This is a genomic window from Thermoactinomyces daqus, from assembly GCF_000763315.1.
Taxonomy (GTDB): domain Bacteria; phylum Bacillota; class Bacilli; order Thermoactinomycetales; family Thermoactinomycetaceae; genus Thermoactinomyces_A; species Thermoactinomyces_A daqus.
Map to the genome: position 1 here is coordinate 1 of NZ_JPST01000035.1, position 56,397 is coordinate 56,397.

The 56,397-nt window shown below is 49.2% G+C and carries 62 protein-coding genes, 2 tRNA genes, 1 other RNA gene, 2 pseudogenes and 1 riboswitch (1 of these 68 only partly in view); of the genes and pseudogenes, 10 read left to right on the plus strand and 57 right to left on the minus strand.

Translation table 11 applies throughout. The annotated features are described in order from the left end of the window. Positions 1-26: 26 nt before the first annotated feature. Both JG50_RS0113615 and JG50_RS0113620 read left to right on the plus strand, forming a co-directional pair. Positions 27-539, plus strand: coding sequence for a 2'-5' RNA ligase family protein (locus JG50_RS0113615; protein ID WP_033101798.1), 513 nt, complete (start codon positions 27-29; stop codon positions 537-539). A gap of 21 nt (positions 540-560) precedes the next feature. Continuing rightward, positions 561-995: a GNAT family N-acetyltransferase gene (locus JG50_RS0113620; RefSeq protein WP_033101672.1), complete on the plus strand. Its 435-nt coding sequence runs from the start codon at positions 561-563 to the stop codon at positions 993-995. Here the strand turns inward: JG50_RS0113620 and JG50_RS0113625 are convergent. Further along, a complete protein-coding gene (locus tag JG50_RS0113625; protein ID WP_033101673.1) occupies positions 992-1,837 on the minus strand; it encodes a PHP domain-containing protein in 846 nt (281 codons plus the stop codon). The two genes, JG50_RS0113620 and JG50_RS0113625, sit on opposite strands and share 4 nt — an antisense overlap. A 19-nt stretch (positions 1,838-1,856) precedes the next feature. Then, a complete protein-coding gene (locus JG50_RS0113630; protein WP_152568588.1) occupies positions 1,857-2,504 on the minus strand; it encodes a hypothetical protein in 648 nt (215 codons plus the stop codon). Positions 2,505-2,666: 162 nt separating this feature from the next. Between JG50_RS0113630 and JG50_RS0113635 the strand changes: the two genes are divergently transcribed. Next, complete coding sequence (locus JG50_RS0113635; protein ID WP_033101675.1) at positions 2,667-2,999, plus strand: hypothetical protein; 333 nt, start codon at positions 2,667-2,669, stop codon at positions 2,997-2,999. 52 nt (positions 3,000-3,051) lie between these two features. Here JG50_RS0113635 and JG50_RS0113640 read toward each other — a convergent pair whose 3' ends face one another. The 5 genes and pseudogenes from JG50_RS0113640 to JG50_RS0113655 form a co-directional block, all read right to left on the minus strand. Beyond that, on the minus strand, positions 3,052-3,273 hold the full coding sequence (locus JG50_RS0113640; RefSeq protein ID WP_033101676.1) for a hypothetical protein: 222 nt from the start codon (positions 3,271-3,273) through the stop codon (positions 3,052-3,054). 103 nt (positions 3,274-3,376) lie between these two features. Continuing rightward, complete coding sequence (locus JG50_RS18965) at positions 3,377-4,732, minus strand: hypothetical protein (protein WP_235281694.1); 1,356 nt, start codon at positions 4,730-4,732, stop codon at positions 3,377-3,379. A gap of 3 nt (positions 4,733-4,735) precedes the next feature. Beyond that, positions 4,736-4,804: pseudogene (locus JG50_RS21120) on the minus strand (SEC-C metal-binding domain-containing protein); the annotation flags it as partial. A gap of 326 nt (positions 4,805-5,130) precedes the next feature. Further along, entirely contained in the window at positions 5,131-6,123 is a 993-nt protein-coding gene (locus JG50_RS18970; protein WP_052154332.1) for a 3D domain-containing protein, read from the minus strand. Between the two features lie 147 nt (positions 6,124-6,270). Next, positions 6,271-7,260 (minus strand): VanW family protein, encoded by a 990-nt coding sequence (locus tag JG50_RS0113655; protein WP_052154333.1) that lies wholly within the window; start codon positions 7,258-7,260, stop codon positions 6,271-6,273. A 233-nt stretch (positions 7,261-7,493) separates the two neighbouring features. Between JG50_RS0113655 and JG50_RS0113660 the strand changes: the two genes are divergently transcribed. Further along, complete coding sequence (locus tag JG50_RS0113660; protein WP_033101677.1) at positions 7,494-8,831, plus strand: cytochrome ubiquinol oxidase subunit I; 1,338 nt, start codon at positions 7,494-7,496, stop codon at positions 8,829-8,831. Further along, positions 8,828-9,841, plus strand: coding sequence for a cytochrome d ubiquinol oxidase subunit II (locus JG50_RS0113665; RefSeq protein ID WP_033101678.1), 1,014 nt, complete (start codon positions 8,828-8,830; stop codon positions 9,839-9,841). The genes JG50_RS0113660 and JG50_RS0113665 overlap by 4 nt, the downstream gene beginning before the upstream one ends. Positions 9,842-9,911: 70 nt before the next feature. On the opposite strand, the gene JG50_RS0113670 is transcribed toward JG50_RS0113665, so the two are convergent. The 14 genes from JG50_RS0113670 to JG50_RS0113735 all read right to left on the minus strand — a co-directional run bounded on the left by JG50_RS0113670 (position 9,912) and on the right by JG50_RS0113735 (position 18,812). Further along, positions 9,912-10,640, minus strand: coding sequence for a gamma-glutamyl-gamma-aminobutyrate hydrolase family protein (locus tag JG50_RS0113670; RefSeq protein ID WP_033101679.1), 729 nt, complete (start codon positions 10,638-10,640; stop codon positions 9,912-9,914). 117 nt (positions 10,641-10,757) lie between these two features. Then, the gene (locus tag JG50_RS0113675) at positions 10,758-10,973 is read right to left on the minus strand and encodes a DUF378 domain-containing protein (protein WP_033101680.1); all 216 of its coding nucleotides are present in this window, start codon (positions 10,971-10,973) and stop codon (positions 10,758-10,760) included. A gap of 197 nt (positions 10,974-11,170) precedes the next feature. Next, positions 11,171-12,283: a flavodoxin-dependent (E)-4-hydroxy-3-methylbut-2-enyl-diphosphate synthase gene (gene ispG, locus JG50_RS0113680; RefSeq protein WP_033101681.1), complete on the minus strand. Its 1,113-nt coding sequence runs from the start codon at positions 12,281-12,283 to the stop codon at positions 11,171-11,173. Between the two features lie 268 nt (positions 12,284-12,551). Next, positions 12,552-12,746, minus strand: coding sequence for a YqzE family protein (locus tag JG50_RS0113685; protein WP_033101682.1), 195 nt, complete (start codon positions 12,744-12,746; stop codon positions 12,552-12,554). Positions 12,747-12,763: 17 nt separating this feature from the next. Continuing rightward, positions 12,764-13,309, minus strand: coding sequence for a shikimate kinase (locus tag JG50_RS0113690; RefSeq protein ID WP_033101683.1), 546 nt, complete (start codon positions 13,307-13,309; stop codon positions 12,764-12,766). Positions 13,310-13,341: 32 nt separating this feature from the next. Then, positions 13,342-13,716 carry a hypothetical protein gene (locus tag JG50_RS0113695; RefSeq protein WP_033101684.1) on the minus strand — a complete coding sequence of 125 codons (375 nt, stop codon included), beginning with the start codon at positions 13,714-13,716 and terminating at the stop codon, positions 13,342-13,344. Further along, positions 13,703-14,236 (minus strand): hypothetical protein, encoded by a 534-nt coding sequence (locus JG50_RS0113700; protein WP_033101685.1) that lies wholly within the window; start codon positions 14,234-14,236, stop codon positions 13,703-13,705. The genes JG50_RS0113695 and JG50_RS0113700 overlap by 14 nt, the downstream gene beginning before the upstream one ends. After that, positions 14,173-14,547 carry a hypothetical protein gene (locus tag JG50_RS0113705; protein WP_033101686.1) on the minus strand — a complete coding sequence of 125 codons (375 nt, stop codon included), beginning with the start codon at positions 14,545-14,547 and terminating at the stop codon, positions 14,173-14,175. The genes JG50_RS0113700 and JG50_RS0113705 overlap by 64 nt, the downstream gene beginning before the upstream one ends. After that, positions 14,544-14,978, minus strand: coding sequence for a GspH/FimT family pseudopilin (locus JG50_RS0113710; protein WP_033101687.1), 435 nt, complete (start codon positions 14,976-14,978; stop codon positions 14,544-14,546). The genes JG50_RS0113705 and JG50_RS0113710 overlap by 4 nt, the downstream gene beginning before the upstream one ends. Next, positions 14,975-15,310 (minus strand): competence type IV pilus major pilin ComGC, encoded by a 336-nt coding sequence (locus JG50_RS21010; RefSeq protein WP_052154334.1) that lies wholly within the window; start codon positions 15,308-15,310, stop codon positions 14,975-14,977. Before JG50_RS21010 ends, JG50_RS0113710 begins: the two co-directional genes overlap by 4 nt. A gap of 17 nt (positions 15,311-15,327) precedes the next feature. Next, a complete protein-coding gene (locus tag JG50_RS0113720) occupies positions 15,328-16,374 on the minus strand; it encodes a type II secretion system F family protein (protein ID WP_033101688.1) in 1,047 nt (348 codons plus the stop codon). Next, positions 16,343-17,431: a GspE/PulE family protein gene (locus tag JG50_RS0113725; RefSeq protein ID WP_052154335.1), complete on the minus strand. Its 1,089-nt coding sequence runs from the start codon at positions 17,429-17,431 to the stop codon at positions 16,343-16,345. The genes JG50_RS0113720 and JG50_RS0113725 overlap by 32 nt, the downstream gene beginning before the upstream one ends. Before the next feature lie 250 nt (positions 17,432-17,681). Continuing rightward, positions 17,682-18,389, minus strand: coding sequence for a pirin family protein (locus JG50_RS0113730; RefSeq protein WP_033101689.1), 708 nt, complete (start codon positions 18,387-18,389; stop codon positions 17,682-17,684). 21 nt (positions 18,390-18,410) lie between these two features. Then, entirely contained in the window at positions 18,411-18,812 is a 402-nt protein-coding gene (locus tag JG50_RS0113735) for a DoxX family protein (RefSeq protein ID WP_033101690.1), read from the minus strand. 166 nt (positions 18,813-18,978) lie between these two features. Here JG50_RS0113735 and JG50_RS0113740 point away from each other — a divergent pair. Further along, positions 18,979-19,053: transfer RNA gene (locus JG50_RS0113740), tRNA-Gln, on the plus strand. 41 nt (positions 19,054-19,094) lie between these two features. On the opposite strand, the gene JG50_RS0113745 is transcribed toward JG50_RS0113740, so the two are convergent. The 11 genes and pseudogenes from JG50_RS0113745 to JG50_RS0113795 form a co-directional block, all read right to left on the minus strand. Further along, a complete protein-coding gene (locus tag JG50_RS0113745; RefSeq protein ID WP_232330936.1) occupies positions 19,095-19,784 on the minus strand; it encodes a TerC family protein in 690 nt (229 codons plus the stop codon). A gap of 208 nt (positions 19,785-19,992) precedes the next feature. Beyond that, on the minus strand, positions 19,993-21,645 hold the full coding sequence (locus tag JG50_RS0113750) for a M20/M25/M40 family metallo-hydrolase (RefSeq protein WP_033101691.1): 1,653 nt from the start codon (positions 21,643-21,645) through the stop codon (positions 19,993-19,995). A gap of 116 nt (positions 21,646-21,761) precedes the next feature. After that, positions 21,762-22,958, minus strand: a complete 1,197-nt coding sequence (thiI, locus tag JG50_RS0113755; RefSeq protein ID WP_033101692.1) for a tRNA uracil 4-sulfurtransferase ThiI — start codon at positions 22,956-22,958, stop codon at positions 21,762-21,764. Further along, on the minus strand, positions 22,955-24,118 hold the full coding sequence (locus JG50_RS0113760) for a cysteine desulfurase family protein (RefSeq protein ID WP_033101693.1): 1,164 nt from the start codon (positions 24,116-24,118) through the stop codon (positions 22,955-22,957). Before JG50_RS0113760 ends, thiI begins: the two co-directional genes overlap by 4 nt. Positions 24,119-24,188: 70 nt before the next feature. After that, complete coding sequence (locus JG50_RS0113765) at positions 24,189-25,226, minus strand: LacI family DNA-binding transcriptional regulator (protein ID WP_033101694.1); 1,038 nt, start codon at positions 25,224-25,226, stop codon at positions 24,189-24,191. Between the two features lie 35 nt (positions 25,227-25,261). Continuing rightward, on the minus strand, positions 25,262-27,010 hold the full coding sequence (locus JG50_RS0113770; protein ID WP_033101695.1) for an alpha-glycosidase: 1,749 nt from the start codon (positions 27,008-27,010) through the stop codon (positions 25,262-25,264). Positions 27,011-27,032: 22 nt separating this feature from the next. Next, positions 27,033-27,878, minus strand: a complete 846-nt coding sequence (locus JG50_RS0113775) for a sugar ABC transporter permease (protein WP_033101696.1) — start codon at positions 27,876-27,878, stop codon at positions 27,033-27,035. After that, positions 27,875-29,164, minus strand: coding sequence for a carbohydrate ABC transporter permease (locus JG50_RS0113780; RefSeq protein ID WP_052154336.1), 1,290 nt, complete (start codon positions 29,162-29,164; stop codon positions 27,875-27,877). Before JG50_RS0113780 ends, JG50_RS0113775 begins: the two co-directional genes overlap by 4 nt. A 106-nt stretch (positions 29,165-29,270) precedes the next feature. Beyond that, positions 29,271-30,524, minus strand: a pseudogene (locus JG50_RS20725) (maltodextrin ABC transporter substrate-binding protein). A 173-nt stretch (positions 30,525-30,697) separates the two neighbouring features. After that, positions 30,698-31,168, minus strand: coding sequence for a peptide-methionine (S)-S-oxide reductase MsrA (gene msrA / locus JG50_RS0113790; RefSeq protein WP_033101697.1), 471 nt, complete (start codon positions 31,166-31,168; stop codon positions 30,698-30,700). 67 nt (positions 31,169-31,235) lie between these two features. Then, on the minus strand, positions 31,236-31,796 hold the full coding sequence (locus tag JG50_RS0113795) for a beta-class carbonic anhydrase (protein ID WP_033101698.1): 561 nt from the start codon (positions 31,794-31,796) through the stop codon (positions 31,236-31,238). Positions 31,797-31,918: 122 nt separating this feature from the next. Between JG50_RS0113795 and JG50_RS0113800 the strand changes: the two genes are divergently transcribed. Beyond that, positions 31,919-32,185 (plus strand): PGPGW domain-containing protein, encoded by a 267-nt coding sequence (locus JG50_RS0113800; RefSeq protein WP_033101699.1) that lies wholly within the window; start codon positions 31,919-31,921, stop codon positions 32,183-32,185. Between the two features lie 58 nt (positions 32,186-32,243). On the opposite strand, the gene JG50_RS0113805 is transcribed toward JG50_RS0113800, so the two are convergent. The 9 genes from JG50_RS0113805 to rodA form a co-directional block, all read right to left on the minus strand. Further along, entirely contained in the window at positions 32,244-32,879 is a 636-nt protein-coding gene (locus tag JG50_RS0113805) for an O-methyltransferase (protein ID WP_033101700.1), read from the minus strand. 94 nt (positions 32,880-32,973) lie between these two features. Next, positions 32,974-33,047 (minus strand) — tRNA-Gly (locus JG50_RS0113810). Positions 33,048-33,127: 80 nt separating this feature from the next. After that, positions 33,128-33,496, minus strand: a complete 369-nt coding sequence (locus tag JG50_RS0113815) for a DUF308 domain-containing protein (RefSeq protein WP_033101701.1) — start codon at positions 33,494-33,496, stop codon at positions 33,128-33,130. Between the two features lie 175 nt (positions 33,497-33,671). Next, complete coding sequence (locus JG50_RS0113820) at positions 33,672-35,267, minus strand: peptide ABC transporter substrate-binding protein (protein WP_052154339.1); 1,596 nt, start codon at positions 35,265-35,267, stop codon at positions 33,672-33,674. Positions 35,268-35,648: 381 nt separating this feature from the next. Further along, the gene (locus JG50_RS0113830; protein WP_052154340.1) at positions 35,649-36,029 is read right to left on the minus strand and encodes a hypothetical protein; all 381 of its coding nucleotides are present in this window, start codon (positions 36,027-36,029) and stop codon (positions 35,649-35,651) included. A gap of 11 nt (positions 36,030-36,040) precedes the next feature. Beyond that, positions 36,041-36,307, minus strand: coding sequence for a DivIVA domain-containing protein (locus JG50_RS0113835; protein WP_033101703.1), 267 nt, complete (start codon positions 36,305-36,307; stop codon positions 36,041-36,043). A gap of 149 nt (positions 36,308-36,456) precedes the next feature. Then, complete coding sequence (locus JG50_RS0113840; protein WP_033101704.1) at positions 36,457-37,020, minus strand: YhcN/YlaJ family sporulation lipoprotein; 564 nt, start codon at positions 37,018-37,020, stop codon at positions 36,457-36,459. A 221-nt stretch (positions 37,021-37,241) separates the two neighbouring features. Next, the gene (locus JG50_RS0113845; protein ID WP_220185029.1) at positions 37,242-37,952 is read right to left on the minus strand and encodes a zinc metallopeptidase; all 711 of its coding nucleotides are present in this window, start codon (positions 37,950-37,952) and stop codon (positions 37,242-37,244) included. Positions 37,953-38,204: 252 nt separating this feature from the next. After that, the gene (gene rodA, locus JG50_RS0113850; RefSeq protein WP_052154342.1) at positions 38,205-39,365 is read right to left on the minus strand and encodes a rod shape-determining protein RodA; all 1,161 of its coding nucleotides are present in this window, start codon (positions 39,363-39,365) and stop codon (positions 38,205-38,207) included. An 85-nt stretch (positions 39,366-39,450) separates the two neighbouring features. Here rodA and ftsW point away from each other — a divergent pair, with 85 nt between their 5' ends. Beyond that, a complete protein-coding gene (gene ftsW / locus JG50_RS0113855; RefSeq protein WP_052154343.1) occupies positions 39,451-40,593 on the plus strand; it encodes a putative lipid II flippase FtsW in 1,143 nt (380 codons plus the stop codon). Positions 40,594-40,640: 47 nt separating this feature from the next. Here the strand turns inward: ftsW and JG50_RS0113860 are convergent, their stop codons facing one another. The 8 genes from JG50_RS0113860 to JG50_RS0113895 form a co-directional block, all read right to left on the minus strand. Beyond that, positions 40,641-41,405, minus strand: a complete 765-nt coding sequence (locus JG50_RS0113860; protein ID WP_033101705.1) for a thiazole synthase — start codon at positions 41,403-41,405, stop codon at positions 40,641-40,643. Positions 41,406-41,409: 4 nt separating this feature from the next. Continuing rightward, on the minus strand, positions 41,410-41,616 hold the full coding sequence (thiS, locus tag JG50_RS0113865; RefSeq protein WP_033101706.1) for a sulfur carrier protein ThiS: 207 nt from the start codon (positions 41,614-41,616) through the stop codon (positions 41,410-41,412). Then, a complete protein-coding gene (gene thiO / locus JG50_RS0113870; RefSeq protein WP_033101707.1) occupies positions 41,613-42,740 on the minus strand; it encodes a glycine oxidase ThiO in 1,128 nt (375 codons plus the stop codon). The genes thiS and thiO overlap by 4 nt, the downstream gene beginning before the upstream one ends. After that, positions 42,730-43,338, minus strand: coding sequence for a thiamine phosphate synthase (locus tag JG50_RS0113875; RefSeq protein ID WP_052154344.1), 609 nt, complete (start codon positions 43,336-43,338; stop codon positions 42,730-42,732). The genes thiO and JG50_RS0113875 overlap by 11 nt, the downstream gene beginning before the upstream one ends. 74 nt (positions 43,339-43,412) lie before the next feature. Then, positions 43,413-43,517: riboswitch (TPP riboswitch) on the minus strand. Positions 43,518-43,560: 43 nt separating this feature from the next. After that, positions 43,561-44,037 (minus strand): GNAT family N-acetyltransferase, encoded by a 477-nt coding sequence (locus tag JG50_RS0113880; protein ID WP_232330937.1) that lies wholly within the window; start codon positions 44,035-44,037, stop codon positions 43,561-43,563. After that, the gene (locus JG50_RS19445; RefSeq protein WP_160173884.1) at positions 44,034-44,450 is read right to left on the minus strand and encodes a 2Fe-2S iron-sulfur cluster-binding protein; all 417 of its coding nucleotides are present in this window, start codon (positions 44,448-44,450) and stop codon (positions 44,034-44,036) included. Before JG50_RS19445 ends, JG50_RS0113880 begins: the two co-directional genes overlap by 4 nt. Further along, positions 44,408-45,025 carry a DedA family protein gene (locus JG50_RS0113890; protein WP_033101710.1) on the minus strand — a complete coding sequence of 206 codons (618 nt, stop codon included), beginning with the start codon at positions 45,023-45,025 and terminating at the stop codon, positions 44,408-44,410. Before JG50_RS0113890 ends, JG50_RS19445 begins: the two co-directional genes overlap by 43 nt. Positions 45,026-45,182: 157 nt before the next feature. After that, the gene (locus JG50_RS0113895) at positions 45,183-46,247 is read right to left on the minus strand and encodes a M42 family metallopeptidase (RefSeq protein ID WP_033101711.1); all 1,065 of its coding nucleotides are present in this window, start codon (positions 46,245-46,247) and stop codon (positions 45,183-45,185) included. A 143-nt stretch (positions 46,248-46,390) separates the two neighbouring features. Here JG50_RS0113895 and JG50_RS0113900 point away from each other — a divergent pair, with 143 nt between their 5' ends. Beyond that, complete coding sequence (locus tag JG50_RS0113900) at positions 46,391-48,319, plus strand: hypothetical protein (RefSeq protein WP_033101712.1); 1,929 nt, start codon at positions 46,391-46,393, stop codon at positions 48,317-48,319. On the opposite strand, the gene JG50_RS19755 is transcribed toward JG50_RS0113900, so the two are convergent. The 4 genes from JG50_RS19755 to JG50_RS0113915 all read right to left on the minus strand — a co-directional run bounded on the left by JG50_RS19755 (position 48,237) and on the right by JG50_RS0113915 (position 51,003). After that, the gene (locus JG50_RS19755) at positions 48,237-48,524 is read right to left on the minus strand and encodes a hypothetical protein (RefSeq protein ID WP_152568590.1); all 288 of its coding nucleotides are present in this window, start codon (positions 48,522-48,524) and stop codon (positions 48,237-48,239) included. The genes JG50_RS0113900 and JG50_RS19755 overlap by 83 nt on opposite strands. A 154-nt stretch (positions 48,525-48,678) precedes the next feature. Next, positions 48,679-49,096, minus strand: an RNA gene (gene rnpB / locus JG50_RS18995) — RNase P RNA component class A. A 66-nt stretch (positions 49,097-49,162) separates the two neighbouring features. Beyond that, positions 49,163-50,275 (minus strand): Nif3-like dinuclear metal center hexameric protein, encoded by a 1,113-nt coding sequence (locus tag JG50_RS0113910; RefSeq protein WP_033101714.1) that lies wholly within the window; start codon positions 50,273-50,275, stop codon positions 49,163-49,165. Next, entirely contained in the window at positions 50,251-51,003 is a 753-nt protein-coding gene (locus tag JG50_RS0113915; RefSeq protein WP_052154345.1) for a tRNA (adenine(22)-N(1))-methyltransferase, read from the minus strand. The genes JG50_RS0113910 and JG50_RS0113915 overlap by 25 nt, the downstream gene beginning before the upstream one ends. 90 nt (positions 51,004-51,093) lie before the next feature. Between JG50_RS0113915 and JG50_RS0113920 the strand changes: the two genes are divergently transcribed. Continuing rightward, positions 51,094-51,306, plus strand: a complete 213-nt coding sequence (locus JG50_RS0113920) for a spore germination protein (RefSeq protein ID WP_033101715.1) — start codon at positions 51,094-51,096, stop codon at positions 51,304-51,306. A 95-nt stretch (positions 51,307-51,401) separates the two neighbouring features. Here JG50_RS0113920 and JG50_RS0113925 read toward each other — a convergent pair whose 3' ends face one another. The 4 genes from JG50_RS0113925 to JG50_RS0113940 all read right to left on the minus strand — a co-directional run. Beyond that, complete coding sequence (locus tag JG50_RS0113925; protein WP_160173885.1) at positions 51,402-52,751, minus strand: M1 family metallopeptidase; 1,350 nt, start codon at positions 52,749-52,751, stop codon at positions 51,402-51,404. A 175-nt stretch (positions 52,752-52,926) separates the two neighbouring features. Further along, the gene (gene hppD / locus JG50_RS0113930; protein ID WP_052154346.1) at positions 52,927-54,045 is read right to left on the minus strand and encodes a 4-hydroxyphenylpyruvate dioxygenase; all 1,119 of its coding nucleotides are present in this window, start codon (positions 54,043-54,045) and stop codon (positions 52,927-52,929) included. A 74-nt stretch (positions 54,046-54,119) separates the two neighbouring features. Then, positions 54,120-54,725: a GNAT family N-acetyltransferase gene (locus JG50_RS0113935; protein ID WP_052154361.1), complete on the minus strand. Its 606-nt coding sequence runs from the start codon at positions 54,723-54,725 to the stop codon at positions 54,120-54,122. Positions 54,726-54,863: 138 nt separating this feature from the next. After that, a protein-coding gene (locus JG50_RS0113940) for an AMP-binding protein (protein WP_033101815.1) crosses the window boundary here: on the minus strand, positions 54,864-56,397 show its 3' portion. 98 nt of this gene lie beyond the right edge of the window; the window shows 1,534 of its 1,632 coding nt (coding positions 99-1,632); the start codon falls outside the window, past its right edge — the gene reads right to left on this strand; its stop codon occupies positions 54,864-54,866.

Consider the following 56,397-nt stretch of genomic DNA (forward strand, 5'->3'; position numbering starts at 1 on the left):
CTTAATTTATTGAGGGAGGTATGTTGATGTACTACGGAATTGCAATATTTCCACAAAAACGTGTCCAAGACCTGGTCAATTCTTACCGCAAACGGTATGATCCCCACTACGCCTTGATTCCTCCGCACATCACGCTGAAAGAAAAGTTTGAGCTGTCCGATGATAAATTGGAGAAAACAGTGGCCGACCTGGAGAAAATAGCCAAACAAATGAAAGCGTTTAAAGTCCGTTTTCACAAGGTCAGCCATTTTCATCCTACAAGCAATACCATTTACCTTGCCATTGATCATGAAGAGCCGATAGTCGAGTTGCACAATCAGATCGAGCAGCTGTTTGAACCAGTCGAAGCCCCTTACGATTATATCCCCCATCTGACGATTGGCCAAAAGATGTCCGAAGACGAATTGCACGACGTTTACGGAAGCTTGCGCATGCGCAAATTTGAGCTGGAAACGCTGATTGATCGCTTCCATCTTCTCTACCAATTGGAAAACGGCTCCTGGAGTATTTATCAAACATTTTTATTAGCCAAACAATAAAAAACAGAAAGGAGTTCCAACTTGTCCATTGAGATAAAAACAGTTGAATCAGAAACAGAATTGCAGCAAGCTTTCTCCATCCGCCGCACCGTCTTCATTCACGAGCAAAAGGTGCCCGAGGATTTGGAAATGGATGAGTGGGAACAGTCGGCCACCCATTTTCTCGCTCTGGAAGACGGGAAACCCATCGGTACCTGCCGTCTGCGCTGGATCAGCAGCCAGGAGGCGAAAGTGGAGAGAGTGGCCGTTCTCGCCCATAAACGGAACACAGGGGCAGGCCGAAAGTTGATGCTGGCCGTGGAAGAAACGGCCCGACTGAAGGAGGCCCGCGCCATTCGTCTGAACTCCCAAATCCAGGTGGTTCCCTTTTATGAGAAATTAGGGTACCGGACAAATGGCGCTCCCTTCTTTGAAGCCGGGATTGAACATATTCCCATGATCAAAGAGCTGAATTAACGCTGCTTTTGCGCCGCTTGTCTCAGCAGTTCCACCACGGATACATCCGTCGTGCAAGTACCGAGCGGTGCATGATACATGGAACCATTTCTCTCGCCATGAAAATCTGATCCCGCAGTTGCGATCAGCCCGAAAGCTTTCGCCATCTCCCGGTATTTTTCTTTTGCATCCTCAGGATGGTCGGGATGATTTACTTCGATTCCGTCCAATCCTTTTGAAACAAGCAGCGGGATAAGGTCGTCTTGCTCATATAATCCTGGGTGGGCAAGAACGGCCGCACCTCCGCTGGCATGAATCAGCTCGATTGCGGCAAACGGGGAAATCCGTTCCGGTGTCGCGTATGCTTTGCCGTCTTTGCCGAGATATTGGTCAAATGCTTCATCCATGGTATGTACAATCCCTTTGTCGATCAGAACTTCGGCGATATGCGGACGACCCACATTCAGATCCTTGCCCTTTCCTTTTTTCTTTTCCATCACCTCTTCCATCGTGATGGAGATCCCAAGCTGGTTCAAATTGTTGATGATCATGCGATTCCGTTCTTTCCGCTTATTGCGCTGTTCCTCCAATTTATTCAGCAGATGAGGATGATCCGGAATCACAAACAATCCGAGCATATGAATTTCTTTCCCCTGCCACAAAGTGCTGATCTCCACTCCCGGCACAACCGTTATTCCCCGTTTCTCCCCTTCAGCCAACGCTTCTTCCACACCGGCCACCGTATCGTGATCCGTGATCCCGACCGCTGCCAGTCCGGCACTTTCTGCCAATCGCACCACATCCCTGGGTGAGAAAAGTCCGTCAGAAGCAGTACTGTGCGAATGAAAATCTACCTTTGCCATTGATTCTCCCTCCTCGATGTTAAAACAGATCGCGAAACAGCGCCATACCTTCCCTCTGCATAAAAATCCGGCACGAAAACGCACTTTGGGCAAGGCGGGATCTTAACCAGGCAATCTTCTCTTCCGCCTGCCTGATCGACAGCGGAACGACCGGCCCGAGCAACAAAAACTTCACTCCTACCTTGACAGGACGCACGAATGCATAATCGACGTCCCGTGCCTGATGCGGCCAGTCCTCGCGGGAAACGGAAAAACGCGGAATCTCCTCCCTCCACTCTGTCAAATGGCAATACTTCTGATCGCGTTTGATTCTAAAAATGGAAAAGTAAGAAGCAATCAGGGTGGAAACATACTCCCATTCTTCCTCTTCAATTTCCGATTCCCGAACGGCCCTTTCGACCACGCGCTCTCTTTGCACACTTACATAATCAAATAAAAACCAGGATTGAAAAACCCTCTCCGGCAAAGAAACCAGGGATGTCTCCTTCCCCCTGCGGTATCCCGTCAAAGTGCCGAATACGTACAGCGCCCGCATTTTCTCGCGAAACGAAATTGTCTTCTCCGCATAAACTTCGATTTGGCCCAGCAGTTTAAAAAACGATTCTTCCTTTTTCTTCTGCCACTCATCTCTCCAAGATAAAAAAGGAATCGGTTGATCTCCGGCCATGGGCAAAACGATCTCTCCCTTTCCCCTTTTTCTACTTCAATTTATCATAAAATCATATAATCTCGCATAAAATTAACTGCTTCCTTCCACTTTGAAAAATGGGGATTGTTCATCCCGAAAAAGGGGTATGCAATTGGTAACCACTTGTAAGGAGGGTTTTTCGTGAAGTTAAGAATGAAAGCGCTTGCGGGAATTTCTTGTCCTGACCACAAAATGGATCGGATTTTAAAAGCCCAAGGTTTTCGTTCGTCACACAATCAGCCGCCCGTCTACAATATGGAAATCAGAGATGCCGCTTCGGGAGGCACTTACCGCCTTACCCTCCCTACTTCATTCAAGAAAAAAGAACACAGGACAAAATATTTGGGATTGGACACCCCGACCATTAAGCTGCAATCCCCGATGAACAGCAAATTTGAATCATTCGTACCTGAGCCGGTCGTAACCGCTGTATGGGGGAAAATAGAAGAAATCGCTTCTTATTTGAAATCTTAACGCGCGAGAAAAGAGCACCCGTTGCAGGCGGGTGCTCTTGTACACTCAACAATCAAGTACGTTCCTTGATCTCCTGTTTGATCTGTTCCGCCAGTTCATTCGGGTTTCCTGCGAACGAACGGGATTGTTTGTCCACACCTAACTCTTTGCTGATCTCGTTCATCATCTCTTCTACTTTTTCACCTTGTCCGCCGGGATTTTGTCCGGCTTTTGCCTGACCAGTCCGTTTCTCTTCATTTCCCTTACCGCGAAACAAGTTCAAAAAGCGGAACATAAGAAGATCCTCCTTTTGTCGAGTGTGAAATTAGTATGTGATCTCCCATTTCGTTCCATACCCAAAACAAAAGGAAGCCAAAGATTACCTGTTTTGGCTCCCTTCATTTATTTCCGGACACTTGAACTTGGTTGGCCTGTGACATTGCCGGATATACACCTTCAACACGGGCAAAACAATAACCGGAAGGCGTTTTTTTCACGACTCCTCTGACCCAGTATCTCCTTTCCACCCCTGTGGAAGGCAAGCCGGAAAGGGGGACGGGTTCCCATCTTCCATCCACCAAAACGACCGGTCCGGAGGAGGATACCGCAAACTGCATCATCACGGATTCTTGCTCCTGTGAGTCGCCGGGATCATTTTCACTCAATTCCATCAGCGATTTTCTCATTTCCACTGCTTCCGGCAGGGCGCGGATCAAGGAAATGTAGATTTGCTTATAAATGCCGTAAACGCTTGAAATCTCCTCCTGCTCCAACCAACGGAACAGGTGTTTGAGCGTATTGAGAAAAATGCGCGCCCCGTTCGGGGAGATCTTGGCATTATCCAGATACCAGACGCTCAGGAAATGAACGAGCGCTTCTTCGTTGAGCAAATTCCAGTCAAATGCTTGTCCATATCGAATCGACAGGTATTTGTACAACCATTCGAGGGTGCGGCTGTAAAATTGCTGCGTCCCTTTTTGCAATGGAGCAACAAAGGAAAGAAAAAATTGCTCCAGCTGAAGCATGGTTCGGGGGGGCAGGTCTTCCTCCTTTTCTTTCGCCATCGGCCAGAAGAAGCCGTTGATCGGTTCAGGCGTTGCTGACGGAACAGCTTTTACCTGCTCCAATTCCTCAGCCCGACTGATCGACCATCCGAACACTTTCCATCCTTTTTCCCAAGTGGTCAACTCTTGGCGTTTTTCATCTACTTGGCTGTATTTTTCTAGTTGCACGAGTATCTCCCCTCTCATCTCCTGCACAAAAGAGGTATAAGGGCCGAAAATCTGATAGCGATTGCCGATCCTGAGCAATCTTGTAAACAAAAGGGATTTCTCCGCAATGGCTCCCGCCGGCAAAACGGTAAACTCTTGTCCGGTTTCCAGTTCTTTCAATATGATGTATTCTTCTTCTTTTTTCGTTACTTCAAAGCAGGTAAACTTCGACTCGGAGAAATATCGGGCCAAGCGCTCTTTTTGCGGTGCCTTGCGCAAGGTGGCACTCCACACTTCGACAGGCCGTTTGCGGTTTAAACAGGGGGCATCAAATAAAATCCACAAGCGAAAGGATGTGGAAAATTCTTTTGGTATCGGCTGATCCATCGGAAACTGAAGCAATTTCTTGAAACGATTCGCCCATTCGAGCTGTTTCCCCTCCGATACCCGCTGATTAAACCAGCGGTTAAGCTCTGACAACAGTTCGTTTTTCAATTGGCTTTCACGCGCTTCACGGGCTTTTTCAGCCGCGTCCAGCGTCACAACCCTTTCACAACATTTTTTGAACTTTTTTCCACTGCCGCATGGGCAAGGTTCATTCCGACCTACCATCATGACACCTCGGATGCAGTATTCCTTGCCTTCAGTATAGCTGAAACAGCATCAAAAACAAATATTTACCAATTCATCCTGATTTTCTGATTGCAGGTTCTCGGTCGCTTTTTCATATATCAATAATATATATACCTTTATATAAAGGGTTGTAAACCATTTAATTAAAAATAAAAAAAGGCCGGATTGAAAAGGAAGGAAAGAAAAAATTTTGCAAAGACGCTTGGCATTGGCATTTCAGGTGGATAAACGGAGTCCCTGTTAAATAATTCCCTATCAAACAAAAAAATACCTGCAACGAATAAACATTGCAGGCAATTTTTTGTTTATTATTTTAAAATCTTGATCGTAACCGTCCGTCGACCCCAGTTGATCGCTTCTTGTTCAGAATCGAAAAATAAATCGATAATCTTTCCATTGATCGCTCCACCGGTATCTTCGGCCACACCGTAACCGTAACCCGGTATGTACAATTTTGTTCCCAGCGGAATGACGTCAGGGTCAACCGCAATCGTTCCGCGATGGGGGTATGTGCCCGTAGCCGTTCGGGAACCGGTAGCAGTATATCCTGTTGCCTCAACCGTCAAAGTTCCCGTCTCTTTGGCTGAAGTCAGATTGACGCTTTCCTTTTGGGCCATTTCTTTGTTGGTTCCGACTTTCACGATTTTCTCGACAGGCTCGACAGAATCGATCAGTTTTTGCGTAACGACGGGTTCTCCATCTTCCACGACCGGTTGACCATTTTTGTACAACATGGTCACCTGATAAACCTTTTTCCCTTCTTTCCCGTCCTGTTTCACTTCCGTTTTGCCATCAGCCATCTGGTTGTCTTCAATTTTCTTCGTTTTGTACGGAACCTCTTCGACCTTCTTCTTCACTCGCTGCTCCAATCGATCTACTACGATTTTAGTTCCTTCCTTAATCTTCTGATTAAGCGGAACATTGATTTCATCCCAAGCAGTTAGTTGGACCTTTTTCGACTTTAAAACATCTTCCACGGTCTCTTGCGTGGTTTGGAAAGTTCCCAGATCCTTTCCGGCAACACTTAACGAAACGCGGCATTTACAGGTAAGCTGAACCGTTTTTTGCCCGCCCAACTTCTGATCCCAGGGAATGCTCGGTTCATAGTTCTGTTTAAGCTCTGCGACAGAATAGCCTTGCTTTGTCAAAGAGCTCGCCAATGTATCGTCATTATTTTCCAGATTAATTATTTTCGGTTGGTCGCTAAAGGTTACTTTTACCTGCTGCGGTTCTGAACAACCCGTGAGCAGACTGGGCAGGATGAGGATCATCGCAAGGCTGTTTAGAAGGATCCTTTTCATCAAATACCTCCTTCTGAATAAAAGCCTGAACAATGATTGATTATAGCAGAACTTTACCTACCAATCTATTATTTTGATTGATTGTCATATATTCCTCTATTTTAATACAAATTATGTTTATGCTCACGGGTCGTCAATTGTTCCTTGCTATTCTTCCAAAAAAGTCCCCTGGTGCGGTGCAGGGGGGATGGATCGCGGATAATAGTGCACATTTTTCGGTCCGTAAATGGAGATGGTCAACCTGCCTCTTTGTATCTCCGCCTCAATTAAAATCGGTTCATTCAACTGATTTTGGAAACGAAAATCCGGCCCGCCCCACGAAACGGTTGCATCGCGATATTTCGGCACATAAGTAACCATTTTACTGTGACTGACCCGTTGGATCACTCTCAGCCCCGCCCGGTCAACTGAGTTGAACAAGGTTGAAGAGGTTTGGCAGATCCCTCCTCCAATCCCCTCGCTGTATTCCCCTTTGACAATGATCCGTGCCGGACGGTATCCTCTTGCCAGCGACCGTTCTCCGACGATGCGATTGAAGGAAAAAATTTGTCCGGGCAGTAAAACCGTATGATCAATCGCTTGGACGGACAGTCGAATATTATGGGTGCGATTCAAATTTCGCGCATTAAAATAAGTTGAATAGGAGGACAGCTTTTTTTGTTTCAGTTGTTGCAATTTTTTTGTGGTAAGCTGCGGCTGAATCCAGATAACCGGGACTTCGAGAGGCCTGCCCAAATATTCATGGATCGAATCGAGCCACTCGTATACTTTCTGCCGGTCCACTTTTCGCCCCAACTGATGAGGAATAATCCGGCGCTGACGGTCAAAACGGGCAGATCGTGCCGGTCGGTTGATCTCATGTTCAACCACAAGTGAAAACCAATTCATAAAGGCTTGGCGGTTTAATGTGGTGGGATCCACTCCGTCAAAACCGATTTCACTGAGCGGAAAGATCCACTCCTTATGCTGGAAGCGAAAAATCATCACAGATGTGTAAAGACGGGGAGATTCTGCCGGATGGAGCGATGCCGGAGGTCGGGTATAAGCGTCCGACTTCAAGCTCCCTCCGGGCAAAACAGGACAAATCAGGCACACGGCCAGCAGCAGGGGAAAAAATCGAGTTCTCAACCAGCACATAAACGTCCCCCCTTTTTGTTCCCTAGTCTTTGTCAAAAAAAGGAGAGCTATAATTTCACATCACTTCCATCAATTCTGACTTTCGATACCTATTTGTTCATTATTGAACAAAATTGATTTATTTCCTTTTAAAATTGTTGATTTTTATTGTCAAAGTTCGTGAATAAATGTACAAAGTGATGGCGAATGCGTATGATTAAGATAAAATTAGCTCTGAGCAGGAGGAATTAAACATGGACTCAGTTTTGTGGAGCCGTATTTTGACTGCTGAAACGCTGGCATTCCACATTGTTTGGGCTACCATCGGTGTAGGTGTCCCCATTTTTATCTGCTTGGCCGAAGGATGGGGAATCTGGCGCAAGGATCCCCATTTCATCCTGTTAGCCCGCCGCTGGACGCGCGGTTTTGTCATCACCGTAGCCATTGGCGTGGTAACCGGAACCTGTATCGGCCTGATGCTCTCGCTTCTGTGGCCGAAATTTATGCAACTGGCAGGCAATGTCATCAGTTTGCCCTTGTTTATGGAAACCTTTGCCTTCTTCTTTGAAGCAATTTTTTTGGGCACTTATCTCTACACCTGGGATCGTTTCCAAAAACCGGTCTATCATTGGCTGACGTCAATCCCGATTATCATCGGTTCCTCGATGTCCGCCGTCTTCATCACGACTGTCAACTCTTTTATGAATACCCCGGCAGGTTTCAAGCTTTCTGCTTCCGGACGGGTGAGCCATATCGATCTGATCGCCGCCATGCTTAATCCGTCCACTCCGTCAGAAGTGGGCCATGTGCTCTCTTCCGCATATGCCACGTGCGGTTTTTTGCTGGCCGCCATCGCCGCCTGGCACTTATTAAAGGGAAAGACGCACGTCTATTACAAAAAAGCGCTTCATTTAACGATGGCAATCAGCTTTATCCTGTCCTTGCTCACCTTTGTCGCCGGCGATCTTTCCGGCAAGTTTCTGGCCACTTGGCAACCGGCCAAACTTGCGGCCGGAGAATGGCATTTTGACACACGAACCAATGCGCCTCTGGTGATTGGCGGCATACTCGATGAAAAGAATCTGGAAGTGAAATACGGACTGGAAATCCCTTCGGCGTTGAGCTTTCTCGCCACCGGATCCATCGACGGCAAAGTGACCGGGCTGAAGGAGATTCCGCGCTCGGAATGGCCGCCGCTCTTCATCCACTACCTGTTTGACGCGATGGTGGGAATCGGCTTTTATCTCATTTTCATTTCCGCGGCTTATCTCGCGTATTGGTTGTCGAAAAAGGAGATCATCCAAAGCCGCTGGTTGCTCCGGGGAATTGTTTTGGCCGCTCCGCTCGCGTTTCTGGCCATTGAGTTTGGATGGATTTACGCCGAAGTGGGAAGGCAGCCCTGGATCATCACCGGGTTGATGCGGGTGGATCAGGCTGCAACTACGGCGGATAATGTGGGAATGGTTACCCTGATGTTCAGTCTCCTCTATCTCTTGCTCGCCATTGTTGCCATCAGTGTCCTCTCCCGCTTGTTCAGAGGACGGCCGGCGGAAACGGAACTTCATGCAGTTGAAGGGAGGAGCCGGACATGAACTTGGCAATGGTCGGAATCACGGTTTTGTGGACGTTCTTGTACGGTTATCTCCTGATCGCCTCGATTGATTTCGGGGCTGGATTCTTTTCCTGCTACAGCATGCTGACCGGAAAAGACCATATCATCAACCGGATTATTGACCGCTATCTGTCTCCCGTCTGGGAAGTAACCAACGTTTTTCTGATCTTTTTCATCGTCGGCCTTGTCGGCTTTTTCCCGGAAACCGCTTATTATTACGGGACGGCATTGCTGATTCCCGGGTCAGTGGCATTGATTCTGCTGACGATTCGCGGTTCTTTCTATGCCTTTGCCAATTACGGGGCGCGCAAGAGCAAGTTTTATTTGCTCCTCTACGGGTTGACTGGTCTGTTCATTCCCGCTTCCCTGTCAACGGTTTTGACGATTTCAGAAGGGGGTTTTATTGAAAAAACGGGGGATCGCCTCTTATTTCGGGCAGATCTTCTTTTCACCAGCCACTATTCCTGGAGCGTTGTCTTCCTGGCTTTGGTCAGCATTTTATATATCAGCGCCAGTTTTCTCACCTTTTATGCTGATCGGGCAAATGATCTCCAGGCCAGGGAGCTTTTGCGAAAATATGCCCTGTTTTGGAGCGGGCCTACAATTTTGGCCAGCTTGTGGGTCTTTTGGGAGCTTTCCCGGCACAATCCGGAACATTTCTCCCGTGCCCTCTCTGTCGGCTGGATGTTCGTCACTTCCTTTTTCTGCTTTTGTATTGGCGTCTGCTTAATGTGGAAACGGAAAAATCTGGGCATCGCGTTTATCTTCGTCATGTTCCAGTTCGCCTGCGCTTTTTTTGGTTACGGCATTTCCCATCTTCCTTATCTGTTGTATCCCTTTATCACCATTCATACCGCTTTGACGAATACCACGATGGGTATGGCATTGGTGATCGCTTTTATCGCCGGTCTCTTGCTCCTGATTCCATCCATCGGGCTTTTGCTCTGGCTGTTCCTTTTCAACGCCGGCTATGTTCGCGGAAAAAAATAAAGGAAAACGATGAGGAAAGCATGAAGAGGGCGAAACTCCTTTCCGGAGAAACGCCCTCTCTTATTCGCTTTTACCGGAAAACCGCCGATTTTTCTTTTCTCTTTTCACAAGCCGCTACAAAGGCCCGAAACAATCGTTTCGCATGATCATCTTTTGCCACCATCGACTCAGGATGCCACTGCACCCCCACCACAAACTCATGCGCAATGCTTTCAAATGCTTCAATCACCCCGTCACTGGCGACCGCCGTCACTTTGAGCGGAGACACCACTTTGCGGACAGCCTGATGGTGAAAACTGTTTACTTTAATCAGCGACTTCGCAAAAATCGAGTAAAGAAGGGAATCCTCGGCAATTTGAATCGTATGGGAAGCATGGCTGCGCGGGGCCTTTTGCTGGTGTTGCAATACCGCCTTCTTCTGGCCGGGTAAATCCTGATACATGTCTCCGCCCATCGCAATATTCAAAATTTGGCATCCGCGGCAGATGCCGAGGATCGGCTTGCGTTGCGCATTAAACTGCTCAATGAGGGCAATTTCCATTTCGTCCCGGTCCGGCACGATCTCACCCAACCCGGGATGAGGTTCTTCGTCAAATAAAGTCGGGTCAATATCGCCTCCGCCGGTGAGGAGCAAACCGTCAACCAGTCTGCTCATTTCCGCGATCAGTTCATCATCGACCGTATAGGGAAGCAAAAACGGAATCCCCCCGGCAGCGATGATCACATCGCTGTATTCCTGCGATAAAAATTGTTTTTTGCTTTGCTCAAGGGACATGGTAATCCCGATCACCGGTTTCATCTGAATCTCCCTCTCCTGTTGTTGTTCCTCCTTTTTCGATCTTATCTTATGTTTACAATTGACGAAAGTATCAAAAAACAACGCACACAAAAAACTCCAGACCAAAATGGCTGGAGTTTATTTGGCTGATGCAGGTTCGCGATTACTGAACAGGAAGCTGATCGCATAAAGGCCGGCAATCCCGACAATTGCATAGATCACGCGACTCAGAAATGAGGATGCACGGAGCGATTCACCGCCAAAAATCGCGGAAACCAAATCCCATTGGAACAATCCAACCAACAACCAGTTCAAAGCCCCAATGATAACCAAAATTAAAGCCAATTTTTTCAACGCTGCTCCTCCTTTCCCCACTGTTTACGTTTATTATCCCGCACCGCAGGAAAAACATGCAGGGAAACTAAAGGTCCATCCCGGGCAGCATCTCTGACCGGGGCATGAGAATACAGGATAGGTGCGACCATGCCCCCCCGGGCTGTGATGCATATTTACAAAAAAAAAGCAACCCGATGGTTGCGGGTTGCCGGGAACTAGACTCCCAGTATATCCTTTTCTCGGTTTTCTTCTTTTTGCTTTTGATAATATTCTTCCGCCAGTTTGTCGATTTCTTTTTTCAATTCGGCGACCATATCTTTTTCCGGGATTTTGCGAATGATTTTCCCATGTCGGAACAAGAGGCCTTCCCCGCGGGCACCGGCAATCCCGATATCCGCTTCCTTCGCTTCACCGGGACCGTTAACTGCACATCCCAAAACAGAAACCTTGATCGGAGCGCGAATTTTGGAGATATAATCTTCGATCTCATTGGCAATGCTGATGAGGTCGATTTCGATTCGCCCACAAGTCGGGCAGGAAATCAGCGTCGCCGCGTTTGCAGCCAACCCAAACGCTTTTAAGAGCTCCCTTGCCACTTTTACTTCTTCAACAGGGTCAGCACTCAGGCTGATCCGCACCGTATTTCCGATTCCCATCGCCAAAAGCGCTCCCAGTCCGGCAGAACTTTTCACTGTGCCGGAAAAAAGGGTTCCCGACTCGGTAATCCCGAGATGTAACGGGTAATTGAATGTTTCCGCCGCTTTCTTGTAGGCGTCAATCGCCAAACGGACATCCGAGGCTTTCAGCGAAACGATGATATCATGAAAATCGAGCTCTTCCAAAATGCCGATATGGTAAAGGGCGCTTTCGATCATTCCTTCTGCTGTTGGATACCCGTATTTTTCCAAAATCCGCTTTTCCAACGAACCGGCATTGACTCCGATGCGGATCGGGATCCCCCGTTCTTTGGCCGCTTTCACGACCGCCTCCACTTTTTCTCTTTTACCGATATTCCCCGGATTGATGCGAATTTTATCAATTCCGCCTTCGATCGCTTTTAAGGCCAGTTTGTAATCAAAATGGATATCTGCAACCAAGGGGATGTTTACTTGCTTTTTAATCTCCGGAATCGCTTCGGCTGCGCGCATGTCCGGACAAGCGACCCGGACGATTTGACAGCCGGCTTCTTCCAGCCGTTTAATCTCTGCAACCGTCGCTTTAACATCATGCGTTTTCGTTGTCGTCATGCTTTGGATAACCACTTGGTTATTCCCGCCAATTTGAATGTTTCCAACTTTGACGGGCCTTGTTTCCGTACGATGATACATAAAGGATTCGCTCCTTTTGCCGTAACGTGAAGTCGATGTTCGGCATGTTGACCTTCCTTTATGCCGCCAACAACCGAATGAAGAATCATGAGTCCCTGAACTCCATTTACCAAGTATAACATATCACACCGGCAAAGAGAAAAGGAGCACAAACGCTCCTTGTCAATCTTTTTTTGCTTTCTGTTCAATTTTTATTCCACATTGAAACCACCGGTGCTCAAGCGAAAACCATTTTCCACGTGGCAACGGCCACCTGTCGCCCCTGTTGCTATTCATTTTCCCGTCTCAGCCTGGAACGCTGTTTGTCCATGTACATTCTCATGGAAAAGGGGATCATGCCAAACCATTTGACAGACCAGGGTTCTTTTCTCATCTGTTTCAGTTCTTTCCGCTCAGAGCGAGGCGTCTCCATATACCAAATCATCCGCTGAAGCAGAAACTGAATCCATTCTCTAAAAGACATTGATTCCACCTCATCCCTTAGCTTAGCCGGTGAAATCGCCGTTTAAACGCTTTTTCCCAAAAGGAAACAATCTCTTGCACGACCCCGTCTACACTTCGCCCGGTGGTATCGACGGTGAGATCGGCAAAGTCGTACAAACCTTCTCTCTCCTTCATAATGGCGTATACCTTGGTATGTAACTCTCCCTGCAATAACGGACGCTCATCAGCGGCACGACCGAGACGCCGGATAATCTCTTCCGGTTCGGCGAACAGCTGCACGACAACCCCCTTTTCCCGCATCATCTCCCTGTTCTCTTCCTTTAACACAATTCCTCCCCCGGTGGTGAGGAGCAAAGGGGAACCGTTCAGCAGCATCTTCAGCAATCTGGTCTCCTCTTGCCGAAAAGCAGCCTCGCCGGCACGGGCAAAATACTCTGCGATTGTGCAGCCAAACCGCGCTTCCAGTTCCTGGTCGGTATCCTTCCATTCCAGTTTCAGCTTTTTCGACAATTCCCGACCGACAGTAGTTTTACCTGTCCCCATCATGCCAATGAGAATCAAATGGCTCTTTTCCTGGTTCATTTCTACCTCCACCTGGATTTTTATTCTCTATCTTAGCGGATCCAGCGGTGGATGGCTAGCGTGTGCGGGTCAAGCTCCACTTCGCTCGTCTGCATGACGCCATTTTTTCCATAGGCTGTTGCCTGCACGCGGGTCATCTTCTCCCCTTGTTGAAGAATCCATGTCTCCACATAAATTCCATTGATTTGCAAAAGGCCTTTTTTCCCGGCACTTCCCATCTTCAGCTGCTTCCGAAGCACGGCGATTCCACTCTCCGACGCATATTTGCAGCGAATCTGTTCTTCATAGAGAGCCTGTGCCTGCTTCGTGTCAGCTGAACCGATGATCAGAAACGTGAGCAGCGTAAACAAAACCGTCAGGGAGGCGATCACCACCGGGAGGGCGAAGCCCCGTTCATTCCGCCTCATCAGATGTTCTCACCCTTCCTGCGACATATGTGCTCCAATCCAGGCTCGCATTCCAGTTCTGCATGCCGATTTTCATTCCCACACCGACAGGATCCGGGACAAAAGCGATATAATAAACATCCTGCAACAAAATGGTATTGCCCTTGAATGCTGTTTCTTCCTGTGCGCGGACGCTGCGGATCACCCGGCGTTTTTGATGCCGATAGCAAACGGTGTCTCCGTTCGGCAATTGAAAATACAGGGAGCCGTTATCCATTCGAAAATGGCTGCCCTGCTTCAATTCCTGATGAATATAACCGGAAAAAGCCATCGATTCCATTACCAACCGCTCTTTGCCATCCAACCCTTTGATTTCCGACATAAAGGTGCGTGTGATAAAAAACAGGGCCGGAAGCAGTATCAACAAGACGCTCATGGCAATGACCAATTCGAGATAGGTAAAACCGGCTTCACCTTTTAATCCTGAAAGCGATGCGTCATCCACCTGGCGCTTTTCGTTTTTCCATCTTTCCCTTTCCATTGAACCTCCACTTCCATCTGGTACAAGAACGGCTCAACCGCGCGGCATTTGGTCTGCAAAAGATACACTTGCTTCGGGAACTCTTCGCTTTTTACTGTTTTGCTTTCACCGGCGCAACGATCCGGAAAAGCCGACAGCTGCTTTTCCATTTCATTTTCCATCAAATGATCGATTTCCAGCCGGATGATTTCCTCTGTTTCCTTCATTTTTATTTCGTGCAGGACAGGAACGGCAAACACCATAAACACGCCGATCAGCACAAGCGACATCGTCACCTCGGCCAAGGTAACCCCTTCTTCTCCCCGCTTCATGGCATCAACTCCGCTTTGGGCCGGCCGGACGCCACCTGAATCACCAATTTTCCGACCAGTTTTTCCGCAGACAAGATGCGGATCGTTCCTCCCTGAACCTGCCCGGTCTCCCGGAAAATCACCTGATTTCCCTTATAATTGCTGGCAAGACGATATTTGTCGGGAACCGGGATGGTCCGAATCTCCTCCTCTCCCTGATACACTTCGATTTCACGGGGATTCAGAAAAAGAGAAACTTCGCTTTCACGGGAGACAGCCTCCAACTGGGCCAATTGGATCTGTGTGGCCAGAGAATCCAAAAACATCTCCCTTTCCGCCCGCTCACCCAAAACCGACAATGCCGGCAGCGCAATCGCAGCCATCAGTCCGAGCACGAACAAAATCAACAACACTTCGACCAGCGTCCACCCTTGTTCCCCGACATGCTTCATTTTTGGCATTTCACTCTTTTTTCGGAGGAGATTTGCGGATTACGGTCAATCACATAATGCCCCCCGCCCGGACACGCCGGCACCGATCGCAGATAACCCCGTTTCACCAATTCCGCCACGCTGCCCGGGTACTCTCCGTATTCCAGATAGTAGTTATCCGCTTGTGCGCTGATCATCTGTCTGTTCGCGCGATCCGCCCGATCCTTGGCTTTCTCCCCAGCCGCCTTCAAATTAGGAATCGCAATCGCCAAAATGAGACCGATAATAAACAAAACCACCAACATTTCCACCAAGGTAAATCCTTTTTCACCATTCCCCGTCATGGTTGACATCTGCCACTCTCCTTTCATTAAAGCGCCCGCACCAGCTGCAATACCGGCAGGAACATGCCGATGACCGTCAGTGCAACAAACAACCCGATGGCAAATATAAACGCGGGTTCCAAACTCCTCGTCAGCCGTTCGATCTTGTATTTCATCATCTTCTCCGTCCCCTCGGACAGATGGAGGAGAATTTCATCCAATTTTCCTGATTCCTCGGCCAACGTGACCATCTGCACGAATAAAGGCAAAAACAGTGGTTCCGCTTTTTTCTTCACCGCTCCGGCAAAAGAATCACCCTGCATCAAGCACTTTTTCACCTTATGTATTCTGCGGGTTAAAAGAACCCACGGAGTCAGCGTCGCCATTACATCAAGCGCCGTCAGCAATGGAACGCCCGCGGCCAGCAGCGAACCCAACTGAGTCGCAACATAATGAGTGAAACGGTACCGGTAATACTGCCCAATGCCCGGAAGCCACAACAACATCCTGGTAAAAAAAGCTTGTAGCCTGTCAGAGCTCATCCGGATCAATCCACCGCCCACCGACAACAGACATATGGATCCCCCTGCAAACAGCAAAACGGAATGAAAGGAATGAGACAAGAGAAACATCCATTGGGTGATGGCCGGCAACGGAATCCCAAGCGTCTGATACAGTTCGGAAAATCGGGGCAAAACAATCGAAACCAGAAAAAAGATCGCACCGATTGCAATGCAAAAGACCAGCAGCGGATAAAAACATGCTTGCCCGAATTCCCGGCTCCATTTGGCCCTTGCGGCATAGTAGGATGCGCACTGCTTAAACCCGAAAACGTAATCGCCGTGTTCTTCGGCAGCGCGAATAAACGAGATGAACAGATTGGGAAAAGCGCACTTTTGCAAGGCGGAAGACAGATTCCCGCCATTTTCCAATTCTTTTTTTAATTTTTCGTATAAAGAAGATGTAATCAATTGTTGTGTCACCAGCAAATCCAAACAGGTCAGCAGAGAAATTCCGCTTTCCAGCAAATGCCCCATCTGCTGGCTGAACACCATCAACTTTTCAGTTTTCCACCGGCGTTTCATCCGCACCATCAATCACCCGCATCCATTCCTCAATCGTGGTTTCATCTTTCCTTACCTTGTCCATCACAGCGTCGCTGATCCGCTTCATGCCGCTGTCGATCAAGAACGCGCGCAACTCGCGCAAAGAGGCCCGCCCCACGATCAGACGTCCCAGATCTTCACCGGACTCCATCACCTCAAAAACACCGGTGCGCCCATAGTATCCCGTATTCCCGCAATCGGCGCATTTGCTTCCGCGGCAATGTGCACACGGCAAACGCACCAGACGCTGTGCAACGACACCGGCCAGGGCAGCTGCAACCCGAAACGGCTCGATCCCCATGTCAATGAGGCGCATCACGGCACTGGCTGTATCATCGGTGTGAAGCGAGGTGAGGACGAGATGGCCGGTCAGGGCAGCGCTGATGGCAATGGCGGCCGTTTCAAGATCCCGGATTTCCCCGATCATGATCACGTTGGGATCCTGCCGCAGCACCGCCCGCAATCCTCTGGCAAATGTCAAACCGGACTTGGGCAGGATCTGCACCTGATTGATCCCCGGCAACTGCAGTTCGATCGGATCTTCCAATGTCACAATATTGGTTTCGACCCGGTTTAATTGTTCCAGCATCGCATAAAGCGTCGTCGTTTTCCCTGATCCCGTCGGTCCGGTAACAATAATCAGGCCGCTCGCTTTTTTCAGCAGGCGCTCAACCTTGGCCCGTTCCTCCGCTTCCATGCCCAGATTTTCCAGCTTCCGCGGTTGACCGCGGGTTTTGAACAAACGCAGGACAATTTTTTCTCCGTAAAGTGTCGGAAGCGTCGACACGCGCAGGTCGAGCTGACCCCGGGCGATTTTCCCGTCTTGCGGAATTCTTTTCTCGCTGATATCCAAATGGCTCAGTAATTTGACTCTGGCCGTGATGGCCGCAGCATGCTCCGCCGGAAGCAAATCATGCTCTTGGAGAAAACCATCGACGCGAAGCCGCACCCTGAGTCCGTGCTGCATGGGCTCCAGATGAATATCGCTCGCCCGCAGTTCCTGTGCTTTTAAAAAGAGATCATCAATGTAATCGACAACATTCAAGCCAGCCTCATTCCTCCCTCCCGGAAAAATCCATAAAAATAAATTATTTTACAATTTCTACCTTTCTTTCTGATATCCTTCCCCGATTTCGACAAATTCGGAATTATTTGTACAACTTTCCCTATTTTCTGCACGCACAAAAAAAGGGGAGGATCATCAGATCTCCCGGCTTTTTTCAAAAACATGCAACCAGTTTGCCAACAGACTCAAAACATTATGAGCTCCCCGAAGTTATTCATGATGATCGGACTCAAGGCAAATCAATCAGCATGAATCGCGCATCGGATTCAGCATCCAACTGAAGTACGGGGGTTTGCGTGATGCGGGCAGAATCGCGTCTGTTTAAGATCGCTTCACCTTTATTAACAACCAATCGTCCCTCAATCGCAAACAGGAAAATTCTCCGTCCCGGCTTTTGCGAAAAGACGATTTCTTTTCCTTTTTCCAGATCAGCCAAGTAAATGGTCAAATCCTGATGAATATGGGCAATTTCTTTGGAAGCAGGATTTTTCGCGACAATCGGCAAAAGACGATTTTTCATCTTCTCAACCGGAAATTCCGTTTTTTCATAAGAGGGCGTCAGCCCTTTTTGCTCAGGCAGAAACCATAATTGCAAAAAATTTACTTTTTCTTCACTGGAAGGATTCACTTCCGAATGGACGATCCCCGTGCCTGCGGTCATTCTCTGAACACCGCCGAATGTGGTGGTTTCCGTCGCTCTCGAGCTGTCCTCATGCCTTAATTGCCCTTGCAGAACAATCGAGACAATTTCCATCTCCCGGTGGGGATGGGGGACAAAGCCGGTGAGCGGGGCAACAATATCATCATTCAACACCCGCAGGGGACCGAATTGAAGATTGTTTGGATCATAGTAGTCGGCAAATGAAAAACTGTGCGCTGTCTTTAACCAACCGTGATCGGAGGTGTATCGTGATTCAGCCGGATATACTTTCAACATTTTTGACTCCTCTTTCTGTCATCATCTGAATAGAACGGCATCAAGCGAATATGTTCCCGAACCGGTGCAGGCGACACCGACGGCAACGACAATCAGGATCAAATTGTATTCATATCCCCCTTGTGTCACCCAGTAACCATTCTTTCCATGAACTTTAAAAACAGCCACCAGCATTGTCAACACAATCAAAACGGCCCCGACAGGTCCCCCAAGACCGGCGGCAAACAAAAAACCGCCCGCCAGTTCACCCAATCCGGCCAAAAAAGCCATAAATAAACCCGGCTTGATCCCGATCGATTCAAACCATTGTCCTGTCCCTTTCAGACCAGGCCCGCCAAACCAGCCGAACAGTTTTTGCGATCCATGCCCCATAAACGTCAAACCGACTGCAAGCCGAATCAGCAAAAGACCGGTATTCATCAGACTCCCTCCATTTCTGATAATTTCTGTAATGCCATCTTAACCTCATTCACTTACTTTTGTCAAGTAACTATTAATAAATAATTGACTAAAGGTGATTGCATGGAAATGTTTTCGCGTGATCGTGAATAATTTTTTCCGCAGCGGCGATGCTAAGGAATAGAGTCGATGGGGAATAGCCAAGCGGTAAGGCAACGGACTTTGACTCCGTGATGCGCAGGTTCGAATCCTGCTTCCCCAGCCAAAAAACAGCATGAGCAAAGGAAACATTTCTCCTCCTTATGCTCATGCTGTTTTTTGTTTGCTGTTCACCTTCTTCATCACATGACCCCCGACCATGACAAGAATGGCCAAAACAATCGGAACCGCCGTATCCAAATAATCCTGTCCCCCGGACAGATAACTGCGCACCAAAGGATCTCCGATCATTAATTCACCGGCAGTATACCCGAGGATGGCGGTTCCTGCATAGATAAGCCAGGGGAGCCGTTTTAACAGGGAAGCCACCAGCCCGCTCCCCCACATGATAATGGGAATGCTTAAAGCCAGACCAAACAGGACCAGTACAACACTGCCGTGCGCCGCTCCGGCTACCGCCAGCACATTGTCCAGGCTCATCACCACATCCGCCACAATGATCGTCTTAATCGCGCTTTTCAGGGTACGGCCAAGGGACACCTCCGTGCCTTCTTCTTCATCAGCCAGCAAATTGACGGCAATCCATAACAACAAAATCCCCCCAATTGTCATGAGGAGCGGAATCTTCAACAGATACGCGGCGATCGCAGTGAGAGAAGCGCGCAAAATGACCGCCATTCCAGCACCGATCATGACCGCTTTTTTTCTCTGATGCTCAGGCAGGTTTCGCGCCGCCATCCCGATTACCACCGCATTGTCCCCGCTCAAAAGGAGATCCAGGATAATGATGTTAAAAAAGCCAATCCAAAAAGCCATATCCGTTAGCCAACTTGCCATGTTTTTTTTACTCCTTTAAACAGGCATGCTGATACCGGCTTCGCCTTTTTGGCGGACCAACATGCCTGCCCTCTTAACCTTTCACAACTGGCTGAAGAAGCAGAGAAAGCGAACCCTCAATTTGAGATTCGCATACCGCAAAGTGACGCTCCGCCAGACCGGAAAGAACTTTCATGTCCAGTCAGTTGGACACCCTCGTTAACTAAAATTATGAGGAAAACAAGTGCCTGATTACCGCAACCGTCAAATTCGGAACAATTTTCATCGAGTAAGAGATTTCAACCCGTTCCCATTGTTTATGGGCATCTTTGCCATAAGGACCGATATTGATCACGGGGACATCCAGCTGACGGATCGCTTCCAGATCCATCTGGTGCTTCACTCCCCAGACGGGCATGTTCATTTCAAAGGCCTGAATCTCTTTTTCATCATCACTCAGCGCCACAAAGCTCATGTCCGAAATATACGGAAAAAATTTGCGAACTTGTATTTTTTCCGCACAGTAAGGTTCGATTTGCTCCACAGCGCGATGAACTGCTTCAATCAGGCGGAAGTCGCGCGGATCATCTTCGTTCAGGACAACACGGGGGATATACGGAGATGCGAAAAACAGGATGACCGCCGGTTCCGCATCCCCGCCCCAGCGCCATAATTCCTCTACCATCTGCTTGGCGTACTGGCGTATATCCACTGATTCCTTGTTCAGCATATTGTGGGAAAAAGCCAGGATCTGCTGTTCAAACTCCGCCCCGTGTTTTTCCCGGCAAAGGTGGTAAAATTCCTCATATGTGAAAACGCGCGGTTCAATCTCCGGAGGAACATACGAATTTCCGCTTAATCGGCTGTAAAGGCGACCCCGCTGGTGATACTTTGCAATGGCCGCTTCAAACGCTTCACGGGCAATCCCCTTCAACCGGCACAAAACATCGCGCGGCGACCAACTGTGAACAAAAAAGTTGTAGTAAACAAAGGCGGTTTGTGGAGTTTGCACATCATACTGCTTTTTTAGATCAGTCTGTTTCAACGAAACCGGAGGCATCGTCACCTCGCCGAACATTTCATCGCACAGATCAGGATTGTAATCAATGCGGGAGGTAAGTTCAGCCGCAATCAGGTTTGGGTCGAATCCTTCAAACGCCTGACCGACATGCGTCTCTTTGCCGACAATATAAAAGGCGGGGAGCAGTTTGCCAACCGTACCCAAATAAATATAGCGGTTCGGGTCCCCGTCAAAACGCGGGGCCGTATAATCGGAATTCACCGCGGCAATGAACCGGAGTTCTTCTTCCCGGGCCAGCTGATGGATGTCGGCCAGAGCAGATAAAATTCCCCGCGAATTATTCTCTTCATCACATGTGACCAGAAAGAGAAGGTTCCCTTGAAAACGGTGCCTGTTTTCGGCAAAGTAGCGCAAAATCGCCATATTGCCGGCAACCCCGCTTTTCATGTCCAAAACTCCCCTGCCGCCCATGTAATTCCCGCCGGCCAAGTCCCTGGCAACGGCAGCGGGAATTTTTCCTTTGCTCCATTCCCTGAGCAGCTCATCCGGTGAAAAGGCCAGTCCCATCCATTTGCCGTAATCCTCGACACCCACGGTATCCAAATGCCCCATCAAGATCACCGTTTCGGAACAATTTTCATCCCTTCCTCTGACCAGCGCCAGCACATTGTACCGTTCCCGGTCATCATGCCGGGTCGGCGTAATGCGCAAATGATGCGGATGATCAAGGAAATAAGGGAGCTGACGCAATTTTTCATAAATAAAAGCCGCCATGTCCCGCTCCCCGATCGTGCCGACAATGCTGGGATGCTCGACGAGCTCTTTGGTTAAAGCACAGATTTCATCCTGGAAGTTAATCATCGCTGATCCCCTCCATTTCAAAATATCGAAAAATATATCCAGGGAGGAAGATTCTGATTTCATCAAGTTTGAAAGCGATTTTTGAGGAGGCAAACTCAAAAATCGCTTTCTTCAGCTCAGAAGAAGGAAAACTCTTCTTCCGGTTCACCCGGATTTAATTCGATCACTTCCGTCCCTTCAACCGCTTCACGCACCAGGCGTTCCAGATCCAGTTTGGCTTCTTCACGGGCCGCCACCTGTTTATCCGGCCGAGTTTTGGGCGCTTTTGGCAAAAAGACCGTACAGCAGTCCTCATAGGGCAAAATCGAAGTTTCATACGTTCCGATCCGTTTGGCAATCGTCATGATTTCCTGTTTGTCCATCCCGATCACCGGCCTTAAGATCGGCATATTTGTCACTTCATTGATGGTATTCATACTTTCGAGCGTTTGGCTGGCAACCTGCCCCAGGCTTTCCCCCGTCACCAGGGCAAGCGCACCATGTTTTTTGGCGACGGCCTCGGAGATGCGCAGCATGAACCGGCGCATGATCGTAATGGAATAAGAGTCATAGCAATGTTTGTTTATTTCCGTTTGAATTTCCGTAAACGGAACGATGTGCAGATGGATTTTCCCGCCATAACGCGTCAGGATCTGTGCCAGGTCGATCACTTTCTGCTTGGCCCTCTCGCTGGTGAACGGGTAGCTGTGGAAATGGATCGCATGCAGTTCCACCCCGCGCTTTAAAGCGAGATAGCCGGCCACAGGACTGTCAATCCCTCCCGACAAGAGCAGCAGGACGCGGCCGCTGGCTCCCACCGGCAATCCGCCCGGTCCCGGAATATCATTTCCGTAGATATAGGCGTATTTGCTGCGCACTTCCACATGAAGCGTCAATTCGGGATTGTGCACATCCACTTTGAGTTCGGGGACATTTCCCAAAATGAATCCGCCGAGGCGGTGATTCATCTCCTGCGACCGTATCGGAAACTTTTTGTCCGCCCGCTTGCTGTTCACTTTGAATGTCCGGACACCTTCCTGCTTTCGCACCAATTCCAGGGCCGCTTCCTTAATCTTTTCCCAATCGTTTTCCACCCGGATCGCCGGGCAAATCCCGACCAGACCAAATACGGTCTTCAGTTCGTCAATGAGCGCTTCCGGTGCTTCATCTTCCAGTTCCACAAAAATGCGGCCCGGTGTTTTCACCACGCTCACACCGGCAAAACGCGCCGTTTTTTCGCGGATATTGTTTGCCAGACGGTCTTCAAAATCCGCCTTATTCTTTCCTTTTAATGCCAATTCTCCGTAGCGGAGCAAAACACAGTTTCTTTTCATCTGTTATGCACCTTCATCACCTGTTGTAACATGGGGATCACTTTGCCCAGCGCATCGGCACACCGCATGAGATCCTCTTCGGTGTTCATCCGTCCCAAACTGATGCGAATCGAGCCGAGCGCTTCTTCATCCGACCGTCCAATCGCTTTCAGGACGCGGCTGGGCAACTCTTTTTTGGAGGAACAGGCCGACTTGCTGGAAACATAGACTCCCTCTTTCTCCAACGCATGAACGATCACTTCCGATTTCAGGAAGGGAAATGAAAGATTGATAATATACGGCGCACCGCCTTCCCTGCTCACATCGCCGTTGATGATCACGGAAGACAACCGCTCCTGGATCTGTCTGAGAAAAGCTTCTTTCCAGTTGGCAGAATCGCGTATAAAAGCATCCCCCTTCTGCCGGGCCAACACGACCGCTTTTGCCATTCCGACAATTCCCGGTACGTTCTCGGTTCCGGAACGGATTCCCTGCTCTTGTCCGCCGCCGATCAAAAGAGGCGGGAGGTGAAGATTTTTGCGTATATATAAACAACCGACTCCTTTCGGTCCATGCAGTTTGTGGCCGGACGCGGAGAGGAAGTCGATTTTCGCCTGGCGGGGCAATAAGGGAATCTTGCCGAAAGACTGTACGGCATCCACATGGAACAGCACTTTGGGATAGCGCTCCAGCCGCCGCCCGATTTCCTCAATCGGCTGAATGGTGCCGATTTCATTATTGACATGCATGATGGAGACAAGCACCGTTTCCTCTGTGATCGCCCGTTCCACATCATCAGGATTCACCCGTCCCTGTGAGTCTACAGGGAGATAGGTAACGTTCCACCCTTTGCGTTCCAAGTATTGAAACACCTCATATACCGACGGGTGTTCAATCTCGGTTGTAATCAGGTGTTTTCCGCGGCCGGCATATTCTTCGGTTACCCCGCGAATCGCCAGGTTATTGGCTTCCGTACCGCCCGAGGTGAAAAAAATTTCCTCAGGGGAAACGTTCAAGGCTTGCGCGATCACCTTGCGCGCCCCGGTGACCAACCGCTCGGCTTTTACCCCCAGTCCATGCAAAGATGAAGGGTTGCCGAACACATCGACCATCACATCAGCCATTACTTTGGCCACTTCGGGATCTGTTTGCGTTGTGGCGCTATTATCCAAATAGATCACCGACTTGCCCTCCTTTCCTCTCTTCATAACTTCACCATTCTATCATAAAACAAAACACCTGACATGAGATTCAGGTGCAATCCATTTCCCTGTTCTTTTTCAAACTCGATTGGCGGATGATGAGTTGTGACGGAATCACATGCTCAGCAGGCAAGCTGCAATGTTCCGGATCGCTCAAAGCGTTCAAAAGCAGTTTCACCGCCTCCATGCCGAGTTCGTACGATAAGATTTTGACACTGGTCAAAGGAGGATTCGTAAAGGACAACAACGGCGAATCGTTAAAACCGACAATCCCGAGTTCTTCGGGGACGCGCAGTCGGTTATGTCCGGCAAATTGCAAGGCTCCCAAGGCGAACAAGTCATCGGCCGCCAGCACCGCGTCAAAGTCGACCCCGCGGGATTTCAGTTCCTGCAGGGCATTAAATCCGCTTTCGATGGAAAACTCCGCCGTCACTGCTCTTTCCGCCGCGAAGCTTATTCCCTTCTCGCTCAATGCTTGTTTATACCCGCTGATCCGGTCCTGACTTACGATCAGATTGGGATCGCCGCTGATAAAAACCACTTTCTCATATCCTTGCTCCAATAAATGCAATGTTGCTTTTTTGGCCGCTTGTATATTGTCATTATTCACCGATAAAACCGGGTGTTCACAGCTTCTCCCGATCAAGGCGAAGGGAACGTTTTCGGCAATCAGCAGGTCGATCAGCGGATCCTGCTTGCGTGAAGTGGAGACAATCAACCCGTCGACCCTGCGCTCGCGAAAGAGTTGCATGCATTTTTGCCGTTCCTCTTCCGGTGTCCGGCTGATAGACAAAAGGATGTTGTAATCCCTTGCTTGGGCGATAGTCGACATCCCCCGCATCACTTCTGAAAAAAAAGGATTGGAAAAAGCCTGATCCGCCTCCCGGGCGATGGTAAAACCGATGGTTCGCGAGCGGCTCCGCGCCAGACTTCTGGCGATCGCGTTCGGAACGTAGTTCAGTTCTTCCATCGCCCGTTTAACGCGGAGCTTGGTTTCAAGGCTGATCCGGTTGCTTCCGGCAATCACCCTCGACACTGTCGATGGCGACACATCCGCCAGTTTCGCCACATCTTTAATCGTTGCCATAAAAATACCCCTTTAACAAATGATCAGACTGTTTTTCAAACCAGCACCATTCCCTGATAAGGGGAAAGAATCAACTCCATCCGGTTTCCTGATGCCTGGCCTTTTTCCCCCGTCAACAAATCGGTCCAATTCCTTTTTGCCCATGTATCCAGCGGCAAGGAAACATTTTGCCAGCTGTCGCTGTTATTCAGGACAATTCCTGCATTTTCCCCTTGCCATGAGCGCACAAAGGCATAGACAGGGGAACCTGGATCAGCCAACCATGTCCGGAAACTCCCCCTCCGCAACGGAGCACAACTCCGGCGAATCCGGATGAGCCGTTGATAATAGGAGAAAAGCGCCTGATTTTTCTCCTCTTTATCCCACAACATCGGCCGGCGGCAATCAGGATCTGTCTCTCCGGTCATGCCTATTTCATCCCCGTAATAAATCAACGGCGTCCCCACATAGGTCATCTGAAACAAGACGGCCAGGCGGAACCGTTCTTCCTTTTCACCGCAAGAGGTCAAAAAGCGCTCGGTATCATGGGAATCAAGCAGATTCCATGCCACTTGCAGCGCCTGATCCGGATAAGAGATGCGTGCTGTGGTCAATTCGGCATCAAACTCGCTGGCATCTGATGTTTGCTCTGCAAAAAAACGATAAACGCAGTCGCGAAACAAATAATTCATGACCGAATCAAACTGATCCCCTTCCAGCCATTTTACCGCATTATGCCATACTTCGCCGATGATGAGGGCTTCCGGATTCAGCATCTTCACAAAAGATCGGAAATCACGCCAAAAGGCATGATCCACCTCATTGGCCACATCCAGCCGCCACCCGTCGATCCCCATTTCTGTCCAGTAGCGGACGACCTGGAACAAATATTCTTTTACCTCCCTGTTTTCCGTGCGCAGCTTCGGCATGACAGGAACATTGACAGCAAACGTCTCATAGTTGGGCTGTGGCGTTTGCACAACCGGAAACTGCTCGATGAAAAACCAGTCTCTGTATTGCGAGTCCGCTCCCTTTTCCAGTACATCGCGAAAAGCAAAAAACCGGTCACCCGAATGGTTGAACACCGCATCAAGAATGATTCGCATCCCGTGCCGGTGAGCCTCCCTGATCAGGCGCTTAAACGTGTCCAGATTGCCAAACTGGGGATCAATTCTCAGATAATCCGCTGTATCGTACTTGTGATTGGATGGGGAGGCAAAAATGGGAGTGAAATAGAGCGCATTAACCCCCAGTTTGCGCAAATAGGGGAGGGAATGGATCACCCCCTCCAAGTCACCGCCGTAAAAACTGTCCCTTCCGGGCCGTGCATCCTTGCTCCAATCTTCCGTCCGGGGCGGGTCGTTCTCCTTGTCACCATTGGCAAACCTGTCCGGAAAAATCTGATAAACCACCGCATCCCTGGCCCACTCCGGGGTCACAAACAAGGCTGATTCATGGATATAGGCATACTGGAAAACTCCTGCCCGGTTCCGTTCCTTTGACACTCCCGATTCTCCGAAATAAACCCGCTCTCCTTTTTTTCCTTCCAGGAGAAATACATATTGCAGGCGTTTTGCAGTGCACTCCAGCAAAGCTTCAAAATAATCAAACCGCTGGTCCGAGGCCATCCATTCCGCTTCCGTCTGCTGAAAACAGGAATCCAGTAATTCATAGCGATCCGCGTGGAGCACGAGACAGCGGGCGATTTCTCCTTTCCCGGCACGCAGTCGCACCCTGAGGGAATGCAAATTTTCCGGACAGGCATAGGGAACCCTCGTTTCGTGAAAAAGTGCTTCAATAAGCATGAAAGCTCATCTCCTCCCTGAATCAGCCTTTATTCGCTCCTGCAGTCAATCCGGAGATAAAGTAGCGCTGTAAAGACAGGAAAATCACCGTGATCGGAACGGCAATCAACACGGAACCGGCAGCAAACAACGTATATTGCTTGCCCACATCTTTGTTGATAAAGCTGAACAGCCCGACCGCCAGCGTCTGATTATCCGGGCTGGTCAATATGATTTGCGGCAACAGAAAATCAGTCATCGGTGTCATAAAATTAAACAAAAACATCACCGCCAGAATCGGTTTGGCCAGCGGCATGATCACTTTCCAGAAGATGGTGACATGGCCGGCCCCGTCGATCCGCGCTGCTTCATCAAGGCTGTAGGGTATCGTGTCAAAATACCCTTTCACCAACCAGGTGTTGAACGGAATTTGCGTTCCCGCGTAAAAAATCAGCAACCCCAGGTGCGTATCCAACAGACCGATCCAATTCAGCAACAGATAAATGGCAACCATTGTCATCATCGACGGGAACATCTGCAAAGTCAGAAATAAAACTAATCCGTATTTGCGTCCGAAAAAACGGTAACGGGAAAACACATAGGCCGTACCAGTGGTGATGATCACGGACACAAACGCATTGATCAGGGCGATTTTCAGGGTGTTCCAATACCAGGTCGGATACTGGCTGTTAGGATTGAAGAAAAGCCAGCGATAATGAGCCAAGGTCGCATGTTTCGGAACCAGCGAAGTGGAAAAGATGCCGTCCCCCGGGCTGAATGAAGCCCCGATCACCCACAGCAACGGGTAAATACAAATCACAGCCATGATGATCAGAATCAGGTAACTCAGGAGAAGCCGGAGATACGTTTGCCGTTTGCTGCTGTTCATCGGATCATCCCTTCCTCTTTGAACGAACGGGTTCCCCTGAATTGCAAAACGGCCAGCACGGTTACGATCAAGCCGATGATGACGGAAATCGCCGCGGCATAGTTGTATTTGGAGGTTTCAAAGGTTAATTTGTAAACCCAGGAAATAAGAATGTCCGTCCCCCCGGCCGTTTGTCCCGGGATGGCCGGAAGCCCTTTATTAAAGAGATAAATGACATTGAAATTATTAAAATTGCCCACATATTGAACGATCAGCAACGGAGCCGTTGCATAAAGCGCCATCGGCAAAGTGATATGGCGAAATTTCTGCCAGATCGTCGCCCCGTCCACCTCAGCCGCCTCATACAGATCCGCAGAGATCGCTTGTAACACACCGGTATATAAAGCCATGCTGAAGGGAAAGCCAAGCCAAAATTGGATCAGCAAAATGGCGATTTTGGCCCAAAAGGGATCCGTCATCCACGGCAGTGCCCCCAGCCCGATTCCCTGCAAAAAAAGGTTAACCGTTCCGAAGTTGTTATCAAACAGGCCGGAAAAAACAATGATCGAGACAAACGAGGGAACTGCCCACGGCAAGATCAAAATGGTGCGGAAAAACTTTTTAAACTTCAGTTTTTTCTGATTGAGGATCACGGCTAAAAACAGGCCCAAAATCACCTGAACCGTTGTCGAAACCAACGTCCAAACCACCGTCCAGCAGAGACCGCTGAAAAAAGATGTTTTCCAAAAGCTGAGTTGAAACAGGTGCACGAAGTTATCCAGCCCGACATAGTCGACCAATTTGGCCGGAGGTTGATGATAAAGGTCATAGTTCGTGAAAGCGAGCACTATCATGAACAAAATGGGAAAGAGCACCACAAACACAAGCAATATCATGGCCGGTCCGATCACAAGATACGGAAAACCCTGATCGGTAACATGCCGGAAGGTCTGCATCACTCCGGGAGGTTTGACTCCCCGTTCCCGCAATTTTCCCACTTTGTAGGCATCGCGAATATTGAAACCGTAACAGCCCAGGCCAAACAGGATAAGCAAAATGGAAATAATCCCCTCCGCCATCAAATCGAGCGAATTATCCACTTGCGGAATTGTGCCCAAGGTGGCAATGCCCCAGAGTCCGATGTTAAAAAAAGGATAGAAAACAACGATATAGGCGATCTGCAACCCCAATAACAATCCGCCTTTCACCCACTGTCGATTGTACATTTGCCTGAGGCCCATCGACAAAGCGGACAGCACGGCGGCAACCCTGCTTCTTCTTATTAACGGACATTTTGCTGAATTCATCCAACCTCGCATCCTTTACCCTGTATTCCGTCTGAAAAAGCATGTTGCAGGACGGGTCGTCGGGGCCCCGGCAGTCGGAGGCCCCTGTCTTCCCTTCTGATTTTGCTTATTGTTTCATCGTTTTGATGTTTTCTTTGATCAATCTGACTGCGTCATCCAGTGCTTGTTTGGGAGTCTGTTTCCCTTCCGCGACAAAGGTGTGGGCATTGTTAACCGGTTCCCAGACAACCCCCATCTCCGGAATGCTCGGCATGGGCACCCCTGTTTTCGCCTGCTCGGCAAAGCCATTAATCAACGGATTGTTTTTAATCATCGGATCATTCAGAAGATCCTTGCGCGGAGGAATTTCACCCGTTTCCAGAAATCGTGATTTCAATGCTTCTCTGCTTGTCAAAAATTTCATCAGATCAGTCGCGTATCGGGGATGCTTGCTGTAAGCGGATAAATACCATCCTTTCACACCGACAAACGTCCGTGCCGGTTTTCCGTCAACCTTGGGAAGCGGTGCGACACCCAGATCAATGCCGGCAGCCTGATAGTCCTTGACTGCCTAGGGACCGTTCAGGACGGCCGCCACATTCCCTTCTTTAAAGAGCCCGCTCACGGTATCCCCTTTCAGCCCTTTCGGCAACAACCCCTGACTGAACCATTTTTCCACTTCTTTCATCCCGGCAATCGAGCCCGGGCTGTTTAATTCAATTTTATCCGGATCGGTTTTGCCACCGGTCTCCCCAAAAACGGAACCGCCTTTGGCCGCAAACAGGAAATACGTATAATAAAGATTATTCTCCTCAAACATGATTCCATATTTATTTTCCGCCGGTTTATTGTTCTCTTTTGCGTACTTCATCAGATCTTCATACGTTGCCGGTACGTTGTTCATTAATTTTTTGTTATATATTAAAGCGATACTCTCCGTCACTTTCGGCAGACCATAAACCTGACCGTTATAAGTCATGGCCCGCATGGCGTTATCATCAAATTGCTCTTTGACGGAATCATCTACCTGAATCGGTTGCAAAAGACCTTTGACAATCGCTTCCCCCAGCCGGTCATGCGGCCAGGTAACCAGGTCAGGCCCTTTTCCGGCCGGGCCATCCAGCGTCAGTTTATCTTCCTGTTTCAAGAGAGGAACGGCAACGACATCGACTTTGATCCCCGTTCGTTTGGTAAACTGGGCGGCCAATTTTTTGGTGTTGTTGATTTGCACCCCGTCATCCGCGTTTTCCCAGACTACCAGCTTGTCCGGCTTCCGCTCGATTCCACCGGCCTGAACATGGGGATCGCGCTTCGGCCCGCATCCGCTCAACAGTGCGGTCACTATCGCGAAAACCGCGACAAGACCGATCCATTTTTTCATCTCCGAAGCCTCCTTTGTGCAAACGGTTGCATAAACAAAAATACGTCGATTCCATCTCTATTTTATCGCCTCATCATTTATCTTACAAGAAATTATATTATTTATTTTCGCAATAATATTTTTGTAAAAAAAGATGCCGCCTCTTCAAGAAGCAGCATCGGTCGATTTCAGGATCAGATATGGCACGAGTCAAGGCCGCGCTTTTGCAGGTAGCGTTGATGATATTCTTCTGCCCGCCAGAATGTTGAAGCCGGTGTGATCTCCGTGACGATCGGATTTTTCCAGCGGCCGCTTTTGTCCATCTTTTCTTTGGATGCTTCGGCTAATTTCTTTTGCTCTTCATTATGGTAGAAGATCACGGAACGGTACTGCGTTCCCACATCGGGACCCTGACGGTTTAACGTCGTCGGATTATGGTTGTTCCAAAAGATATCGAGCAGATCCAGATAGGAGACCTGCTCCGGATTATATTCGATTTGCACCACTTCCGCATGTCCGGTGCGGTCAGTGCATACATCTTCATAGGTTGGGTTCTCCAACGTCCCGCCCATATAGCCCACTGTGGTGTTGATTACACCCGGAACCTGGCGAAACGTTTCTTCTACTCCCCAAAAACAGCCTGCACCAAATGTTGCGAGCGCCATTTTTATTCCCCCTTTTCTTCATCAATTTTATCAGAATAAGATTCCACTTGAAAGCCGGAGACCAAACTTATTTCCGCCCGTCATGAATCAGCTCCAGCTCCCCGGTTTCGGGATCAATGATCAAACCGTGAACCTGAATTTCCTGGGGAAGCAGGGGATGATTTTGGATCAGACGGATGCTGTTCATGACCCCTTCTTCCACGTTTGCGCATCCGGCTAACCATTTATGCAGATCCACCCCTTGCTCACGAACGGCTTCAATTTCGTTCTGCGTGACCCCGTGCTCCTCTAAGTGTTCCAGAACCGATCCAGCTCTCAGCCCTTCCATGCCGCATCCTTTGTGCCCAATCACAAAGATTTCTTTCGCTTTCAGCAGCGACACTCCCACCAAAATGCTTCTCATCACGCTGCCATATGGCTCTGTCACCATGGCACCGGCCGTTTTTACCACTTTGGCATCTCCGTTTTTAAGATTGAGCGCCTTTGGCAAAAGCTCAACCAACCGGGTATCCATACAGGTTACGACCAGCAGCTCTTTTTTCGGATATTTTTCCGCCAGATATGGTTCATATTCCTTATTATTCACAAATTCCCGATTATAGGCCAGAATCTCTTCCAGACGGCTCATCTGATCTACTCCTTTGATGTCGTTTTTTAATTGTCCAAAAAGCTGACCATTTTTTATCCCAGGTTGGTCGGGTATACTAATTACGATGACACCCCAAAGCAAAAGGTGGTTTATTGTTCCCCATGAATGACAGAGTAAAACACGTGATCAAAGTCGTACTTGGCTGGACATTTCTCGTCCTCGGGATTATTGGCTTTTTTGTCCCGATTCTGCAAGGGTTTCTCTTTACGCTGATCGGGTTGATCCTGTTGTCGCAAACCACGCCCTGGGCGAAACGCCTGCTTGATCGCCTGCGCCGGCGGTACCCCGAAATAGCAGTAAAATCGGAGAAATGGATTGAAAAATGGGGAAATAAATTCCGCTTTGGCTCAAAATCAAATCCGGAATGAGAAAAACCCATGTGAATAACTGCCGAAGTGAAACATTTCCCTCCGGCAGTTTTTATATTTATTTGACGCGGCAAATTCCCAGACCGTCACCGATGGTAAGCAGAATGGATTCCAACCGGGGATCGGTGGCAATGCGGCGGTTAAATTCCCGTACGGCCACAGGGGACGGACCTTGATAAGACTCATCCAGGATTTTCCCGCCCATAAAGAGATTGTCCGCGGCAATGATCGCTCCCGGTTCAGCCAGTTCAATCGCTTTTTCCAAGTAATGCAAATAATTCATTTTATCTGCATCAATAAAAATAAATTGAAACCGCTCATTTCTTTGGGTCAATTGGGACAAACTATCTGCCGCATCCCCCACCATAAAGGAAACGCGTGTATCCAGCCCTGCTTTTGTCAAGTTTTCCATGGCAAAGTCGGCATGCTTCTGTTTCAGTTCAAGCGATACCACTTTCCCGTCTTCCGGCAAGGCTCGGGCCAACCAGATCGTACTGTATCCACCCAGTGTCCCGATTTCCAACACCTTTTTGGCTCCGGAAATCTTGGTGAGCAGGTAAAGCGTTTTTCCCACTTCCGGCGGTACGGAAATCTGCGGCATGTCGCGTTCGGCCAATCCGGCGGCAATCCCTTTCAAGACCTCGTCTTCCTGGACAAAGAGAGAACGGACATATTCTTTTTCCTGCACAAGCATCCTCCCCGATATTTTTTTAAAAAGCACTCTCTTATTTTATCCCAATTTAATGAAAAAAGAAAAGGTACCACCTGACGGTGGTACCTTTTCATGTTGGAGCGGACGACGGGAATCGAACCCGCACTACTAGCTTGGGAAGCTAGTGTTCTGCCATTAAACTACATCCGCGTATCGACATGGTCATTATACCATAAACCAATACACAAAAACAAGCCCCCTTTTTTGAGGACTTGTTTCCACCCGGAAGGTTAAAATATCAAACGAAACGGAAAGAGTACAAACGCTAAAATCAAAGCAACGATTCCCACAGCAATGGCCCACCAGCCCAACGTGCTTTTCCTTCTGACGGCGAACGCACCGACGACGATGCCGGCAATCGACAAAACGAAAGGCCAGAAGAAAAAGGCGAGGACGGACAGAACCAAAGCGGCGATGCCAAGTCCCATACCACCATTTTCGGTACGCGCGCCTCTCTGGTCGTCACGGTCGTTGTCTTCACTGGCAAAGGTGGGATTGGGTGAAAGTTCCGCCGCTGTTTCCTCATCATCCGGTCTATTTGCGACATTCGGTTCGTTCTGGTTTTCTTCTTCCTTATTCAGCTTCTTGTCCTTAGCCATGCCGATCCCTCCATTTGGTTTCCGGGTTTAGGCTTAGTATGTGTTTCTTCCTGTAAAAAAACGTTTGTTAAATGGAGGAAATAAAAATGGAGCAGAAACCGACTCCGCTCCCAAGCCAACAAAGAGGTTTTGCAACAAGATGTTCCCATTTTCCGTTTTTCCCCAAGCAAATTCCTTATTTTTTATCTGCTTCCGAATAATCATTCGGCCCGACCGGATGGCGGATAATTCCCGTCACGTCCGGCTGCTGCGCATAAGCGATATTGTAGAAATACAGCGGAGTGATCGGCGCTTCATCAAACAAGATCTGTTCAGCATGATGAAGCAACTGGTCACGTTTGTTGATATCGCTCGTTTCCGAAGATTGTTCCAGCAAAGCGTCATATTCTTTGTTGCTCCAATGCGTATGATTCATTGAATGATCGGTTTGCCAGCTCTCCAGATAATTATAGGTGTCGTTGTAGTCAGCTAGGAAACTTGCCAGCTGCATGACGAAGTTCGAACTGCGTTGATCGGCGAAAAACACCTTCTTCTCCTCGGCCTGCAATTGTATCTCCACATTCAGGTGCTGATGGATCATCTCTTGTACTGCTTCGGCGATCTTTTTATATTTCTCATTGGAATTGCTGTACAGCAGCGTGACTGTCGGCAGTTGGCTCCAGCCTTCTTCTTTCATGCCTTCCTGAAGCAATTTTTTGGCTTCATCATACTGTCCGTCCTTAATCAAGTCGCCGCCTTGTTTGCGAAATTGATTCGGGGCGGAAGGGGCCACATAGCCATACGCCGGTTTTACTCCTCCGCCGACGATCTTCTCTGCGATGGTCCGGCGATCAATGGCCAGTGCAAATGCCTTGCGCACCTTAGCATTGGTAAACGGCGGTTTCTTCGTATTAAAGCGGAAAAAGGCAAGCCCGTTGCCGTCCATCGTCTTGATTGTCCCGTTTTTCAGCATGGAGGGAAGCAGATCCGCCGGCATTTGCGCTCCGGCTGCGACATCCAACTTTTTTGTTTGATACAGTTGGTAAATCGTTTTGTTATCACTGACAATCGAATAATGCAGTCCATCGAGTTTCACTTTCTCTTTTTTGTAATATTGGTCATTTTTCTCAAGGGTAAGATGATCATTGTGCTTCCACTCCGTCAGGTTAAACGCCCCGTTGCTCACATACGTTTTTGCATCGGCAAATGCATTCGGATTTTTCTCGACTACTTTTCGGTCAACAGGGAAGTAGACGGGATAAGCCGTCAACTGTAAAAAGGAAGGGGTGGGCTTTGCCAGCCGGACTTCCAGCGTGTCATCATCCAAAGCTTTGACCCCGACCTGATCCACGCTCCCTTTCCCCGTGTTATATGCTTCCGCTCCTTCAATAAAATAGAGCAAGAACGCTGGTTCCGCGGCCGTTTTCGGATCGAGCACCCGCTTCCATTCGTATTCAAAATCATGCGCGGTCAAAGGATCCCCATTGGACCATTTGGTCTTTTTCAGGTGAAACCGGTAAGTCAGCCCGCCGGAACTGACATCGACCTTATCGGCGAGCGCCGGTTGCGGCTGATCGTTTTTGTCCAGACGCATCAAACCTTCAAACAGGTTGTTGGTGATTTCCAGCGTATCCTCATCAAATGCCTTGGCCGGATCGAGACTGGTCGGTTCGCCGGTGGCATTCAAATTCAGGATCTTTTGCTCTGGACCATTGGCTTTTGAGGCGCATCCCGATAAACCGGCAGCCAAAACAAGCAATAAAAGCAGAGAAAAAAGGCCGAACTTTTTCAAATCTCTCCCTCCTTCAATACACAAACAAAAAACGGAATGAAAATTACTTCGTCATATCCGTATTAAAAACCTTCTGATAAATGAAATTATACTAATATTAAATAAAAAATATGACTCTCACGATGACAGGCTTGATTTGCAAGGCGGCAACACCAGAAGGACGGATGAGGGGTCTCCAAAGAACAAAATCTCTCCGGGTATCCTGTCTCTTTTTTTGCACAAAAAAAGCGATGGGTATCCACCGCTTCAGATGTACATTTGCCCTGACTGCGAATTCTCTTGTCTCATACGTACCGTTGAATAAATCAATCCTGCCGATGATATAATCAGAAAAATCTGTCAAATAAATCTTCCTTAAACAGCCGGCTTTCGTCCAGAAATTCACCCGTTACTCAAATCTTTGCTCAATCGTCGGTCCAAATATTGATAGATGCTTCGGATAATTTTTCCGTTCCACCCGAAGTCAACAAACTTTGCCCTCAGTGCGGCATGAATATCAACCGCCGTCCGGAGCGGGGTGATATCGATCACGGTGACGACCAAATCATGTTTCAACCCTATACCATTGCGACATTCCAACATAACCTCCCCGCGAGATTCATCCACATGAATCAACCGAAAGGAAGGAAACTGCCCGGGCAACCCTTTTAACGCTTCGATTGCCTCCCATTTTTGATTTCGGTAATATCTTGTCCTCAAATTGGGCTCCTGCTGATCCCCAGTTTCTGTCACTCCGCTGAAAAAACGCTGAATCGCTGACAATCGTCTCCTCCTTATCTGAGCACGATTTGTTCCAATCTCTCCAGGCGCATGAGAATCTGATCCATCAGGTCATCATTCTGATTGGCTGCCGCACCCGAACCCCCTTGATTTTTCTTTAATTTTTTGATCTGATCCTTTAAATATTCATTTTCTTGCAGCACTTCTTCATAATTTTTTATAACTAAATCCAAAAATTCGTTAACCTCTTCAATATCATAACCACGGATGGCATGCTTAAAATCCTTATTAAAAATATCCATTGGGGTTAGTCTGCTCATGGATCACACTCCTCGGCCAACATTTCTTTCACAACCATTATATAAAAAAACAAAGACGAATAAATCCCTATAGAGAAACTTAATTAATTACAAATAAGAAAACCCATTCCCCGTAGAAAATGGGTTTCTAAGGAAAATGGGTTTTCTGCTTATTTTGCTTCCGGGAACGTTCTTCTGATCATATCGCCCAAGTTTTTGATAAACCCGCTGATCGGTCTCCCGTTTCGCAAATCATTGGCATAATTATTCATTTGTTTGACAAAGTTCGGATTGGAGGAGACATAGACGTTGCGCAAGCTTGGATCAACTGCTTTGGCCCTCCTGGCAATCTGTTTTTTTATCCTCTCCGTCAATTTCCCGTCGCCGGTGTTATGTTTCAAAGTGACCGCAACATAAGCGTTACGACCCATCACAATGGCGGCAGCAGTATTCACCTGTTTCAAACCCGCTACCCCCCTGGCAACGTCATCCGCCACCCGCACGTTGCGCGACAAATTATTATCATTGGTATCGGTACGATTCAAGTAGGTATTCCCATTGCGTACATCATTGCGCACATTGCGGTTGCGCAGCGACTCATTGGCCACTTTTTGCGTACGATACCCCGGTTCGTTCGGATTGGGCAATCCTTGCTTGCTTGTGGCACAGCCCACGGACATGGTGATCATCGAAAGCACGACCAAGCCGCTGATGAACAGCCGACGAGTCAGCATTCACAGTTCCCTCCTTCAACTTTTTATTTGCCTTTAGTATGTGAATGCCAACCGTTTCTATTACCCCTGAGCCGCTTCCGTTTTTTTACAACAAAAAACTCAAGCCTTTTCGGCGCAATCCGGGTGAGAAGTCCGAAAAATCGGGGGGAAAGTGGTTCCCGACGGTCCGGCCACCGAAATGCCGGCAAAGAAAAAACCCCTGTAAAAGGGGCTTTGGCTTGTTAATCCCGGTCATTCTGGAAAAAGAGAATAAAGACATATTGCAACAATTCAAGCAAGGCGACCAACGCACCGGCAACGTAGGTGAGCGCGGCAGCACCCAAGACGCGGCGAACGCCTCTTTCCTCTTCAGGACCGTGCACAAACCCTTCAATCGCCATGATTTTCTTGGCCCGGCTGCTCGCATTGTATTCCACCGGCAGCGTGACGAGATGGAACAGCACCACAACCGAGAAAAAGATCAAACCGAGCATCAACAGGCCGGTAAACTTAAAAAAGATCCCCGCCATCAACAAGAAAGGCGCCAGACCGGAGGCAATGTTCAGAACGGGAACCATGCGGTGGCGAAACACCAACGCTCCATAAGCTTCTTTATGCTGAATGGCATGTCCGCATTCATGGGCCGCCACGGAAATGGCCGCGATTGAATCAGATGTGTATACGTGTTCCGACAGGCGAACCGCCCGCGCAGTCGGATCATAGTGGTCAGTCAGACTCCCCGGAACCATTTGCACCGGCACGTGATACAAACCGTTTCGATCGAGAATCCTGCGTGCAACTTCTGCCCCGGTCAATCCCGATCTCGCACGAACCCGCGACCAGATTTGGTAATTTCCCCGCACTTTCCACTGGGCCCATAGCGTGATCACGAGACCGATAATGGAAACTAGCACAAAGATGGGGTTCACACCATACCAAATGGGAAAAAACAATCTGATCCACTCCTCTCATCATCTATTTTAACATTACCCGCTTTTGTTTCATTTCATGACATGTACTTCCTTCAAAATCAACGCTTCTGTGAAGAGATGATCGAATTTGGTCAAAAAATTTTTGACTTCTTTTCCTATTATTAATGATAATTATGACATTCTCCTCAATCAATGGTTTTATTTACCACCCTTTTTTTTATAAAAAACCCCCCTTGGCCGGATGCCGCATTCCGGCAAGGGGGTTGCACCACTTTAAGCAACAAACGTGTCAAACATCAGTTCATTGCGCGAACGCATGCCGACATTGAGCGCAAAGCCGATGGCCATCATCTGGGTGACGAGCGAGGTTCCTCCGTAACTGATAAATGGCAGCGGAATGCCAGTAATCGGCATTAACCCCAGCGTCATCCCGATGTTTTGGTATATCTGGAAGACAAACATGCCGACAATCCCGGAGGTGAGGTAAACGCCAAACGGATGCGAGGCCCTCATCGCAATTTGGATCAGGCGGTAAAGCAAAAAGAGATAGGCACACATAAGCACACTGGCTCCGATAAAGCCAAACTCTTCCCCGATCACAGCAAAAATAAAGTCATTGTACGGTTCGGGAATCCAATTTCCCTGCGCCTGCGTCCCGTGATGAAATCCTTTCCCTTTCAGCATTCCCGATCCGATCGCGATTTTGGCCTGTGTCGACTGATAGCCGGCCCCGGTGGGATCGGACGCCGGATCGAGGAAAATTTGAATCCGTTGAATTTGGTGCGGCTGCAAAATGAGATGGAGCAGGGGCGAATGCGTGGTATAGAGAATTATAACAGTGCCGGCCGCTATGGCCACAACGGCGATTCCCCCGGCAAACCATTTCCAGTTGAGTCCCCCGACAAGCAACATGCTCGCCGTAATCGCCATCAGAATCATGGCTGTTCCCAAATCCGGCTGTAAAACGATAATCAGGAATGGGATGGCAAAAAAAGCGATTATTTTTCCCAATGTCTTGAGATCGGACCAAGGTGCTCCTTTTTTCACGGAAAGGATTTTTGCTAAGATCAGAATAAAGATCAGCTTCATCAACTCAGACGGTTGAAAGGTTAAACTTCCGATTCCGATCCACTGCTGTGCACCGTTTACTTTTATTCCGACACCGGGAATCATGACGATGAGCAACAACAATATGCCAAACCCATAAAGAATGTACAAAAACCGACCCTGAAGCAAAATTTTATAATCAAAGAGGAGAACCCCGATCATACATAGAAAGCCGATTGAATACCAGAGCATCTGTTTTTGCACAAATGAAGGATCGCTCGTGTAAGTCGCACTGGATATGGCAACAATGCTGATAGCAGCAAGTACGAACAGCGTCAGAATAATAAATGGATCGATTTGCTTAATTCGTTGCATTTTCTTTAACATACAATTGATTCTCCTTTTCGCTTCGGTTTCCATCCTGCCATCATGAACGGAATTGAAAAACATTTCGCAGAAGGAGATTTTCACGATGAAACGTGGCAAACCTGATTTTTGGTTAATTTTGGTTACCTTTATCTTGCTCGGTTTTGGTCTGGTTATGGTATTTAGCGCCAGTTATTTTAAAGGTTATACCGACCCGCATATCCATGATTCCTATTATTTTTTTAAAAAGCAACTTGCCAACGGCTTGGTGGGTCTGATCCTTTTTTTCGTCGTTTCCAATATACCATATGAAACTTATCGGAAACATGTAGGCTGGATATTGGCCGTGAGCGTCATCCTGTTGCTCTTGGTTCCCCTGGTCGGACAAGTGCACAACGGCGCCAAACGCTGGCTTGGATTTGGTTTTCTTTCCTTTCAACCTTCGGAATTGGTCAAGCTGGGAATGATCATTTACACAGCTTCGATCATGGTGAAAAAACAGCCCCATCTCGATAAATTCCGTCGCGGGTTGCTGCCGCCCCTGATCATCATCGGCTTTGTTTCCGCTCTGCTTGTCATCGAACCTCATTTCAGTGCGACGATGATCATTATCCTGACCAGTCTGATCATCATTTTTTGCGCCGGTGCCAGGTTCAAGCATCTCATGTATCTCTTTTTGTCCGGTGTTCCCGTTTTGATCCTGGTGATGCTCTCGGGAAGTTACCGGGTAGACCGGATCAAAACCATGCTGAACCCTTTAAGCGATCCCACCGGGGACGGATATCAAATCATCCAGTCCCTTATCGCGATCGGACCGGGAGGGCTGACCGGCGTCGGCCTGGGGAAAAGCATTCAAAAACTGGCCTACCTGCCCGAGGCGCATACAGATTTTATCTTCTCCATCATATCAGAAGAACTGGGCTTTGTTGGTGGCGCTTTTTTGATCACTTTGTTTATTTTTCTCATTGTGCGGGGAGTATTGATCTCATTGCAGGCTCCCAACTCATACGGGACGCTGCTGGGAATCGGAATCGTCAGTTCGATTGCCATTGAAGCGATCTTCAACCTGGGAGTGGTGACGGCGCTGCTTCCGGTGACCGGTGTTCCCCTGCCGCTGATCAGTTACGGAGGAACCGCCCTGATCCTCAAACTGACCTCGCTGGGAATTCTGCTCAATATTTCCCGCTATCGCACCAAAAAAACAAAAGCGGCCAAGCCCGATCCGGTCTCCCGACAATTCCGCATCTGAATAAAAAATCCCCTTAAGGATGTCCTTTACCCTTAAGGGGATTTTTGTTATTTTACCAAGCCGGTTTGCGGACTGCTGGCACTGGCTGTCGTCCGTTTGGGAATCCGCCCAGCTTCAAAGCCCAATCTTCCTGCTTTTACCGCCCATTTCATCGCTTCGGCCATTTTCACCGGGTCATCCGCTTGCGAGACGGCGGTATTCAGCAGCACACCATCCGCTCCCAATTCCATCGCCTGCACAACATCAGCCGGAGAACCGATCCCCGCATCGATAATCACCGGAACAGGCGATTCTTCAATAATATAACGGAGGTACATCGGGTTGAGCAAACCTTGTCCCGAACCGATGGGCGCACCTCCCGGCATAATGGCATGGGCACCCGCTTCCCACAATTTGCGGGCGATCACCGGGTCATCGGAAGTATACGGCAAAACGGTGAACCCCTCTTCGACCAGGATGCGGGTAGCTTCCAGTGTGGCGATCGGGTCGGGAAGCAACGTTTTCGGATCAGCAATCACCTCGACCTTAATCATGTCACACAGGTTGGAAGCTTTGGCGAGACGGGCGATCCGCACAGCCTCTTCCGCTGTCGTCGCCCCGGCCGTGTTGGGTAAAAGGGTAAAACGCTTCAGATCGAGTTTCTCCAAAAAGTTGGGCTGATCCGGATTAAAAACATCCAGGCGGCGGATGGCAAACGTCAATACATCTGCTTCAGAGGCTTCCACCGCCTCTCGTTGTACTTCGAGTGAAGAAAATTTTCCGGTTCCCAAAAACAAACGGGATTGAAATTGATATCTCCCGATTTTCAGCATGCTATTAACCTCCTCCGACAAAATGAACGATCTCGACTACGTCGCCTGCCCTGAGCGGAGTTGCCTTGTGATCCTCTTTGGACAAGACCCGACGGTTATGTTCCACAATCACAATCCGCTCTCCCAGATGAAAGTGCTCTAGCAGGTCGCCAATTGTATCGATATGTTTTTCCACTTCATAGGGCTGGCCATTTAATTGAATGGTTTTCATCTTCTCCCCCCTTCGTCCGTCTTCAACAGACGCATCGGTGAAAACGGCAACCACTCTTCCGCTGTTTCACCGAAAACCATCCGCGCCATCCATTCTCCGGTGAGCGGGCTGAGCAAAATTCCATTGCGGTAGTGACCACTGGCGATATACAGGTTATCGTATTCCTCCCATCGCCCGATATAGGGCAGACCGTCGTAACTTCCCGGACGAATGCCGGACCAGAACCGCGTGAGATTGGCATGTTCCAAAGCAGGAACGGCCTTGAGGGCCCATTCGAGGAGTGAACGGATCGCTTCCGCCTGCACCTGGCAATCGAATCTCCCTTTTTTTTCCGTCGCCCCGACAATGATTTCCCCGTTGGCTTTCGGCACCAGATAACCTTCTTCGCCAAACAGGGTGTGTTTCAAAACCAGGTGCGGAGATTGCAGTGCAAGGGACTCACCTTTCACCGGAACCATGGGTAGGGAAATATCCATCCCTTTGGCCACCCATTCGGTCCATGCCCCTGTCGCCAGAATCACCACATCGGCACTTTGGAGTCCGAGACTGGTCGAAACGCCGATCACACGCCTTCCTTCCCTCTGAAATGAATCGACACGGCACCCTTCGGCAAACTTGACGCCAAGACGGCCAGCCGCTCTGGCAAACGCCTGTGTCAGCCTCGGGGCCGATACCTGGTAATCATCGGGAAGATGCAGCGCGCCGACAATCCGATCACTCAGACCGGACTCCAATTCAAAACATTCTGTTACAGAGAGCCATCTGGCTGTCTGCCCGGCTTGCCGCTGCCACTCGCCCCGTTTCTTCAACCTTTCGGCTTCCGCTTCATCAAAGGCTAATTTCAATAAACCGGTCCTGTTTAATTCGATATCCAATCCGGTTTCATCCAGCAAGGCTTCAGCCAACCGTAGAAACATCGCCCGGCTCTTCAATCCGGCATCAACCATCGGTCCGGGGCGATCCATTTCCGCCTGGGCCCCAAGCATCCCGGCAGCCGCAGACGATGCCTGTGCACCAATCCTGTCGCGCTCCAGCACGGTTACCGTACATCCTTTTTTAGCCAGATGGTAAGCGATTGAACAACCGATCACCCCACCGCCGATTACCAAAACGTCACGATGCAAAATTCCACCTTCTTTTCATCTCTTCTGCCACTTTCTCCGGGGCTGGTGCTTGCGAAACTGCGGTAATGACAGCAACCCCGGCACAACCGGCCTTTCTGATCCGGGAAAGGTTGTCCATCCCGATCCCGCCAACCGCGATCACCGGAATGTTCACCCGGCTGACGATCTCCTCAAGGTGCTCTGTGCCAAGCGGAGGAAGTCCAGGCTTGGAGTTGCTCGTAAAGATATGCCCGACGAAGATATAATCCAATCCCTCTGTTTCAGCCCGTTTCGCCCCTTCCAGAGAGTGAACGGAACGCCCCACCCGCATCACCCGTTGCAACCTGCATAAAGTACGCGGAGAAATCTCTTCCTTTTCAGGCAGGTGAACACCGCCACAGTTTAACTGAAGGGCAACATCAATATGGGTGTTGATTACAATGGAAGAGGGCGGGAGATCCGTTTGCTGCAACAAATGATTCGCTATCGCCCGAACGCTGTCGGCGGACCGGTCCTTCAGCCGCAGATGAAAAGCATCCACCCACGGACAAAGAGACGGCCATATCCTGACCAGATCAGCCGGCGATTGCGTCCGGTCCGAAATCACGTGCAATTCCATCATCCATCTCCTCTTTTAACAAAAAAACCGGCATCCGCATGGGGATACCGGTATTTATCCAAAAAACAACGAATACACGAATTTCCCCACTTCCTTTCGCTGGTATTAACCAGTTCAAGTTCAAAGGGTTGGAACCCCTTCCGTTCCTCTCAGCACAATATGCACCCCTAGTGGCCATATGAATATGAAATTAACCAAAATACTAAATGTATCGTTTTTATTCTATCCCTTTTTTTCACTTTTCGTCAATTGTTTTCTAAGATATATCAATACAATCCCCTCCGGGGTCAATCGTTCGGCCACCCGGACAAACCCGTGTTTCTCATAACAGCGGATCGCCGGCAGATTGGCTTTCCCTGTCGTCACTCCCCACTCCTTCACCCCGTCTTCCTGCAATACTTTTTTTAACAACGCAGACGCCACCCCGCGGCGAAAATGGGAGGGGGAAACGGCGAGACGGCAAATGCGGATAAAATCACCCGTCCGCTTAAAAGCCAAAAAACCGGCCAATTCCTCTCCTGCAAAAAACCCGAGGAACGTTTCCCCTGATTGCTTGATTGAATCTTTTGTATCCTTTAACGGCGGTAACTCTTCACAGCCGATCATTTTGGCCTCCACCCGGTATGCCGCCTGCTGCACCTGTAAAATTTGTCTGACCTGCTCTTCGCTGCCCAAATGAATTCGCTTAATCAAACTCATTCACTCTTTTCCGAATTGACTGAGATTCGAACGTCCCCGTAAACAAACAATTGACAGGCTAACCGGCCTCCTTGAACCAGCTCTTCATCCCCCAGCCGATAAAGCTCTGAATCGGTATAATCGCTTAGATTCTCCATTCCCTCCTGCACATGGACCCTGCAGGTTCCACAGCGTCCCGTCGTGCATTGGAACGGCAGAGGAATCGACCTGGAGGCCGCCTCCAACAATAAATTGGCCCCGTCATAAACCTCGAATTCATAAGATTGATCTGCCAGTTCAATCTTCACTCTCGGCAATTCTTCCAGCTCCTCTTCCCATGATAAAAAACCATCACCTCTTGTGCGATGATGGCAAACTGCGATCGCCCGGTCTATTTGGTATCCAATCCGTTGCTGTTCTGGCTCTGGTTCCACAGAAACCACCCCAGAAAAATCAGGATGACGAGCAACGCTACAAGAAGAATACGGGCACCATATTTGTGCATCACCTCAAATCCTGTCTCCCAATTGGAGCCAAGGACATGTCCCAATCCGATAAAAGTGGCGCACCAGATGACTGCTCCCGCGTAGGCAAACAGCGAAAAACGGGAAAATGAAAGGCGCGATATCCCGGCAAGATAAGCAGTTACATGACGAACCCCGGGAATGAAATACCCGGCAAACAAAAGCCAGTTTCCGTACTTGCGAAAAAGAACCTGAGTAATGCGCAGACGGCGACGGGTAATAAAGATTTTGCGTCCGTACTTTTTCAAGAACGGGTAACCCAATTGCCGGCCCAGCAGGTAGCTGATCGTGATCCCGGACGCCGAACCGATCAAAGCGCTCAAATAAGTCATATACAGATTTAATTTTCCGATCGATGTCAAATACCCGAGAAAGGTCATTAAGATCTCATCCGGTAAAGGGATTCCCACAATTCCCAGTACCAGGAAAAGAAAGATGGCTATATACCCATACTCCTGCAGCATTATGAATAGCGTTTGTTCCATTGTATAACCCCGTTTTTCCCTTTACGTGCAAACACTTTAAGAATATCATACTTTAACCTTGAGCAAAAGATGCACGAATCCTGCGAGAATATGAGAACGTTGTTTCCGGAACTCCCCTGTCCTGACAAAGGAATCAGGACGGTTATAAGAAACCGCCCTATAGATACTGCGTGATTTCTGCCACTTTCTGCTCGTCAAGCCCTTTCACCGCTTCATGCAGGAGGCGGGCTGCATTTTCCAGATCGGTTTTGCTTACCATGGAGACATGGCTGTGAATATACCTTGCCGCAACTCCAATCACCAGCGAAGGCGTTCCTTTTCCATACAGGTGGAACTGGCCGGCATCGGTTCCGCCTCCTGTCATGATCTCAATCTGATAAGGAATATTGTTTTTCTCGGCCACTTCGACGACATAATTGCGCAGACGAATATTGGGAACCATTGTCGCATCCAAAAAGGTGATCAGCGGGCCTTTCCCCATTTTCGGTTTATTTTCTGTTTCCACTCCCGGTTGGTCTTCGGCAATTCCCACATCAACGGCAAAAGCCAGATCCGGTTTCACCAGGCGCGGAGCCGTCGTCGCTCCTCTGAGTCCCACTTCCTCCTGAACGGTTGCCCCGGCAATCACGGTATTGGGATGTGACTCCATTTTCAGCCGTTCCACCATTTGCAGAGCCAGCCAGCAGCCGGTCCGGTTATCCAGCGCTTTGGCCAAAATCGTATCATTGTCAGGCATGATCTCAAACGGGCAGAGCGGCACAACGGGATCACCGACCCGGATGCCCCACTCCTTTACCTGCTCATCGCTGTGGGCACCGACGTCAATAAACATTTCTTTCATCGGATACACCCTATTGCGCTCTTCCGCTGTTAAAACGTGCGGTGGTTTGGAGCCGATCACGCCTGTAAACACGCGATTTTCAGTCATGATTTGCACGCGTTGCGAAAGCAGCACCTGGCTCCACCAGCCTCCCAACGGCGTAAAGCGAAGGTAGCCCGATTTGGTAATTTCAGAAACCATAAAGCCAACCTCATCCAGATGGGCTGCCACCATGATGCGGGGTTTGCTGCTGGTTCCCTGAATCTCGGCAAATATCCCGCCAAGGCCGTCTGTCATGATATGAACATGATGCTTTTTCATTTCGCGTTCCATGATGGCACGAACTTCGTGCTCGTACCCGGAAACGGCTCTCGCTTCGGTTAATTCTTTCAATAAGTGCATTTTCATCCCCCTTATGGTCTGGCCTTTTTATAAGTTCTGCTCTTTTCATCCTTTTTATAACCCTCTTTTTAACCAGTCCCTTTACATATTTCTGCGGATCGTTTTTCAAACTATCCTTAAAAGCATTTGAGGAGCCCGATGCGATGAAAGCATTTTTTGCTTCACTGATGCTGTTTGTGCTGTTGGGGCAATCCTTGCTTCCGGACTCCACAGGCAACCCGGCCGCCGGGACGCTATGGCAAAAACCGTTATACGGCGATTACGGGGCTGAAATCAGGGAGAAAAAACCGCGGGCGGACGGGCTCTTCCACGTGGACACCCCGCAAATGATCCATCATCTCAAAGATTTAAAGGTGAACACGTATTTTTACTTAGTTTGGCATCAACCTTCCGACTGGGACGATTTGCGCAATGAATTTCTTCCTGCAGCGCAAAAAGCGGGAATCCGTGTCTGGGTCTATCTTGTCCCTCCTTCCGAAACGGCCATTCACTCACCGGAACCGTACGGGAAAGATTACGTGGCCTGGGCGCGTGCAGTCGCCCGTTTATCGCTGCGTTATCCCAATTTGCAGGGAATTGTGATGGACGATTTCAGCGAAAATCTTTCTTTTTTCACACCGGCCGTCCTCAAAGCGATCAAAGATGCGGGAAAAAAGGAAAATCCCTCTTTTCAGTTTCTGCCGCAAATCTACTATCCGTATATCACCGATGGCTTGCTGAAAGCCTACCGCCCTTACTTTGACGGTGTGGTAATGAGCTTTCGCGACGACCAGTTTCGCAACACGCAAAAAATCGACCGCCTGGTTGACCAGATTGACACGATGCAGGCACGAACCCGGAAGGTTGGATTGCCGTTTATTCTCATGCTCTATACAAGCAAGTTGTCAGCCACCCCTGCTAGTCCGTCCGTTTATTATGTGGAGGGGGCTTTAAAACTGGCGCTTCACCGCCTGAAACTGAGACAAATTCAAGGTGTGGTCACGTATCTGTTGCAAAAGGAATTTACGGCAGAAGACAATGAGAATATTGCTCCCTCAGGAATGGGATATGCCAATCTCTTCGTTCCCGCCGGCATGAAAAACCGGAACGAGAACAATGTACAGTGGGTTCAGCGGATCTATCTTCCACCTTCGCCTTCATATGAACTCACCTTTTGGCATATGAGCACTTATCCGGCCTCCGGCAAGCCGATCTCCATCCAAAAACAGCTGTGGATTGATGACTGCCTCGTTTGGAAAAAACCGCTGAATGCCACCCCGTCTGAAAAATGGGTCAAAGAGACGGTTCATCTTACTCCCTACCTGAAAGGAAAGCGAACCGCCCTTCTCTCCCTGCGCCTGTCCGTAAAGGAAAAAGATCAGGCAGACTGGGCCTACGCCGGTTTTGACCACTTGCAGACAAAAGGATTCGTGGTTCAAAATGCCGATTTTGAAGAACGGGATAAGCATTGGACGGTGATGTCCACATCCCGGGGGTTAATCGGCGAAATCTTGATCTATGATCCCGGTCGCCGGTACCGGGTTTACCAAGCGATCAAAACTCATTTGACCGCATTTGATCTTTATCAAACAATGGTCGAATCGACAGACCAACCATTGCTCGCCCGCCAGGCCGACCACCTGTTAAACTGTGTCCTGCTGAAACAGGACCAATCCGCTTTGCAAACACTGGAACAGATGACGCAAAACCTCATTTTTGACAAATCGGTCTCCTTGATGGCAAAGAAACGGCTGATTCAGGAAATTTATCAACTCTATCGCATATTGGATGCGCAATCTCTGGGAAACAAGGCTGTTGACCTTTCTTCGTCAACGGCCTTTTTTGATATCCCATGCACGCCAGAAATCCCCATCAACTCCGACACACACTCCCGAGCCGACCGCCATATCGCGGGTTTTACCAATCATCAAAAATCTTTCGGCGAACATGATCGCACCTCTCATTCCCATCCGGGCCATAAAAAACAGACCATGGCAAATCGCGCATGGTCTACATTTCTTCCCGATCGATCACCTGCCTGCGAAAATTGTCGGAGGCATCGGCAATGGCCAGGCGGTTTTCAAGAGTGTTGATCACATTGGCATAATAGGTGGCAGCCTGATCCATATGTCCCATCTCAATCAAGTTTTGGTAAGTATCATAGCTTTCCGCGAGCAAACGAAAGGTTTTGTTGAATTCAGGCTCGTCCATGATCGGCGGGCGATTGTCCCCTTCTTCGTTATAAAACATTTTATATCTCTCAATATACGCATCATACGAAGTAAAATCCGGATTCATCTCACTTCAACCTTTTTTAACATATTTAGGGTTAGTTTTGCTTCTTTCGCCCCAATCTATGCGAAATCCGGACATAAAAAAAGACTGCCGACATTCAGCCAATGCCAGCAGTCACGGATGACGCACAAGCGTCTTTTTGCTCCGAACAAGCGATGAGAAAAGCAAACAATAAGCCGAGTTCTGTTCTCCGGGTGGTCCGGTCGACGGCTTGCTCGTCTTCCACCCATTGGAGTGGCAATCATCTGTCTAGGTCGTACATTGCTGCACGACTCATGCGACCAACCCGAGATCACTGCGGGCCACAGTTGCACATCATGTGCTGATCTCCTATCAGGTCTTGCTCCGGGTGGGGTTTACCTAGCCAGCATGTCTCCATGCTGCTGGTGCGCTCTTACCGCACCGTTGCATCCTTGCCTGTGAGGCAAACAGCCTCCATCGGCGGTCTACATTTCTGTGGCACTAGCCTTAGGGTCGCCCCCACCGGCCGTTAGCCGGCACCCTGCCCTGTGGAGCTCGGACTTTCCTCCCGTGGGACCTTGCGGTACACCACCGGCGATTGCCTTGTTTACTTTTCTCCTGTGCATCTACATATTTTAACAAAGCGAGAAATCAAGCGCAACTGGTAATCAGTGGAAATTCTATCCCCCGATAAAGCGGAAGGGATTGGTGTTGACGCGGGAAGCAAAAACCGAAACGGCCTCGCCCAGTTGCCGTTGCAGGATATGGCGGACCCGGTCGACAACATGATGCTCAACATGATGGCCGACATCCAGCAGATTCAGCCCGATGGCCTCTGCCTCCTGTGCTGTGTGATAATCGATGTCTCCCGTGATGTACACATCGGCGCCCGCCTGTTTCGCTTCGTGAATATACCGTCCCCCTGAACCGCCGAGAATCGCCACCCGACGGACAGGATTGGACCACTCACCCACCGCTTTTAAACCGTCCAGTTGATAGGACTGTTTCACCGTCCGCGCAAAATCAAGCAGTGTTGTTTGTTCCGGCAGTTGGCCGATTCGCCCGAATCCCAGCTTTTTCCCTTTCAGTTCCAATGGATAGAGATCGTAGGCAACCTCCTCATAGGGATGGGCAGCCAGCATGGCCTGAATCACTTGTTCCTGCAGATGATCCGGCAAAATCGTCTCCAGGCGAATTTCTTGCACTTTTTCCAACTCACCCTGTTGCCCGATAAAGGGGGAAGTTCCTTCGCGGGGCATGAATGTACCGGTTCCTTCCACATTAAACGTGCAATGGCTGTATTTGCCGATCCATCCGGCGCCGGCCGCACACACGGCGTCGAGCACCTGTTCATGATGGGAAACCGGAACGGTGACAACCAGCTTTTTCAGTTTTTCCTCACGGTAGGAAATGAGCACGCGAAGATGCTGAAGGCCCAACTTTTCTGCCAAAACAACATTTACCCCTTCGTCGGCGGCATCCAGATTCGTATGGGCCACATAAACATTGATGTCATGTTTAAGCAATTTGGCAAACATTCGTCCGGCGGGTTGATCCGTGCGTACGGCTTTAAGGGGATGGAAGATGACGGCATGATGGGCGATGATCCAATTCGCATTTCTCTGAATCGCTTCATCGACAACCTCTTCATTTACATCGAGCGTAACCAGCACTCCTTTGACCTCTGCTTCCGGATCACCCACCTGCAGCCCGATCCGGTCGTTATCCACGGCCAGGCTCGGTGGTGCATAATGATTCATCGCTTTGATCAATTCGACTCCCCGGATAGACATGTGAACACCTTCCTCCATTGTTCCAGTTCGTCCGCGAGTTTTTTCCTGCGGATGACTGCTTCCTCCGACTTTCCTTTTGCCAACTGCTGATACACCTTTTCTTTGGCTGCAAGCTCTTCTGCAACCTTCCGCTGCAACAACGGATGCTTTTCTCTCCACAATACCGGTCCGATCTCCAGCAGCAGGGAAGAAGGCAGACCGCTCCTGCCATAAGCATCCTCTTCCCCCGGTTCGGCGACGATGATCTCATACAAAATTCCGGCCTCTTCCACAATCGTCTCGGCGACAATGCGGAAGTGGTTTTGCCGCAGCCACTCCCGAACCCGGTACGCCCCGATATTCGGTTGCAAGATCAAACGACGGACACGGGTCAGCTTTTCTTTTCCCTCTTCGAGAATGTTCGCGATGAGTGAACCGCCCATGCCGGCAATCACGACCGCATCCACTTCCCCTTCCTCCAGGACCGACAGGCCGTCTCCGAGACGAACCTCGATCACTTCCTCATACCCCATAAGCCGAACACGATTTTTGGCATTTTCAAAGGGTCCCCGGTTGATTTCCCCGACGATGCCCTTTTTCAGCCGCTTTTGTTTCGCCAGATGGAGCAACAGAAAAGCGTGGTCGCCGCCAATGTCCGCCACGCGGATCCGGTCGGGAACAAACTCGGCCAGGGTCTGAAGTCGTTTGGATATTTGCCATCCTGGTATGTAAGATGATGATTCCACCATGGCTAAAGCTCTCTCCTCCTGTTCTCGGCCCTCTTATTATAACATCTTCGCCCGCCGCTGAATAAAATGGCATCCGAAGGAGGGATGAAGATGTCCGTCAACAATATTTTCAACTGCAAAATCAGCAATATGTTTACCACCGCCCGGATTCAGGTGGGCAACTCCCTTCAACTCGCTCCTGAGAACAGATCAAAAACCCTTGGCGGTGCGTCAACGATCGGAGACGGAGGCGTCAATGTAAGCGGAGCCGGCAACGTATCGATCGATCCGGATCTGATCGACCAAGTTTACGCCTGGATTTAAAAAAAGCCGGAAATGATTCCGGCCCGAAAAACAAGAGTCCGACGGGTCTGTCGCAAAGGTCGCTGCGAGTTTCCCCGCGATTGAACATCGGACGCTTATTTATGCTTGAAATACAGCCATTCATCGAAAAAGGGAGTGAGATCTTTTCCGGCCACCTCGTTGGCAACACGGATAAAATCCCGGGTGGTCGCCACTTTAAAACGATATCGTTCATAATAGGTGTGCAGAATATCCATCACCTTTTTCTCGCCGATCTCGTCCATCAGCTGAAACATCATCGCCGCCGGACGAATATAAACCATCATGCCGTAGACGGCGTCAGGATAGTCATATAATCTCTCCACCGAGGTTACCCCGACGACGCGGTGAATTTCATCCGTCCGTTTGGCAGCTTTTTTTAACAGTCCCCGCTCATCCTCTTTCATTTTCTTTTGCATGTAGAGGAATTCCGAAAAAGTGGTCAATCCTTCGTCCAGCCAGGGTTCTTTTACCTGGTTGTTGCCGACAACGCCATACCACCATTGGTGGGCCAACTCATGCACGACCACATTGACAGCCGGCACCTGTCCCGACTCTGCCGGCACTGTCGGAATCGATGTCACCAGACCGGGATACTCCATGCCGGCAATGCCAAACCCCGTCTCCCCGAGAACGATGTCGACCTCATCATAGGGATAGGGGCCAAACCGCTCTCCGTAAAATTTCATCCCCGAAACAGCCGCCTCATGCAGCGGTTTCACCACATTTTCCATCCCTTTGAGGTACCATAAATTCACCTGGATGTTTCCCATTTTCCCGCGCGTCACCCGGTAATCTTTGGTCAAAACCGCCGCAAAATCGCGTACGCGCTCCTGTTTTACCGTAATGGGGGAACGAACCCTCCCATCTGCATTATTCCCGGTGGAGATCACCTGATATCCTTGCGGTAAACGAAACGTGACTTCAAAGTCGGACATTTGCGTGTAAAAAGGATCGCCGACGGTTGTATACGGCTCTGTATGCCAACCGTCCTGATCCCTGACCGACAGCATCGGATACCACTGCGCCAGAAAAGCAGTCTGTTTAAAGGTATTTAACCTTGTTCCTCCGCGGGGCAGATTCAAAAGAAAATCCATTTCGATCCGCGCACTCTTTCCCTTCGTCAGCGGTGTCGGCAAAGGAATCCGCATGATAATCCCGCTGATTTTTTCCTTTACCGGTTTGCCGTCGACGCGCACATTGGAAATATCGATGTAACCCGGTTTTTGCGGTTTTGCTTCCCGACCGTATTTCCAGTCGCGAAACACATTGGGATAAAGGTGAAAAAAGGCTTCCGTCTGTGCTCTTGTTCCCTGTGCGGGCAGGATCAGCTCCATATGCGCCTTTACTTCATCCTTTTGCGGTACATACGTCGCATCAATCCGGTATTGCGGCCGTTGTCCTTCCGCCGCAGGGGCAGCAAACATCTTCCCTCTCATGCCAAACAGGAGTGGGAATATCAACACCAAACAAACGCCGATAGAAAAAAAGCGGCATTTCATCTGTCCGTCACCTCGAATCCAAAGTCAATTCCCGTTTAGGATGACCGATTCTCCCAAAAAATATGACAGACGAAAAAACCGCTTCGCTGATTCACCTGTCTTACAAGTTTCCCCGGCGAGCCTGTTCGCGTTCGATCGCTTCAAACAAAGCCTTAAAGTTTCCATCACCGAAGCCACGCGCGCCTTTGCGCTGGATAATCTCGAAGAACAGCGTCGGCCGATCCACGATCGGTTTGGTGAAGATCTGGAGCAAGTAACCTTCATCATCCCGGTCCACCAAAATGTGCAGACGTTTTAAATCTTCGATGCTTTCATCAATTTCGCCCACCCGGTCAAGCAGTGTTTCATAATACGTATCCGGTGTGTAAAGGAATTCGACCCCATTTTCTTTTAGCGATTCCACGGTGGCGACAATATCCTCGGTGATGAGAGCAATATGCTGAACTCCTGCACCGTGATAAAAGTCCAGAAACTCCTGGATCTGAGATTTTCGTTTCCCCTCTGCCGGCTCGTTGATCGGAAACTTGATCCGGCCTGTGCCATTTTGCATGACTTTTGACATGAGCGCCGAATATTCAGTGCTGATATCTTCATCATCAAAATGGATCAATTGTTTAAAGCCCATCACCTTTTCATAATACGAAACCCATTCTTCCATCTTCTCCACGTTGCCGACCACATGATCGACGCCGATAATGCCGACGGAACGAACGGGCAGGTTGAGTTCTCCCGGCACGAATCCCGGTGCGAACAGCCCGTTGTAGTTTTTTCGCTCAACCAGGGTATGCACCGTGTCCCCATATGTTCCGATCACCGCTTTCTTCACGATTCCATGTTCATCTTGTTCGGCATAAGGCTTCCTGATGGCGATCGCTCCCCGTTTGATCGCCTCGGAGAAAGCGATTTCAGCATCCTCGACGCGAAGGGCAATATCCTTTACTCCATCCCCGTGTTTTTGCACAAACCGCGCAATCTCATGATCCGGCTGATATAATCCGCTGACCAGGATGCGCACGTTCCCCTGTTCAAGCAGATACGAAACTTTTTCCCGATTGCCGGTTTCCAGGCCACTGTACGCCACCGGGCGAAAGCCATAAGTTTGGCAGAAAAAGTAAGCAGCCTGCTTGGCATTTCCGGTGTAATATTCCAAATAGTCAATGTCATAGATCGGGAAAAAATCAGTTTGCAACTCTTCGGGGAGTTGGAACGATTTGCTCATGACAGAATATTCCCCCTTTTTCGAAATAGTTTCCTAACTCAAGAATATCGTGCAGCCCAAAACGACGCAAGCATCTACAGTGCTGCGCCGTCGCTTTTACGTAATGAAAGGCTGTGAAAATCTTCAGGAATCATGGAATAAATGCAGGTGTTTCGCAAACGAAGATCAGCCGACAACCGGTCATTGCGAAGCACGCCTTCCAATGTATAACCCAGCCGTTCAGCCACTTTGCGACTCCTCACATTTCGCTGGTCGCAACGAATTTCAATCCGGTTCGCCTTCAATATTTCAAAGGCAAACACGGTTAAACCCCGGACCGCTTCCGTGATATACCCTTTTCCCATCATTTTTTTCCGGCACCAATATCCAATCTCGAACTTGCGGATTCTCCAATCGATTCTGTGCAATCCGCTGCTGCCGACAAAGAGATTGCTTCCTTTTTCAAACAGATGGAAACGAAGATCGCTCCGCTCGAGAAACTGGCAGTAAGCCTGGCGGATATTCGCTTCCATCTCCACCTGATCCAGCGGTTTCTGTGCCCAATCCATCCATGGTTTCAGCAACTCCAACGTCTCGGTGGCAGCTTCATATACCAACGCTCCGTCACCAGGCAAGGGGCATCGGATCACAAGCCTTTCCGTTTCAAAGGAGTGCGGAAAATTCATCAAAATGGGCGGCAATGGTTTCATGACTGAAAGATCTCCATTTCCTTAAGATTTTTCTATCCAAATTTTACAGGACTCTTCCAAAAAAACAAACCGATTCCGTTTAAGGAAATCGGTTTGTAACCGTCATGCTTCCGTTTCGCCTGCGCCAGCCTAACTTTCCTGACGGTTGATCATAAACTGCTCCCGTAATTTGTATTTTTGAATTTTCCCGCTTGCCGTCATCGGATAGGAATCGACAAAAATCACATGCTCGGGAATTTTGTATTTGGCGATCTTGCCGGTACAAAATTGCCGGATCTCCTCTTCCGAACAATCGGTCCCTTCTTTTTTGCGAACAAAAGCGACGGGAATCTCTCCGTATTTTTCATCGGGGACGCCAACGATCTGGACATCCAGCACTTTGGGGTGCGTGTACAAAAATTCCTCAATTTCCCGAGGGTAGATATTTTCCCCGCCGCGGATGATCATATCCTTGAGCCGTCCGGTAATCCGATAGTAGCCCTCTTCCGTCCGTATCGCCAGATCCCCCGTATGCAGCCAGCCCTCTTCATCAATCACCTCTTCTGTCTCGCGCGGCATTTTGTAATACCCTTTCATCACGTGATAGCCCCTTGTGCATAATTCCCCCTGCTGTCCGTCTCCGAGCAGCTCGCCCGTTTGGGGATCAACGACTTTCACTTCAACATGGGGCAGCGGCTTCCCAACAGTTGTCACCCGCATCTCCAGCGCATCATCGGTTCTCGTCTGCGTGATCACCGGAGAAGATTCTGTCTGCCCGTAGGCGATGGTCAATTCCCGGATTCCCATCTCTTCGGTCACTTTCCGCATCACTTCAATCGGACAGTTGGACCCGGCCATGATTCCCGTCCGAAGCGTACTGAAATCGGTCCGGGAAAAGCGCGGGTGATTCAATTCGGAGATAAACATGGTCGGAACACCGTGAAGAGCAGTGCATCGCTCTTTTTCCACCGTTTCCAGCACCTTGCCGGCATCAAAGGTAACGAGAGGAATCATGGTTGCGCCAACACTGACACAGGCAAGGGTACCCAACACACAGCCGAAACAATGGAAAAAGGGGACAGGGATGCACATGCGGTCCGCCTGCGTCAGCCTCATGCATTCAGCGATATTGCGGGCGTTGTTCACGATATTCCGGTGGGTCAGCATCACCCCTTTGAGAAAGCCGGTTGTGCCTGAGGTATATTGCATATTGATCACATCGTCGGGGGACAGCGATGCTTCTCTTCGCATCAGTTCTTCATCATCCAGCTCCGCACCCATCTCGATCAGGTCCCGCCAGATGAAAGTGCCCGGATAACGTTTGTCACCCAGCAGGATGACATTTTTCAGATGCGGCAGCCGCTTCGCTTTCAATCTTCCCGGTTGCGAGTGGATCAGCTCGGGGCAAATCTGGTAGAGCATGTCGATAAAGCGCGTCCCGTGCACCTGTTCTTCCAAAATTAATGTTTCCGTATCTGATTGCCTTAACAAATACTCCAGTTCACGTACCCGGTAATGCGTATTGACCGTAATCATCACCGTGCCGATTTTCGCTGTTGCAAATTGTGTGATCAGCCATTCCGGTTGATTGGTCGCCCAAATGGAAAGATGATGCCCTTTTTTCAGGCCGAGTTTCATCAGCCCTTTGGCTGTTCGGTTTACCTGATTTTGGAACTTGCGGTGG

Coding starts and splice junctions, on each gene's coding strand:
- JG50_RS0113615 (WP_033101798.1), top strand. CDS start 27: ATGTACTACGGAATTGCAATATTTCCACAAAAACGTGTCCAAGACCTG.
- JG50_RS0113625 (WP_033101673.1), bottom strand. CDS start 1,837: ATGGCAAAGGTAGATTTTCATTCGCACAGTACTGCTTCTGACGGACTT.
- JG50_RS0113630 (WP_152568588.1), bottom strand. CDS start 2,504: ATGGCCGGAGATCAACCGATTCCTTTTTTATCTTGGAGAGATGAGTGG.
- JG50_RS0113640 (WP_033101676.1), bottom strand. CDS start 3,273: ATGTTCCGCTTTTTGAACTTGTTTCGCGGTAAGGGAAATGAAGAGAAA.
- JG50_RS18970 (WP_052154332.1), bottom strand. CDS start 6,123: ATGAAAAGGATCCTTCTAAACAGCCTTGCGATGATCCTCATCCTGCCC.
- JG50_RS0113655 (WP_052154333.1), bottom strand. CDS start 7,260: ATGTGCTGGTTGAGAACTCGATTTTTTCCCCTGCTGCTGGCCGTGTGC.
- JG50_RS0113660 (WP_033101677.1), top strand. CDS start 7,494: ATGGACTCAGTTTTGTGGAGCCGTATTTTGACTGCTGAAACGCTGGCA.
- JG50_RS0113665 (WP_033101678.1), top strand. CDS start 8,828: ATGAACTTGGCAATGGTCGGAATCACGGTTTTGTGGACGTTCTTGTAC.
- JG50_RS0113670 (WP_033101679.1), bottom strand. CDS start 10,640: ATGAAACCGGTGATCGGGATTACCATGTCCCTTGAGCAAAGCAAAAAA.
- ispG (WP_033101681.1), bottom strand. CDS start 12,283: ATGTATCATCGTACGGAAACAAGGCCCGTCAAAGTTGGAAACATTCAA.
- JG50_RS0113685 (WP_033101682.1), bottom strand. CDS start 12,746: ATGTCTTTTAGAGAATGGATTCAGTTTCTGCTTCAGCGGATGATTTGG.
- JG50_RS0113690 (WP_033101683.1), bottom strand. CDS start 13,309: ATGAACCAGGAAAAGAGCCATTTGATTCTCATTGGCATGATGGGGACA.
- JG50_RS0113695 (WP_033101684.1), bottom strand. CDS start 13,716: ATGAGGCGGAATGAACGGGGCTTCGCCCTCCCGGTGGTGATCGCCTCC.
- JG50_RS0113700 (WP_033101685.1), bottom strand. CDS start 14,236: ATGGAAAGGGAAAGATGGAAAAACGAAAAGCGCCAGGTGGATGACGCA.
- JG50_RS0113705 (WP_033101686.1), bottom strand. CDS start 14,547: ATGAAGCGGGGAGAAGAAGGGGTTACCTTGGCCGAGGTGACGATGTCG.
- JG50_RS0113710 (WP_033101687.1), bottom strand. CDS start 14,978: ATGAAGCATGTCGGGGAACAAGGGTGGACGCTGGTCGAAGTGTTGTTG.
- JG50_RS21010 (WP_052154334.1), bottom strand. CDS start 15,310: ATGTCAACCATGACGGGGAATGGTGAAAAAGGATTTACCTTGGTGGAA.
- JG50_RS0113720 (WP_033101688.1), bottom strand. CDS start 16,374: ATGGTGCGGATGAAACGCCGGTGGAAAACTGAAAAGTTGATGGTGTTC.
- JG50_RS0113730 (WP_033101689.1), bottom strand. CDS start 18,389: ATGTTGAAAGTATATCCGGCTGAATCACGATACACCTCCGATCACGGT.
- JG50_RS0113745 (WP_232330936.1), bottom strand. CDS start 19,784: ATGGCAAGTTGGCTAACGGATATGGCTTTTTGGATTGGCTTTTTTAAC.
- JG50_RS0113750 (WP_033101691.1), bottom strand. CDS start 21,645: ATGATTAACTTCCAGGATGAAATCTGTGCTTTAACCAAAGAGCTCGTC.
- thiI (WP_033101692.1), bottom strand. CDS start 22,958: ATGAAAAGAAACTGTGTTTTGCTCCGCTACGGAGAATTGGCATTAAAA.
- JG50_RS0113765 (WP_033101694.1), bottom strand. CDS start 25,226: ATGGCAACGATTAAAGATGTGGCGAAACTGGCGGATGTGTCGCCATCG.
- JG50_RS0113770 (WP_033101695.1), bottom strand. CDS start 27,010: ATGCTTATTGAAGCACTTTTTCACGAAACGAGGGTTCCCTATGCCTGT.
- JG50_RS0113775 (WP_033101696.1), bottom strand. CDS start 27,878: ATGAACAGCAGCAAACGGCAAACGTATCTCCGGCTTCTCCTGAGTTAC.
- JG50_RS0113780 (WP_052154336.1), bottom strand. CDS start 29,164: ATGAATTCAGCAAAATGTCCGTTAATAAGAAGAAGCAGGGTTGCCGCC.
- msrA (WP_033101697.1), bottom strand. CDS start 31,168: ATGGCGCTCGCAACATTTGGTGCAGGCTGTTTTTGGGGAGTAGAAGAA.
- JG50_RS0113795 (WP_033101698.1), bottom strand. CDS start 31,796: ATGAGCCGTCTGGAAGAGATTCTGGCCTATAATCGGGAATTTGTGAAT.
- JG50_RS0113800 (WP_033101699.1), top strand. CDS start 31,919: ATGAATGACAGAGTAAAACACGTGATCAAAGTCGTACTTGGCTGGACA.
- JG50_RS0113805 (WP_033101700.1), bottom strand. CDS start 32,879: ATGCTTGTGCAGGAAAAAGAATATGTCCGTTCTCTCTTTGTCCAGGAA.
- JG50_RS0113815 (WP_033101701.1), bottom strand. CDS start 33,496: ATGGCTAAGGACAAGAAGCTGAATAAGGAAGAAGAAAACCAGAACGAA.
- JG50_RS0113835 (WP_033101703.1), bottom strand. CDS start 36,307: ATGAGCAGACTAACCCCAATGGATATTTTTAATAAGGATTTTAAGCAT.
- JG50_RS0113840 (WP_033101704.1), bottom strand. CDS start 37,020: ATGCTGACTCGTCGGCTGTTCATCAGCGGCTTGGTCGTGCTTTCGATG.
- rodA (WP_052154342.1), bottom strand. CDS start 39,365: ATGTTAAAGAAAATGCAACGAATTAAGCAAATCGATCCATTTATTATT.
- ftsW (WP_052154343.1), top strand. CDS start 39,451: ATGAAACGTGGCAAACCTGATTTTTGGTTAATTTTGGTTACCTTTATC.
- JG50_RS0113860 (WP_033101705.1), bottom strand. CDS start 41,405: ATGCTGAAAATCGGGAGATATCAATTTCAATCCCGTTTGTTTTTGGGA.
- thiS (WP_033101706.1), bottom strand. CDS start 41,616: ATGAAAACCATTCAATTAAATGGCCAGCCCTATGAAGTGGAAAAACAT.
- JG50_RS0113875 (WP_052154344.1), bottom strand. CDS start 43,338: ATGGAATTGCACGTGATTTCGGACCGGACGCAATCGCCGGCTGATCTG.
- JG50_RS0113880 (WP_232330937.1), bottom strand. CDS start 44,037: ATGAGTTTGATTAAGCGAATTCATTTGGGCAGCGAAGAGCAGGTCAGA.
- JG50_RS0113890 (WP_033101710.1), bottom strand. CDS start 45,025: ATGGAACAAACGCTATTCATAATGCTGCAGGAGTATGGGTATATAGCC.
- JG50_RS0113895 (WP_033101711.1), bottom strand. CDS start 46,247: ATGCACTTATTGAAAGAATTAACCGAAGCGAGAGCCGTTTCCGGGTAC.
- JG50_RS0113900 (WP_033101712.1), top strand. CDS start 46,391: ATGAAAGCATTTTTTGCTTCACTGATGCTGTTTGTGCTGTTGGGGCAA.
- JG50_RS19755 (WP_152568590.1), bottom strand. CDS start 48,524: ATGAATCCGGATTTTACTTCGTATGATGCGTATATTGAGAGATATAAA.
- JG50_RS0113910 (WP_033101714.1), bottom strand. CDS start 50,275: ATGTCTATCCGGGGAGTCGAATTGATCAAAGCGATGAATCATTATGCA.
- JG50_RS0113915 (WP_052154345.1), bottom strand. CDS start 51,003: ATGGTGGAATCATCATCTTACATACCAGGATGGCAAATATCCAAACGA.
- JG50_RS0113920 (WP_033101715.1), top strand. CDS start 51,094: ATGTCCGTCAACAATATTTTCAACTGCAAAATCAGCAATATGTTTACC.
- JG50_RS0113925 (WP_160173885.1), bottom strand. CDS start 52,751: ATGTTTGCTGCCCCTGCGGCGGAAGGACAACGGCCGCAATACCGGATT.
- hppD (WP_052154346.1), bottom strand. CDS start 54,045: ATGAGCAAATCGTTCCAACTCCCCGAAGAGTTGCAAACTGATTTTTTC.